50 protein-coding genes and 2 pseudogenes (1 of these 52 only partly in view) are annotated in these 57671 nt (G+C 59.9%); 25 read left to right on the forward strand and 27 right to left on the reverse strand.

Translation table 11 applies throughout. The features are described from left to right. Nucleotides 1–285 precede the first annotated feature (285 nt). Nucleotides 286–1182, forward strand: a complete 897-nt coding sequence (locus AB4Y79_RS16770) for an alpha/beta hydrolase (RefSeq protein WP_441864143.1) — start codon at nucleotides 286–288, stop codon at nucleotides 1180–1182. On the opposite strand, the gene AB4Y79_RS16775 is transcribed toward AB4Y79_RS16770, so the two are convergent. Beyond that, on the reverse strand, nucleotides 1151–1435 hold the full coding sequence (locus tag AB4Y79_RS16775) for a helix-turn-helix domain-containing protein (RefSeq protein WP_441864146.1): 285 nt from the start codon (nucleotides 1433–1435) through the stop codon (nucleotides 1151–1153). The two genes, AB4Y79_RS16770 and AB4Y79_RS16775, sit on opposite strands and share 32 nt — an antisense overlap. Before the next feature lie 133 nt (nucleotides 1436–1568). On the opposite strand from AB4Y79_RS16775, the gene AB4Y79_RS16780 reads away from it, so the two are divergent. Continuing rightward, a complete protein-coding gene (locus tag AB4Y79_RS16780) occupies nucleotides 1569–2126 on the forward strand; it encodes a hypothetical protein (RefSeq protein WP_441864149.1) in 558 nt (185 codons plus the stop codon). Here AB4Y79_RS16780 and AB4Y79_RS16785 read toward each other — a convergent pair. After that, nucleotides 2080–2403: an ArsR/SmtB family transcription factor gene (locus AB4Y79_RS16785; protein ID WP_091466822.1), complete on the reverse strand. Its 324-nt coding sequence runs from the start codon at nucleotides 2401–2403 to the stop codon at nucleotides 2080–2082. The genes AB4Y79_RS16780 and AB4Y79_RS16785 overlap by 47 nt on opposite strands. A gap of 182 nt (nucleotides 2404–2585) precedes the next feature. Between AB4Y79_RS16785 and AB4Y79_RS16790 the strand changes: the two genes are divergently transcribed. Both AB4Y79_RS16790 and AB4Y79_RS16795 read left to right on the forward strand, forming a co-directional pair. Continuing rightward, entirely contained in the window at nucleotides 2586–3485 is a 900-nt protein-coding gene (locus AB4Y79_RS16790) for a sigma factor (RefSeq protein WP_441864153.1), read from the forward strand. A 1553-nt stretch (nucleotides 3486–5038) separates the two neighbouring features. Continuing rightward, nucleotides 5039–5359, forward strand: coding sequence for a C40 family peptidase (locus AB4Y79_RS16795; RefSeq protein WP_441864222.1), 321 nt, complete (start codon nucleotides 5039–5041; stop codon nucleotides 5357–5359). Between the two features lie 675 nt (nucleotides 5360–6034). Here AB4Y79_RS16795 and AB4Y79_RS16800 read toward each other — a convergent pair. Continuing rightward, nucleotides 6035–6499 carry a helix-turn-helix domain-containing protein gene (locus tag AB4Y79_RS16800; RefSeq protein ID WP_441864156.1) on the reverse strand — a complete coding sequence of 155 codons (465 nt, stop codon included), beginning with the start codon at nucleotides 6497–6499 and terminating at the stop codon, nucleotides 6035–6037. Between the two features lie 292 nt (nucleotides 6500–6791). On the opposite strand from AB4Y79_RS16800, the gene AB4Y79_RS16805 reads away from it, so the two are divergent. Next, nucleotides 6792–7421, forward strand: a complete 630-nt coding sequence (locus AB4Y79_RS16805; RefSeq protein WP_441864159.1) for a hypothetical protein — start codon at nucleotides 6792–6794, stop codon at nucleotides 7419–7421. Here the strand turns inward: AB4Y79_RS16805 and AB4Y79_RS16810 are convergent. The 6 genes from AB4Y79_RS16810 to AB4Y79_RS16835 form a co-directional block, all read right to left on the reverse strand. Further along, nucleotides 7389–7490: an NAD(P)-binding domain-containing protein gene (locus AB4Y79_RS16810; RefSeq protein ID WP_441864161.1), complete on the reverse strand. Its 102-nt coding sequence runs from the start codon at nucleotides 7488–7490 to the stop codon at nucleotides 7389–7391. The two genes, AB4Y79_RS16805 and AB4Y79_RS16810, sit on opposite strands and share 33 nt — an antisense overlap. 316 nt (nucleotides 7491–7806) lie before the next feature. Beyond that, nucleotides 7807–9336 carry an acyl-CoA synthetase gene (locus tag AB4Y79_RS16815; RefSeq protein ID WP_434326550.1) on the reverse strand — a complete coding sequence of 510 codons (1530 nt, stop codon included), beginning with the start codon at nucleotides 9334–9336 and terminating at the stop codon, nucleotides 7807–7809. An 8-nt stretch (nucleotides 9337–9344) separates the two neighbouring features. After that, on the reverse strand, nucleotides 9345–9800 hold the full coding sequence (locus AB4Y79_RS16820) for a MaoC family dehydratase (protein WP_285241516.1): 456 nt from the start codon (nucleotides 9798–9800) through the stop codon (nucleotides 9345–9347). A 63-nt stretch (nucleotides 9801–9863) separates the two neighbouring features. Beyond that, the gene (locus AB4Y79_RS16825; RefSeq protein WP_285241517.1) at nucleotides 9864–10007 is read right to left on the reverse strand and encodes a hypothetical protein; all 144 of its coding nucleotides are present in this window, start codon (nucleotides 10005–10007) and stop codon (nucleotides 9864–9866) included. A gap of 150 nt (nucleotides 10008–10157) precedes the next feature. Then, entirely contained in the window at nucleotides 10158–11051 is an 894-nt protein-coding gene (locus AB4Y79_RS16830; protein ID WP_434326551.1) for an amidohydrolase family protein, read from the reverse strand. 16 nt (nucleotides 11052–11067) lie between these two features. Beyond that, the gene (locus AB4Y79_RS16835) at nucleotides 11068–12000 is read right to left on the reverse strand and encodes an SDR family NAD(P)-dependent oxidoreductase (RefSeq protein WP_285241519.1); all 933 of its coding nucleotides are present in this window, start codon (nucleotides 11998–12000) and stop codon (nucleotides 11068–11070) included. 125 nt (nucleotides 12001–12125) lie between these two features. On the opposite strand from AB4Y79_RS16835, the gene AB4Y79_RS16840 reads away from it, so the two are divergent. Next, a complete protein-coding gene (locus AB4Y79_RS16840) occupies nucleotides 12126–12593 on the forward strand; it encodes a MarR family winged helix-turn-helix transcriptional regulator (RefSeq protein ID WP_285241520.1) in 468 nt (155 codons plus the stop codon). A 205-nt stretch (nucleotides 12594–12798) separates the two neighbouring features. Here the strand turns inward: AB4Y79_RS16840 and AB4Y79_RS16845 are convergent, their stop codons facing one another. Continuing rightward, a complete protein-coding gene (locus AB4Y79_RS16845; protein ID WP_285241521.1) occupies nucleotides 12799–13809 on the reverse strand; it encodes a PDR/VanB family oxidoreductase in 1011 nt (336 codons plus the stop codon). Between the two features lie 35 nt (nucleotides 13810–13844). Beyond that, nucleotides 13845–14939 carry an aromatic ring-hydroxylating dioxygenase subunit alpha gene (locus tag AB4Y79_RS16850; protein WP_285241522.1) on the reverse strand — a complete coding sequence of 365 codons (1095 nt, stop codon included), beginning with the start codon at nucleotides 14937–14939 and terminating at the stop codon, nucleotides 13845–13847. Between the two features lie 185 nt (nucleotides 14940–15124). Here AB4Y79_RS16850 and AB4Y79_RS16855 point away from each other — a divergent pair, with 185 nt between their 5' ends. Beyond that, nucleotides 15125–15691, forward strand: a complete 567-nt coding sequence (locus tag AB4Y79_RS16855) for a PadR family transcriptional regulator (RefSeq protein ID WP_441864170.1) — start codon at nucleotides 15125–15127, stop codon at nucleotides 15689–15691. Between the two features lie 658 nt (nucleotides 15692–16349). Here AB4Y79_RS16855 and AB4Y79_RS16860 read toward each other — a convergent pair. The 4 genes from AB4Y79_RS16860 to AB4Y79_RS16875 form a co-directional block, all read right to left on the reverse strand. Beyond that, complete coding sequence (locus AB4Y79_RS16860) at nucleotides 16350–17471, reverse strand: agmatine deiminase family protein (RefSeq protein ID WP_441864173.1); 1122 nt, start codon at nucleotides 17469–17471, stop codon at nucleotides 16350–16352. Nucleotides 17472–17935: 464 nt separating this feature from the next. Then, on the reverse strand, nucleotides 17936–18088 hold the full coding sequence (locus AB4Y79_RS16865; protein ID WP_434326556.1) for a hypothetical protein: 153 nt from the start codon (nucleotides 18086–18088) through the stop codon (nucleotides 17936–17938). A 117-nt stretch (nucleotides 18089–18205) separates the two neighbouring features. After that, a complete protein-coding gene (locus tag AB4Y79_RS16870; RefSeq protein WP_285241523.1) occupies nucleotides 18206–19351 on the reverse strand; it encodes a flavin reductase in 1146 nt (381 codons plus the stop codon). 37 nt (nucleotides 19352–19388) lie between these two features. After that, nucleotides 19389–19964 carry a MarR family winged helix-turn-helix transcriptional regulator gene (locus AB4Y79_RS16875; RefSeq protein ID WP_434326557.1) on the reverse strand — a complete coding sequence of 192 codons (576 nt, stop codon included), beginning with the start codon at nucleotides 19962–19964 and terminating at the stop codon, nucleotides 19389–19391. 460 nt (nucleotides 19965–20424) lie between these two features. Here AB4Y79_RS16875 and AB4Y79_RS16880 point away from each other — a divergent pair, with 460 nt between their 5' ends. The 10 genes and pseudogenes from AB4Y79_RS16880 to AB4Y79_RS16925 all read left to right on the forward strand — a co-directional run. Next, nucleotides 20425–21732 carry an NtaA/DmoA family FMN-dependent monooxygenase gene (locus AB4Y79_RS16880; protein WP_285241525.1) on the forward strand — a complete coding sequence of 436 codons (1308 nt, stop codon included), beginning with the start codon at nucleotides 20425–20427 and terminating at the stop codon, nucleotides 21730–21732. Nucleotides 21733–21735: 3 nt separating this feature from the next. Continuing rightward, nucleotides 21736–23463 carry a CocE/NonD family hydrolase gene (locus AB4Y79_RS16885; protein WP_441864179.1) on the forward strand — a complete coding sequence of 576 codons (1728 nt, stop codon included), beginning with the start codon at nucleotides 21736–21738 and terminating at the stop codon, nucleotides 23461–23463. Further along, nucleotides 23460–24419 (forward strand): ABC transporter permease, encoded by a 960-nt coding sequence (locus AB4Y79_RS16890; RefSeq protein WP_434326559.1) that lies wholly within the window; start codon nucleotides 23460–23462, stop codon nucleotides 24417–24419. The genes AB4Y79_RS16885 and AB4Y79_RS16890 overlap by 4 nt, the downstream gene beginning before the upstream one ends. Beyond that, nucleotides 24416–25387 carry an ABC transporter permease gene (locus AB4Y79_RS16895; protein WP_434326560.1) on the forward strand — a complete coding sequence of 324 codons (972 nt, stop codon included), beginning with the start codon at nucleotides 24416–24418 and terminating at the stop codon, nucleotides 25385–25387. The genes AB4Y79_RS16890 and AB4Y79_RS16895 overlap by 4 nt, the downstream gene beginning before the upstream one ends. Nucleotides 25388–25401: 14 nt before the next feature. Next, nucleotides 25402–26967 (forward strand): ABC transporter substrate-binding protein, encoded by a 1566-nt coding sequence (locus AB4Y79_RS16900; RefSeq protein WP_434326561.1) that lies wholly within the window; start codon nucleotides 25402–25404, stop codon nucleotides 26965–26967. A gap of 74 nt (nucleotides 26968–27041) precedes the next feature. Then, entirely contained in the window at nucleotides 27042–28751 is a 1710-nt protein-coding gene (locus AB4Y79_RS16905) for a dipeptide ABC transporter ATP-binding protein (protein WP_434326562.1), read from the forward strand. Next, nucleotides 28748–30364 carry an amidohydrolase gene (locus AB4Y79_RS16910; protein ID WP_441864183.1) on the forward strand — a complete coding sequence of 539 codons (1617 nt, stop codon included), beginning with the start codon at nucleotides 28748–28750 and terminating at the stop codon, nucleotides 30362–30364. Before AB4Y79_RS16905 ends, AB4Y79_RS16910 begins: the two co-directional genes overlap by 4 nt. Before the next feature lie 81 nt (nucleotides 30365–30445). Further along, complete coding sequence (locus tag AB4Y79_RS16915) at nucleotides 30446–30820, forward strand: nuclear transport factor 2 family protein (protein WP_434326564.1); 375 nt, start codon at nucleotides 30446–30448, stop codon at nucleotides 30818–30820. Between the two features lie 26 nt (nucleotides 30821–30846). Beyond that, entirely contained in the window at nucleotides 30847–32322 is a 1476-nt protein-coding gene (locus tag AB4Y79_RS16920; protein WP_434326565.1) for an alpha/beta hydrolase domain-containing protein, read from the forward strand. 80 nt (nucleotides 32323–32402) lie between these two features. Beyond that, nucleotides 32403–33016, forward strand: a pseudogene (locus tag AB4Y79_RS16925) (transposase); the annotation flags it as partial. Nucleotides 33017–33087: 71 nt separating this feature from the next. Here the strand turns inward: AB4Y79_RS16925 and AB4Y79_RS16930 are convergent. From AB4Y79_RS16930 to AB4Y79_RS16975, 10 genes are all read right to left on the reverse strand, one after another. Continuing rightward, nucleotides 33088–33645 (reverse strand): MarR family winged helix-turn-helix transcriptional regulator, encoded by a 558-nt coding sequence (locus tag AB4Y79_RS16930; protein ID WP_434326566.1) that lies wholly within the window; start codon nucleotides 33643–33645, stop codon nucleotides 33088–33090. Nucleotides 33646–33690: 45 nt separating this feature from the next. Continuing rightward, nucleotides 33691–34149, reverse strand: a complete 459-nt coding sequence (locus tag AB4Y79_RS16935) for a DUF3237 domain-containing protein (protein WP_434326567.1) — start codon at nucleotides 34147–34149, stop codon at nucleotides 33691–33693. Nucleotides 34150–34271: 122 nt separating this feature from the next. Further along, nucleotides 34272–35903 (reverse strand): amidohydrolase, encoded by a 1632-nt coding sequence (locus AB4Y79_RS16940; protein ID WP_441864187.1) that lies wholly within the window; start codon nucleotides 35901–35903, stop codon nucleotides 34272–34274. Between the two features lie 32 nt (nucleotides 35904–35935). Further along, a complete protein-coding gene (locus tag AB4Y79_RS16945; RefSeq protein ID WP_441864190.1) occupies nucleotides 35936–36673 on the reverse strand; it encodes an alpha/beta hydrolase domain-containing protein in 738 nt (245 codons plus the stop codon). Nucleotides 36674–36779: 106 nt separating this feature from the next. Continuing rightward, a complete protein-coding gene (locus AB4Y79_RS16950; RefSeq protein ID WP_441864192.1) occupies nucleotides 36780–37583 on the reverse strand; it encodes an ABC transporter ATP-binding protein in 804 nt (267 codons plus the stop codon). Continuing rightward, the gene (locus AB4Y79_RS16955; RefSeq protein WP_441864194.1) at nucleotides 37580–38563 is read right to left on the reverse strand and encodes an ABC transporter ATP-binding protein; all 984 of its coding nucleotides are present in this window, start codon (nucleotides 38561–38563) and stop codon (nucleotides 37580–37582) included. Before AB4Y79_RS16955 ends, AB4Y79_RS16950 begins: the two co-directional genes overlap by 4 nt. After that, the gene (locus AB4Y79_RS16960) at nucleotides 38560–39462 is read right to left on the reverse strand and encodes an ABC transporter permease (protein ID WP_285241540.1); all 903 of its coding nucleotides are present in this window, start codon (nucleotides 39460–39462) and stop codon (nucleotides 38560–38562) included. Before AB4Y79_RS16960 ends, AB4Y79_RS16955 begins: the two co-directional genes overlap by 4 nt. Further along, complete coding sequence (locus AB4Y79_RS16965) at nucleotides 39459–40463, reverse strand: ABC transporter permease (RefSeq protein WP_441864197.1); 1005 nt, start codon at nucleotides 40461–40463, stop codon at nucleotides 39459–39461. Before AB4Y79_RS16965 ends, AB4Y79_RS16960 begins: the two co-directional genes overlap by 4 nt. A gap of 123 nt (nucleotides 40464–40586) precedes the next feature. Beyond that, a complete protein-coding gene (locus tag AB4Y79_RS16970; protein ID WP_441864199.1) occupies nucleotides 40587–42131 on the reverse strand; it encodes an ABC transporter substrate-binding protein in 1545 nt (514 codons plus the stop codon). Nucleotides 42132–43477: 1346 nt separating this feature from the next. After that, nucleotides 43478–44014, reverse strand: coding sequence for a nuclear transport factor 2 family protein (locus AB4Y79_RS16975; RefSeq protein WP_441864201.1), 537 nt, complete (start codon nucleotides 44012–44014; stop codon nucleotides 43478–43480). A gap of 735 nt (nucleotides 44015–44749) precedes the next feature. Between AB4Y79_RS16975 and AB4Y79_RS16980 the strand changes: the two genes are divergently transcribed. From AB4Y79_RS16980 to AB4Y79_RS16990, 3 genes and pseudogenes are all read left to right on the forward strand, one after another. Then, complete coding sequence (locus tag AB4Y79_RS16980) at nucleotides 44750–45244, forward strand: TetR/AcrR family transcriptional regulator C-terminal domain-containing protein (RefSeq protein WP_350224300.1); 495 nt, start codon at nucleotides 44750–44752, stop codon at nucleotides 45242–45244. Between the two features lie 1249 nt (nucleotides 45245–46493). Beyond that, nucleotides 46494–48167, forward strand: a pseudogene (locus tag AB4Y79_RS16985) (amidase); the annotation flags it as partial. Between the two features lie 405 nt (nucleotides 48168–48572). Continuing rightward, nucleotides 48573–51455 carry an aminotransferase gene (locus tag AB4Y79_RS16990; protein WP_434326574.1) on the forward strand — a complete coding sequence of 961 codons (2883 nt, stop codon included), beginning with the start codon at nucleotides 48573–48575 and terminating at the stop codon, nucleotides 51453–51455. Between the two features lie 1637 nt (nucleotides 51456–53092). On the opposite strand, the gene AB4Y79_RS16995 is transcribed toward AB4Y79_RS16990, so the two are convergent. Further along, nucleotides 53093–53695, reverse strand: coding sequence for a divalent metal cation transporter (locus AB4Y79_RS16995; RefSeq protein ID WP_441864226.1), 603 nt, complete (start codon nucleotides 53693–53695; stop codon nucleotides 53093–53095). Between AB4Y79_RS16995 and AB4Y79_RS17000 the strand changes: the two genes are divergently transcribed. From AB4Y79_RS17000 to AB4Y79_RS17020, 5 genes are all read left to right on the forward strand, one after another. Next, nucleotides 53636–54667 (forward strand): MFS transporter, encoded by a 1032-nt coding sequence (locus AB4Y79_RS17000; protein ID WP_441864203.1) that lies wholly within the window; start codon nucleotides 53636–53638, stop codon nucleotides 54665–54667. The two genes, AB4Y79_RS16995 and AB4Y79_RS17000, sit on opposite strands and share 60 nt — an antisense overlap. Continuing rightward, a complete protein-coding gene (locus AB4Y79_RS17005) occupies nucleotides 54664–55431 on the forward strand; it encodes an SDR family NAD(P)-dependent oxidoreductase (RefSeq protein ID WP_441864205.1) in 768 nt (255 codons plus the stop codon). Before AB4Y79_RS17000 ends, AB4Y79_RS17005 begins: the two co-directional genes overlap by 4 nt. Further along, the gene (locus AB4Y79_RS17010) at nucleotides 55428–56147 is read left to right on the forward strand and encodes an SDR family NAD(P)-dependent oxidoreductase (RefSeq protein ID WP_441864208.1); all 720 of its coding nucleotides are present in this window, start codon (nucleotides 55428–55430) and stop codon (nucleotides 56145–56147) included. Before AB4Y79_RS17005 ends, AB4Y79_RS17010 begins: the two co-directional genes overlap by 4 nt. 154 nt (nucleotides 56148–56301) lie before the next feature. Next, entirely contained in the window at nucleotides 56302–56607 is a 306-nt protein-coding gene (locus tag AB4Y79_RS17015; protein WP_441864210.1) for a putative quinol monooxygenase, read from the forward strand. Nucleotides 56608–56696: 89 nt separating this feature from the next. Then, the gene (locus tag AB4Y79_RS17020; RefSeq protein WP_441864212.1) at nucleotides 56697–56843 is read left to right on the forward strand and encodes a hypothetical protein; all 147 of its coding nucleotides are present in this window, start codon (nucleotides 56697–56699) and stop codon (nucleotides 56841–56843) included. Nucleotides 56844–57015: 172 nt separating this feature from the next. Here the strand turns inward: AB4Y79_RS17020 and AB4Y79_RS17025 are convergent, their stop codons facing one another. Beyond that, nucleotides 57016–57671, reverse strand: the 3' portion of a protein-coding gene (locus tag AB4Y79_RS17025) for a LysR substrate-binding domain-containing protein (RefSeq protein WP_441864214.1). Its footprint extends 238 nt past the window's final position; 656 of the gene's 894 nt are visible here — the last part of the coding sequence; its start codon lies off the right edge, out of view; its stop codon occupies nucleotides 57016–57018.

A 57671-nucleotide genomic window follows, 5' to 3' on the forward strand; every position in this document is an offset into this window, starting at 1 on the left:
GGAGTTCTTGCTGCACTCGGGACTTTGATTGCAGGCGTCGCCGGTGCAGCGTACTTCGCTCGTCAAGTTGTGGTGCCAAAATACAGCCGTCGTGAGGATTTGAAGGTTTGGGCCGTGCACGCCAATGGAGACGGAGCCCTAGAAATCGAACTTCCCGCTACGGAACAAACGAGAGCGCCGGGACGATATAGCTTTTGGTATGAGCAGGGGATTGGCCACGCATGCCTAGGACCGGTCGTCGAGTCCCACCCCGGCCGAAGGACAGTAACCCGGACGGTTGAGCGAGTGGACTCTGGCAACCTCAGACAAGCCGCGGCAGGTATCTGGAGTGGGTACGTTTACTCGAAACCGGAGCAACTCGGCCTGCCGTACCAGGACGTTGTGATTCCGGTTGAGAATGGCGTCGCCCCGGCTTGGAAATTCGATCCTCCAGCCGGCGTCAACCCATCCGGCGAATGGGCCGTCCACATCCATGGCATGGGCGGTAAAAGAGCCGGCACACTTCGCGGCATACCGGTCGCAAGGCGTCTGGGACTGACGTCGCTGGTTGTCTCGTTCCGCAACGACGGCGATGCACCGCCGTCGTACGATGGCCGCTACAACCTCGGCCAAGGCGAGTGGCTCGACGTCGATGCCGGCATCAACTACGCCATTTCCAATGGCGCTGAACACATTGTCCTTTTCGGGTGGTCACTCGGCGCTGCCATCGCCCTTCAAGTAGCTGCCCTGTCGCCGAATTCCTCGCGCGTAGCCGGGATGGTTCTCGACGCGCCTGTCTTCGACTGGCGAACGACCCTGGCAGCAAACGCCAAGGCGGCCGGACTTCCTCGGCCACTTGTGCACCTAGGCTTCACCATTCTCCGATCAAAGGCCCTTCGGTGGGTGACCGGCCTTGCTGAACCCATATGTCTCGATTCCCTGAATTGGCTGGCGCGCGCAACTGAACTGGACAAACCGGTCCTCGTACTCCATGGAGAGAAGGACGACACAACACCCTTCGAAGAATCCAAGAAAGCTGCCAGTCTGCGGCCGGACCTAGTCAGATTGGTGGTGTTTGAATCTGTGGGCCACTCTCTGGAGTGGAATGTCGACCCCGAAAAATGGGAGCGATCGGTCGAGGAGTGGTTCTACGGTCTCCCGCTGGCTGGCTCTAGTTCTGAACAAGCGGGAGCGCAGTCGTAGGAGGCATTTGCACAGAGTACTGGGCCGCTAGGTCAATGAGCTGACACTCGACCAATGAGGCGTGAGCGGAGTATCGCTCGTCGGCCAAAGCCTGAACGTAACCAGCCGACTCAAGGACGAGCAGATGACGTCGAACCGTCGCTCGAGATGCCTGAAGTCTTGACGCCAAGACGCCAGGGGTCGATGGCCCACTTCTGATGAGGAAGCGGAGGATCTGGCTCCGTGTTCGGTTCATCAAGACGGATGTCGACATTCAAACCACGGCTTAGGTTTGTGGGGGATGCTTGCTGTAGACGGGTCTACAGCAACAGGATACGCCTCATGTAGATCGCGGAAAAGATTGAAGGTGCAGCTGATTGTCTAGTCAGGGCGCTCGCGGAATACTGATGGCAACGCAGCAGCATTTCAAATCGAACGAGGCAGTCGAAAGGTGGAGCATGCCGGCCAAAGACGCTAGCCGCAACGGCGACTTGCCACCGCAGGCGACCCTCGCCCGCCGACTTAACTTGCTGCTCGATGTAGTTGTAGCCGAGAGGGGTTCGCCGGTCACTTTCAGGGAGATTGAGGCCGAGCTCCGAGCTCGAGGAGTCAAAATCTCCAGGGCCAGATGGTTTTACATGAAGGACGGGACCGGGCGTCTGGTTAGTGACCCAGAGCTGCTCGCGGCGATTTGCGAGATGTTCGACGTCGATCCCTCCTATTTGTTGAACGACGTCGAAGGCGACGTTCCAGAGCGCATCGATTCGCAATTGGAGTTTGTGAAGTCTTTGAGGGCAGCGCGGGTGAAGACGTTCGCCGCTAGGACGCTAGGGGACGTTTCGCCGGAAACGTTGCGTGCCATTAGCGAGTATCTGAACAAAGACATCGACTTGCACCCGAATGGCGAGCGGGCTGCATCTATTCCTCCAGGACATACCGAAGATGGGCGTCCAGTAACTCCTTGATTCGGGCAGGGTTGGCCGAGTAGCGGGGCGATCGGCCGTGACGCCGTCCGGCTTCCACATCAACCTCGATGGCGCCCACCTGTTCAAGGGCGATGAGGTGTTTGGCGACGCTGGGCTCGCCGGCGCTGACCGCTGCGACGATGTCACCTCTGGATGCGGGACCGTTTGCCGTAAGGAATCTCAGAATCTCATTCCTTGAGCGGTTTCCGAATGTCGCCACGGCGTCTTCAACGTCAGGCGACCAGGCGTCGTCGTGAGGCTGCGTGATCCGTGGCATGGCTCCATTCTTACTGAACAACATGCAAAAAGTAAGAACTGGGATCTTGACGATACTTTAATTATCTTCGACAATATTCTTTAGAAGCTTGTGTTGTGGTCAGTGTCGTCGCTGCCACGTTGAGTCGCCACTTCTGGCGACGCTGGAGATATTCGAATCCGTTAGTCGAAGCGGTGAGAGCCATGAGCCCGGAACACCTGGCGGGCAACGTTGAAATAGAGAACTCAAACTCATCCGCGGTGGACATTTCGCTGCTGAGTCCGGTGACGCCGACCCTGCGAGTTTCCGTCGACCAAATGATGGGAGCGGTGGAAGGCGTGCGTCGCTACGTCATCTCACACTTGGCTCGGATCGGCCGCTCGTGCGATGTGGACGATGTCATGCAAGATATCAGGATGGCTGTCTGGGACGGGGTCGCGCGCGGAAACTATCGGCAGATACCAGGAGTCTCATTCGGGGCGTGGGTACAAGGCGTCACCGGGAATGTCTGCGCAGCGCACATCCGCAGGGAACTCGGTCACAAGACGCTGCCGCTGCTTTTGGATCCGGGCAACGGTGAGAGTCCGGTGCATGTTCAGCAGCTAACGGCTCTGGTCGTCTCACGTGATTACCGCGATGCCGAGGAGATCATCGATCAAGAATGGGCCCTCATGGTTCTTGGGCTTACTCGGGCCGCTGTGTCGGCTCCGGTTTGGCGCCTCGCGGTGGGCAGTCTTACCGAGCCGCGACGATACGCCCCTCCGTCGCCGCAAGACCGTCGCCGGTGGAATGCTGTCACCGTGGTTCGGCAAACTGCAAAGACAGTAAGCCAAGCGTTGGATGTAGATCCTGAAGCTGTGCACGACATGCCGGGTCTGTGCCAGCAAGCCGTTGGTTGTCTGCCGAGTCCGCTGCTGCGGGGAGTGGCCGAAGCAATCGTTCTGCCCGAACATCACGGCGTCGAACGGCAGGTTGCCATCGCCGCTGTTGCCGAGCAGTTCAAAGTCACTGATCGATATGTGGCGGTTCAAATCGGCACGGCTCGTCGCCTGTATCAAACGGCATGGAGAGTCATTCGCAGTTCCATAACTTCGGCTGTTTGAGTCATGTTGCTCATTGATGAGCTGAGCCATTACCAGGCTTAGGAGGCAACGATGGTGCAATCCCTTTTACGCGGGCGACGGCGTCGTCGGTGGGTGTTTGGCCTAGCACTGGCGGCTATCCTTGGCGCCCTCATTCTCGTTCTGATCGTGCCGCGGGAGTCCCCGTCGACGTTAGGCAGGAGTGTCCCTACGGCTGAATCTTTGACGCCGCCGACTCTGCCGAATGTTTCCCCGACGCCTACGCCGAGACCAGCGAGGTCAGCTCCACTCTCTAAAGTGCCGGCGTCCGTTCCGCCTGTCACAGCAGATTATCGGGCGCTTGCTTCCGCAGCCGCCGTGGCTATCTATAGCTGGGACACCCGAAGTTCGTCCTATTCGGATGTGTACGAGCGAATTCGGGGTTGGTGGTTCGTCCTCCCTGACGGATCAAATCCGTTGGCTGTCCTCGTCCAGGAGTTTGAGGCAACGGGCGTAAACGCAGGTTCCTTCGCTTCGCTTGCGGGCCAAGGTGCCCATAGGGTAGCAACGTTCGAATCCATGGCATGTGACAACGAACTCGTAAGGGTTCGCGAACGCCCGGCTCCGTGGGTGGGGCTTCATGTCTGCACGGTTCAACTCAAGGTCCTTGACCAGACGGTCAGCAGCAGCAATTCATACACAGCGCCGGTCAGTGTCATGGCTAATTGCCCGCCGGCAGCAACCGCCCCGCCTGATCGATGCCAAATGGTCGGCTTCTACGCCTCGACTAGCAGGATCGTTTATTGATGCCGCATCCGGCTTTGGCGATGGCCCTAGTCAGGCGCCGAACGCTCGTACGGGCTGTAACCGCCGTCGTTCTCGTCATCGTGCTTTCCCTGGGAGTTGTCGTCAGTGCTGTCGCTTTAGCCTTGGCGGGCGACAAGCTGGAATCACCTGTCGCGTGTGTGTCAGGCAGCGGGGCTGTCACACAAAGCGTCCTCGAGAACAGTGGATCTCGGCCGGATGGTCAAGCCGTTGGACTCTCTGCAGGGCAGATTGCTGTGGCACGGGGGTACATTTCCGTCGGGAAGCAACTTGACGTTCCTCGGGAGGCGATGGTGATCGCCATAATGATGTCTCTGCAGGAGTCGACCCTCCGGATGCTGGCCAACGCGAATGTCCCTGCGTCATTTCAGTTTCCTCATGACGGGGTTGGGAGTGACCACGACTCAGTAGGTTCGGCACAGCAGCGGCCAGCGGCTGGATGGGGAACCGTTGCAGAGCTGATGGATCTTTCTTTCAACGCACGGGCATTCTATGGAGGGCCGTCGGGGCCGAATCAAGGCAGTCCGAGAGGGTTGCTGGACGTGCCAGGCTGGTCGGCCATGAGCAAAGGGCAAGCAGCCCAAGCAGTTCAAGTTTCAGCGTTTCCAGAGCTCTATGCTCGATGGGAACCACAAGCGACAGCTATCGTTGACCTGCTCCAGGGTGTCACGACGGTCCCGAAGTGCAGCGCCGAGGAGAGCGGCCGGCCAGAGCTGGTCTCTGCAGAAGGCTTGCCCATAATCCGACAAGACGTTTTGCACTTCACGCAGATGGGTGTGGGTGGTGCCTACGTCTGGGGTGGGACGGCTTTCAAGGCATGGGACTGCTCGGGATTCGTGCAGTGGATCTATCGGCAGGTTGGGATCGAGTTGCCGCGCGTGGAACAGTGGCGCGTTGGGCGAATGACTGATAGTCCTCAGATCGGAGACCTTGTTGTCCAAAACCCTCAGGGTCCCTACAACTGGGGGCATGTGGGCATCTATGCTGGCGACGGAATGATGTACAGTGCGCTCAACCCGTCCGCTGGGACGCTGCTACATCCAATTGATTGGAATCCGGGTACCGCCTATTTCGACCTCTTGGGGTCATAGTAGAATATGCGGCAATACCTGAGAACGGGCTGAACTATGAGGAATTCCATACCGGATATGGTCAGCAAGGCGCCGGCGTCACAACTGACTCGCTGGCGTGGCCAATCCTGAGACTGGACACGGCGGTAATGCTGGCTGTGGTCTTCAGCTCAGTGGCCCTAACGAGGATTTGAGGATGAAGTGTCTCGGACGAGTCCGGGAACTGGTTTCACAATTGTGAGACCGCTGTGTACATCTCCAAACGTGGGCGGACTGGGTGCACAACCCAAAGGGGACAACATCGCGGTCCGGATTCCCGTTTGGATCTTCACGCCGTTGGCTCAACCAGACGGTCTTGTGTAAGCAGTGATGACGGTTACATGTCACGACGGCGGCTGGTGCTTGCTTATGACCAGATGGCTTTAAGTAATGGCGGTATGGGCGATATTCAAGAACAGGCAAAGGTGAAGGCCTTGATGCTGCTCACGATTGGCAACGTTGGCTCATGTCTACAGACGGGCTTCCGAATCCTCGGTTCTTGACCACCGAGCAGGTTGCCGACGAGTTGCCCACCAGCGATGTACAAATTCGGAGCCTGCTCATATCAGCAGTCGAGCGAAAGAATCGCCAAGGGCGCCGTCGATAGTGAACTCGACAAACCATAGAAAGTTGCCGTCGAGTGCAGCGTTCGTTTCGTCAGGTTTGATAGCCGCTACTTTTGCCTTCGTGGCCTTGCTTAGTGTCCAAAACCGTTGAGAACGCTGCCATGATGATGCCGATCTGCTCGCGGTTGAGTGAGGGTCCTTCTGCGGCCATGCGCTGAGCCCAAGCCTTCAGTTCAGCGGTGTCACTGAATTGACGACGGTCCTCGGAAAGGGCGGTGTCTAGGTCCTCTGGATTGACGTAAAGCTTTCCCCCTTTTCTAACCGCGGGGAGCCGTCCGGCCTTGGTATATCTACGGACGGTGTCGACGGAGCGATTACATCCTTCGGCGGCGACCTTGAGGTCGAACATTTTGGTGTTCTGGGTGGAGAAAATAAAGGGGAGCACGTTCTGGTGAGTCAGGCCTATTGATTGGCCCTGGCTATTCTGGGGGGCGGTCAGGGGAGCGGGGGTATGACCGTAGATCTGGCTGAGTCCGTCAGCATGTGAGGGGTCCATGAACCAGCCGGCGCCTACATCTCCACGTTATCCACCAACAGTTCTGAGTCAAATCTTGCACGAAGGCCCCGTCGATCTTGGCCACAATCCTCCCGCCGCCCTGTGGAACAGGGGACGCGAGCTCGCGCAATTTCCGCACATGCCTGTGGACCACGATGTTTGTGAGGTGGGTTGTGCCTTGGTGTGATCCCTGATTTTGCAAAGGTTGCAGCTGATGAAGGAGTTGGCGACACATCCACCGTGCGGTTCTCCGGACAGGGGGTTGACAGAGCCTGCGATGAGAGGATGAGCCATGGCTGTTTTCTCTGAAGAAGATCGCGGGCCGATCGACGAGTTATGTGCGCAGTGGCGCATGCATTCGCTGAATGGTGACGCTTCTGTCCTCCATCCCGACAAATTTCCGGACGCCTGGTCCGCGGACAGGCTCGACAAGCTGAACGCAATGTTCTGGGGCAATCTCCTGGAGGGTAAGGAGGCCGGCGGAAAGTTCGAGAGCAAGTGGGAGCAGCAGCTCGAGGGAGCCCACGTAGAAGTCAGGTTGTTGGCCGCGGAGTGCCTGCTGGTCTACTACTTGATCACTCAATCGGTCGGGCCAGCCCGAAAACTCGAAATGATTAACAAGACCATCGGGCCCGATAACCCAGAACTCCATGTGAGAAGCGACAGCGAGACGTTCCAGGCGCTTCAAAGTTGGATTGCTCATCCCGGACAGTATTACAACACCCGTCAGGACCTCCACGTGGGCTACTTGATGGACCTGGTTTGGCGATTGAAACAGAAGCCGCCGGAAGACAGAGCCGCGCTTCTGCATGACAACCCGTGGGGCTTCGCACAGTTCGCCGAGGAGGGGGACCGCCAGAGCGACGCGATGCGCCACGTCGTGTGCCACTTACTTGGAACCCATGGGTTGCAGATGCGGTGAGGCGGCATCGAACGCCTCTGTTGTCCCACCGGCCATGATGGCTAGCTCACCGGTGATGGCACGCGCCACACCACCTGAGACTGGGGCGTCGACGTAGGCGATGCCCCTGTATCAGCTTCTTCCGCGAGTGCGTCGGTGCTGCCCGGTTCCGATGATCCCATGTCGATGATCATCGAGGAGGATCCTTCGGGGCGAACCTGGCGCGCACCCAGGGTGCACGCTAAACGCGGATCCCGTCTGAGGGGATCCGCGTGACGGTCACGGCGGCGTCGGGACATGCGGCATCCGCTGCACGTGCTCTTGGGTAGCGCATCGACGCGCCGAAATTGCAAATACATGCGGCGACCGCAGGCAGCTTGCCCGTGGCAGTCACTTGGGTACTGTGCTATGCCAGGGTGCTCCTGCGGTAAGTCTCGCGCAGCTCGGTCTTGCGGATTTTTCCGCTGGCCGTGCGAGGCAGATCCTGGACGATATCGACAGTCCGCGGGATCTTGTACCGCGCCAGTTTTCCGTCCAGGTGCGCGACGATGTCTTCCCTGGTGACAGAGCGTCCCTCGGAGGGAACGATAACGGCGTGAACGGACTCACCCCACTTCTCGTCGGGGACCCCAATGACCGCTACGGAGGCCACTGAAGGCAGTTCCATGATGGCCTGCTCGACCTGGGCGGCGTATATGTTTTCCCCGCCGGAAATGATCATGTCCTTGATCCTGTCGGCGATGTATAAGAACCCCTGGTCATCGACGTAGCCCATGTCGCCGGACTTGAGCCAGCTTCCGTCTTGAAAGGAACTCGCCGTGGCGTCGAGCCTGTTCCAGTATCCGGGGATGACGTTGGGGCCCTGGATGAGTATCTCCCCGACCTCATTTCCAACTGCGTCCCGGCCTTCGGCGTTAACAATTCGGATATCGGTGAAAAAGTGCGGAAGCCCGGCCGACCCTGCCTTCTCCCGGGAGTAACGGGGTTGAAGCGATGTGGCGCCCGGGGAAGTTTCGGTCATGCCGTATCCGCCGGAGAACGACAGTCCACGAGCCTCGTAGGCGTCGAGCACGCGCATGGGGACCGCCGATCCGCCGCAGGTGAGCATGCGGATCGAGGAAAGATCGGTGGAATGCCAGTTCGGATCTTCGCTCAGCATTTGGTAAGTCGTGGGCACCCCGGAAAGCGTGGTGATGCCGTGGTGTTCAATGGCAGCCAGGACGGCTGCAGGTTCGAACCTGTCCTGCAGGACCAAGGTGCCTCCCTTGAGCAGCGTCGGCAGCGCACCCATGCCCAGGGAAGCGGCGTGGAACATCGGGGCAATCATCAGCGCCACCTGCGTGCTGGTGACGTCGTAGTCGACCAGCACGTTCAAGGCATTCCATGTCAGGTTCCCATGGGTCAGGATGGCGCCCTTGGGGTTCCCTGTGGTTCCGGAGGTGTAGAGGATCATGCACGTGTCGTTTAGCGAAACGGCACACTCCTGGTGCTCTGCCGAGGCCGCGCGGATCGCCTTCTCATAGGACCCGACGTTGGGCCCTGATTCCACGACGAGTCGACCCGCTATGCGCGCCACGGTGCTGGCCGCCAGGGCCAGGTCGTCGCACTGCCGGGCATTAATGAGTAGGTTCGTTCCGGAATCCTCAAGGGCGAATGCCACTTCCTGCGGGGCCAAGCGGGTGTTGAGGGGAACAAAGACCGCGCCGATGCTTCCGCAGGCGAAGAGCGTTTCAAGGAACGCGGGGTGGTTGTTGCCCAGATAGGCCACCCGGTCCCCGCGTTTGACGCCGTGTCCCGTCAGGGCGTTGGACAACCGGTCAATGCGCTCGGCCAGTTGCTCGTATGTCAGGGTCAAGGAGCCGTCGGTGATGGCGGTGTGCCCTCGGGACTTGACCCGGCGTTTGTGGATCCAGCTTCCCAATCCTTGGTTCAACATCACAGGTCTTAGGCGTAGAAGCGGTAGATGCCGCGCGAGACGACGGCGGGTTTCGGGGCGCCGTCGACCTCGACGACCTGGTCGACGGCGATCTGGTAGCCGCCCTTGACCTCTTCGACTTCTGCGATCTGTGCCTTCATGCGGATCTGTGCGCCGACCGGCACCGGTGATGGAAAGCGGACTTTGTCCAGGCCGTAGTTGACCCGGGTGCTCACACCGGTGACATCGAAAAGCTCGGACCAGAATGCGATTTGCAGGCTTAGCGAGAGGTAGCCGTGGGCGATCGGCCCACCGAACGGGCCCTCTTTGGCTTTCTCCGGGTCGGTATGGATCCACTGGTGGTCGTCTGTCGCATCGGCAAACGTATTGACCTGGTCCTGAGTGACCATCCTGAACTCGCTGTAACCCAGGTCGGTGCCAGCGGCGGTTGCGAGCTGCTCGTAGGAAAGAACTGTCTGGCCCATGAAGGGTCCTCCTTCAATAGATAATGGTGGTTTGGGTATCGCTGGTAGCGCCGAGGCTTCCGTCTAGCGGAAAGCCCCGACGGCGGTGGCGTGTCCTAGAATCAACGCGTTTAACTCGTTGCCCCCGCAGGCTTCCCGGGCCAGCGCGGCGGTCTCCCGCAGCATCCGCGCGGTCAATGTTTTGGCCATCGCTGAGTTCTCGTCCACGTAGATGCCTTTGTCTTGCGCCTGGGTGAGGCTGGCCTAACGTGGCAAGGGACGCGGTGACCTTGGTGAGCTACCGGGCAGGTTCTCCTGCATGATCCGCAGGCTGGTTTTGCTCTCGGCCCTGCCCAGCTTCACTCCCGGCGCAGCCGGTCATGGAGAGTTCAGTCCCAGGACCCGGACCGCGTTATCCTTCAGGATCAGCGGGCGTATCTCGTCCTTGAGCGGCAGCTCGGCAAAGGCGCCGAGCCACTTCTCAGGGGTGATCAGCGGGTAATCGGTTCCGAAGAGCACCTTGGTGGCCAGTACGTTGTTGCTCATCTTCACCAGCGAGGCCGGGAAGTACTTCGGGCTCCAGCCGGAAAGGTCGATGTACACGTTCGCCTTGTGCGTGGCGATCGAATTGGCCTCGTTCTGCCAGGGCATCGAGGGGTGCGCCATGATGATCGTTAGGCCCGGAAAGTCGGCTGCCACGTCGTCAAGGAGCAGTGGGTTGGAGTAGCGCAGCTTGATGCCGCGTCCTCCGGGTAGCCCGGCACCCATGCCATTCTGTCCGGTGTGGAAAATGCATGGCAGCCCGAGTTCCTCGAGTGCAATCCAGAGCGGGTAGAACTCTTCGCTGGAGGGGTCGAAGCCTTGCAGCGAGGGGTGGAACTTGAAGCCACGCACGCCGAGCTGTTGGGCTTGACGGCGGGCCTCGGCGACGGCGGCCCGACCGGTGCGCGGATCAACCGAGCCGAAGGGGATCAGCACGTCGTTGTTGCGCGCCGCCCCGGCAACCAGGTCATCGATCGAGTTCGGTTCATGTCCCAGCGCGGTGCGTGCATCGACGGTGAACAGGACCGCGGCCATCCTCGCCTCACGGTAGACCTCGGCGATCCTGTCCACTGAGGGAGTGCGCTCCTCGGACTTGAAGTAGGCGGCCGATGCCTCGAAGAGGTCCTCAGGCATGGCCTTGTGACCGCAGTCGTCGACCTCAACATGGACATGCATGTCAATCGCGGTGATCGACCCGGGGTCGATCCCGGATTCGTAGCGGATGCTCATGGCGTGCGTTTCCTTGCTACTTTGCTGCCGCTTCGGTTTGCAGCTCGGCCGGAAGCTCGGGGAAGGACTCGCCTACTGACTGCAGCTTGTCGCCGAAGAGTGCATCGAACTGGTCCTGCAGGGTGTAGTAGTCCCAGCCGCCGTCATGAAACTCAGAAATAATGGCGTCCGGGTGGCTCCACAGCTGCAAGCGGTCTCCGCCGGCACCGATGGCCTGACCGGTGATCTTGCCCGCTTCCTCCGAGGCCAGGAACGCGATCAGCCCGGCGACATCGTCGGCGGTGCCGAAGCCCAGATCCTTGCGGAAGAAATCTGGCATTGCCTCGCCGCGCTCGTCGGCCTCCACGGCCTTGGCGAAGAAGGGGACAGTCTTGGTCATGGCGGTGGCCGCGACCGGGATGACCGCGTTAACGGTGACTCCCGTGCGCTTCATCTCCAGCGCCCAAGTGCGCACCATCCCCACGATGCCGGATTTGGCAGCTGCGTAATTGGTTTGGCCAAAGTTTCCGCGCTGGCCCGTGGGCGAACCGATGGTGATAATGCGCCCGGCGACGCCGTTTTCCTTGAAGTAGCCGAACACTTCGCGAACGCACGTGAAGGTGCCACGCAGGTGTACGTCTATGACGAGATCGAAGTCCTCGTCGGTCATCTTCAGGATGGACTTGTCACGCAGCACGCCGGCGTTGGTGACAAGGATATCCAGTCGGCCGAAGTTCCGGGTGGCTGCCGCAACCAGTGCCTTGGCGGTTTCGCTGGAGCCAACCGGCGCCACCACGGCTACGGCGTTGCCGCCCGTGCCAACGATCGAGTCCACAGCCTTTGCCGCGACATCGGCGTCGACGTCGTTGATAACCACGGCGGCACCCAGGCGGGCCAGCTCCTGGGCATAGCTCAGACCGAGGCCACGCCCGCTACCGGTGACTACCGCTACTTTTCCAGCCAGTGACATGTCCGCTCCTTCAAAGTGGTGTTGTTCCCACCAAAGCATCGTGGGAACCTTGCTTGGTACATAAGAACTTAAACTCTTAAAAAAATCAATGATTAATTTTATTATCTACTTCTCGAGGCACTGACTTGGTAAGCAAAAGCAGTACGAGCACCGACCCGATTGATCGTTTCCTCTCGTGTGAACTGGCAGGTGAAATCGAATTTTTGACGGCACGAACCCGCGCGTTGGGCGTCGCGAGGGCCAATGAGCTGCTGGAGCCATTGGGGCTGAAGGTCCGTTCCTACTCGGTGCTGTCCCTGTCCTGCAGCGGTCTCGCTCCCACGCAACGGGAACTGGCTGACTTCCTCTCCCTGGAACCCAGTCAGATTGTGCCTCTGGTCGATCACCTGGAGAGCCGCGGACTCGTCGAGCGCCGCGCCGATCCCAAGGATCGACGTTCCAAGATTATTGCGGGAACATCCGCCGGGCACGAGTTGTACAGGAAGGCGCGTCTGGTCACCGCACAGGGTGCATCCATAGCACTGGATCAGCTGAACGCGGCGGAGCAGGAAACACTGCGCGAGCTGCTGGCGCGCGTAGCCTTCAACCGCTGAGGCACAGCCTTCAACTCCAGTGGCGGAGAGGCCAGGCGGGGTCGCCCGCATTACGGTTCCTGAGGATGAGCCGTTTAATGGCACCACACCACTTTCGTTGCAGGTCCTGTTCTCTTGCTCCCCCTGGGTCCGATCCTGCAGCGGAATGCCGACGGCAGGACGCGCTGTGTCTCGGGCATTCCGCGTTGGGCTACATTCGCTATGGTCAGGAAATCTCTACGGTCACCACCGCGGGGCCGGGGAGGGAGGCGCTGGCCATCAGGCCTTTTCGTGAGGTGACTGCCCGTGACACGCAGCATGTCATCTTCTCGGTGGCGGCCCGCTGGCGGGCGCTGTAAAAGACATCGCGGTGGTCGATGGCCCCGTCAAGCTTGAGGATTCTTACCTCACAAAGTCCACATTCGCCTTTCCGGCAATCGAACATCATATCCGCGCCGGCATCCTCGAGAGCTTCGAGCATGGAGCGTTCCTGTCCCACCGTAACTTCCAGTCCCAGATTCGGAACCCGAACGATGAATTCCTCCGGGTCGTGCCAGCCGCTGTTGCCAAATGTTTCGTAGCGCAGGTTGGGGTAGCTGAGTTCGCGTTCGATCCAGGTACGGCGGACGGCGTCCATGAGACGGATGGGCCCGCACATGTACAGTTCGGTATCGTCCGTGGCGCCTGCGACGAGTTCGTTTACGTTCAGCGGCGTTCCCTCGTCATCGATGTGGACGGCCAGCTTCTCGCCGTGGAGCTGCCGTAGCTCCTCCACATAGGCCATCGCCGCGCGGCTGCGGCCGGCATAGACCAAGGTGTAGTCCAAGCTCAGGTTCCTCAGGACTTTGGCCATATTGGTCATCGCAGTGATGCCTATGCCACCTGCCAACAAGATGTAGCGTTCGGCACCGACTCGGAGTGGGAAGTTCTGCAACGGCTGCGTGAATTCAAGCACATCGCCCGCTTTGAGGTTGTGCATGAAGATCGATCCGCCCCGGGACAGGGGAACCTTCAGAACACTAATGACGAGGTGCGTGCCGTCCTCGCTTGACTCGACGACTGAGTAGGACCTCGTGTCCTCGTGCCCCTCAATGCGGACCCTCACGTCAACATGTGTGCCAGGTTCTGCTTTTTTGGGAAGATCCGACGCGAGTACGATCCGTTGGATGTTGGTGGCGATCTTCTGGACCTCAACAACTGTTCCCCGTTGCCAGACCTCTATGTTTGTTGCTGCCATGTCAATTTCACCTTTTTAGTTCTGTCTGTCCCGCTCTAGGCGAGGGAAACCAGACGGCCTTCGGATTGCAGCTGTCGCTCGATCAGGCGCCGAACCCACATGCCGCCGGAATCGATGTTCAAGTTGTAGAACTCGTAGTCCGGGTTGGCATCAATGGCAGCCTGTTGGGCCTTAAGCATGGCTTCGTCCTCACCGAACACACCATGGACTCCCTGCCGCAACTGAGTCGTGATCAGTTGGCTGTCGAGGCGATAATTGCGCATGAATGCCCAGAAATAGTGGCAGGATTTCTCGCTTTCAGGGGTGATGGCATTCATCACGAAGCCGTTTACGCCCTGGCTGCGGTTACCCTCAAATGCTCCTGACCCTGCTTTGGCGACTCCAACATCGATGTTGATCACTGACGGGGATCGGTAGGTGATGATTTGCCACCTGTCGACTTTGCCTTCGAAGCCTGGGAATTTGTCGCGCATATTTTTGAGCCAGAACGGAGGAGCATCAATATTGAACATCCAGCGTGCAACGGTGACGGTGCTGTCATCGTGGGTAACAACGAAGTCCGATTCGCTCAGCTCGTCCTGTCCGATGGAAGAGGAATGAATAAATTCCTCGTGGGTGAGATCCATCAGGTTGTCCAGCACCAGCTGGAAATTGCACGGCGCGTAAATGGTTTCGCCGTCGCCTGCCCACGCCGATGAATCCAACTGGTGCATGTCGGGCACCAGCCCGGCGTCGGCCTTGGTTGGGTCACCGAGCCAAACCCACACGTAGCGGTGGCGCTCGACGACGGGAAACGACGGAACCGTTGCGCTGGGGTTGATGGTCTCCTGCGCTGGCATGGAGACGCAGCGTCCAGCCGAGTTGTACACGATGCCGTGGTAGGGACACTGGATCTGGTCCTTGCCGAGGGTCTTGCCGAGGGACAGCGGCGCGAGCCTGTGCCAACAGGCGTCGGCAAGGGCCACTGCCTTGCCGTCCTCTGTGCGATAAAGCGCCAGCGAGCGGCCGGCGACTTTCCGCGACATTGGTTGACGGGTCACTTCCTTGTCCCAGGCGGCGACGTACCAGACGTTCAAGGGATAGCCGAGAACTTTATTGGTTGTGGAGCTCTGGGTATTGGCAGCAGTCATGGTTTTCCTTCATACACAGTGGGCGTCGACAATGGCGCCGAAGGGTTGCTAGGGAACGATGGACTGTCCCACTTAGATAACTATCGGCATAGTTAGTGCGTTTGATTCCAGACTATCTATGGATATAGTTATTGACTAGAGTTGAAGGAAAAGAGGGTCATTCTGTGAGTCTCCGGTACGCACTGTTGGCGCTGCTGTCGGTGGAGCCGATGACGGGTTACGACCTGTCAAAACGCTTCGAATCATCAGTTGCGTATGTGTGGCATGCCCCGGATTCGCAGATTTACCCGGAGCTGAGGCGGATGGAAAAGGGCGAGCTCCTGGCCGCGGAAGAAATACCCTGGGGTCCGAACAGCAAGAAGACGCGGTATCGGATAACGGGGTCCGGCATTGCAGCGTTCCGGGCGTGGATGAACACACCGTTGGAGTACTCCCGTGAGCGGGATCCGGTGCACCTGAAGGCGGCTTATCTGGAATGGGCCGACCCGGAGTCTGCGCGGGCGCACATGCAGGCCCACATCTACTACCACACTCTCCGCAGGCGACAGTGGGAGGGCATGATCAATGAACTGCGGACGGGCACGAATGTGATGCTGAGCAAACGCCTCGCCGTGACCCCGGAAGCGGACCGGCGGCGCACCACCGCTTACAAGATCTTCACCTATGAGGGTCTGATCGCCCGCGCTGAGACGGAAATAGAGTGGGCCCGACGCGGCCTGAAACTCGTTGATTCATTAGATGGTGCTTCCTGACTGCAACAAGCCGATTGGCTCCTAACTTCCGGCGGACCTCCGGTGCAGGTCTGCCTTGCGCATTCCCCGGTCGGCTTCCGCGGCAGCTCTTTACCTGGTGGCCAAGAACGCCCTCCAACGAGCCCAAGAAATCCCGGCGCAGATGCATATCCCAGCCAACATCAGCCCAATTTCAGGCGAGTACTACGGAGAGCCGTGGTGGCCCTGAGCCATGCCTCATCCGCACGTGCCCATGCGAGGGGCTGGCAACCCCTGCCCCTGCGAGTCGTGGCAAAGCCGCTCGGGCTGTCATCGTCACATTGGTTGTTGTCCGGAGGGGCGGTGCACGACCACTCGCTCGGCACTAACTCTTACGAGCGTCGAGGGGCGCCTGCCGGAGGTGGGCGGGTGCATGGAGCGGACCCTAACGGCGTCGTGCTCAATGCGGGGCGGACTACCAAATGGATTGTGTCTAAGGGCCCAAGCACCGCTTGCATTGCTCGCCGTCTACCGGAGGCGGTCGCCTCTTTGATCGCATCAGGGCTGATCACCACCAGTGCGTAGAGGAACATCCCGGACGAATCAAATTCTTCGATCCGCTGCAGGTACCGGCGCACCAGTTGCTCGTTAGTGATTTCACCTGCTTTCGACGCCGACCGCAGCAGAGTGATGGTGGCCTCTACGACGTTGAGCGCTCATGCCGTGTTCGCTTCCCGTTGCCCGAAGCCGGCGCGGGCTGTTGCTGGGTAATGCAGTGGATTCCGCCGCCGAAGGCGAAAATGTCCCGGGCATCCACCAGTTCCACCGTCCTGCCAGGGTAGGCGCATTCCAAAATCCCTTGCGCAATGGCATCATTTGGGTCATCGAAAGCGCAAAGGATGACGACGTTGTTGGCAACGTAGTGGTTGATGTACGACCAATCGACGTAGCCTTCTTCATCTCTGAGCGTGGTAGGGGCTGGAACGTCAACAAGGCGCAGCGGACGACCCTGAGCATCAATCTCGCGTTCCAGGACGGACTTGACTTGTAGGTAGACAGCGTAGTCGGGATGTGTAGGGTCATCTTGGCGATGTAACAGTATAGTGCCCGGGCCCGCGAATGCCGCCACGATGTCAACATGGCCGCGGGTGCCGAACTCGTCGTAGTCACGAGTGAGTCCTCTTGGCAGCCAAATGGCTTTGGTGGTACCCAGCGCCGCATGAATCTCGTCTTCGACGCTTTCCTTGGTTGCGCCAGGATTGCGGCCCGGATCGAGCTGAACGGTTTCGGTCAACAGAACGGTTGCCTGACCGTCTACGTGGAAACCGCCGCCCTCATTCACCAAGGAACTCCGCTTGACCGGTATCGAGGCTGCGGACGCTACAGCGCGGGCCACGTTCTGGTCGTTGCCCCACGAAGCCCAGGCTTGGGCTCCCCAGCCGTTGAAGACCCAGTCGACGGCCGACAGGGACCCATCTGCTTGGTGCGTGTAAGTGGGGCCGCTGTCCCTTAGCCACGCGTCATCCAAGGGCACTTCGATGACGGTGATACCACCACCAAGCCAAGTTCTGGCCGCGTCCAAGTCGCCGGGGTCAGCCAGGACGGTCACCGGCTCATACCTGGCGATCGTTTGCGCTACGGTGGCCCAAGCGGTGCGGGCGCGCTCCAAGGTTGGGCTTCCCTTAGCGCCGAAGGTGGCGTTGGCTGGAGGGAAGGCCATCCAGGTCCGGTCATGCGTTTCCCATTCGGCTGGCATACGGCTTTGTAGGGTGGCGGCAAGAGGGGCGGCAGATGCGGCTTTTGCTATATCGGCGGAGGTCATGTGTGATCCGGTTCCTTCGATTCGTCAGGGGCTCCGAAGCAGGCCATACGCGTCGACGATGCCTGCCCGGACGGCCCTTTATTGGAAATGTCAATATTGGACTGCCGTTGGTTCTCTCTAAGGTTCGTCGGAGACCCCATCAGAGCTCCACGAGTACCTGTCCGTGGGTCTTGATGATGAGAAATACCTCCGCATCGATGAGACGCACTCGGGTCTCGTCCGGGCTCAAAAGGTTGACCAGCCCCAATGGAGGAAATGTCCTAACGACGCTTCCGGAGTGATAGATCTTCCCGTTGTGCCAGGCTTGGATATACTCGCCGGGCTGAAGGTCTTCGACAGGACATCCATGCTCTCCTTGTGAATCGATTGCTTCCGATGTCACACGACTATCACGCTGTCGAGGAGAAGCATCTGCATAGCAGCCTGCTCTGCTACCGGCGGTGACGCCATCCGTGCTCACGTTGTTACTCCACGGGAACAACGCTGTGGCCAAGCGCCAGGCCGTAGAGGGCCCTGGGTTCACAACCTGAAGCCTCAATCCAGATCAAGTCTCCGTTCGCGCTCACGCATTCAACGCGTCCCACCCGGACCATGGTGCCCGCTTCCATGACCTTCACAATTCGTCCTAAAAGCTCGTGGCTATCTTCGGGACCGTGCTTGCTTTGTATTCTGAGGTCCGGTTCCATTGGCGGTTTTCCTTATAAGTGCGTTGAGACGGAAAGGGCAGTAGCCATTTAGAACACTCCGCCCCAAGCGTGTACAGCGCTGCGGACGGCACCGCGGACGAGATCGTTCTGCTCACGTAAAAGTCCCTTTGCAGCGTCCACGTCGCGTTCGCTTAGGGCGCGCACATAGGATGCCAGCAGATTGTGGCCGCGGCGCTCCTGCCAAAGTTTGTCGTCGTAGGTTCCCAGCCAAGCCGCAGCGAGGCTGCACTCCCGGAAGCGGTCGACCAGGTCGCGTGAGTGCGCCAGCCCGACGACCGCAGCGTGGAAGTCAAGGTTCAGCTCGAGGAAAGCCTCCAGGTCACCGCTGGTTTCCAGCGGCATCGCGGCAAGATTCTGGGCGTTCAGTACGAGCGATGCGATCTCGTCATCACTTGCGTCGCTAAGGTATTTATCGATCACGCCGCTCTCAAGCGCATAACGGGTGCGATACACGCCATCCACTGCATCTGCCGTTAGCGGTGTGACGGTGAAGGAACCATCGGCCTCGTTTTTGTCCACCAGCCCTGCTGCGGTCAGCCGCATCAGCGTGTTGTAGACGGTAGTCGTCGTGATGCCAAAGTCTGATGCCATGTGTTCGAGGTCGACCTCACTGCCCACTGTCACCGCGCGCTGCAGGATCCAGCGGCGAGCAGCCAGGAATGCATGACGTTCACGGGTCTCATGGAACTCCCCGAACTGTCCGCGGTAGTAGGCGAGTGGCTCACCGAGGTGGGCTTCCGCGCTAAGCACCCGCCCGAAGAAGACGGTATGGGTACCCCCGATGTGCGTCTCTTCCACGGCACATTCCATACCTGCGAGCCGACCGGGAAGCAGTGGCTGGCCTGCAGCCCCGGTCTCAAGCCGAAGCCCCTCAAAACGATTATCAAGCGGACGGGCAAATCGTACTGCCAACTCGCCTTGGGCGGACGATAGCACATTCGCAGCGAACTTCCCGGTGCTCAGGAGTGCATCGTGCGTGCTGCTCGATTGGTTCAAGCAGACGAGTACCATCGGCGGGTCAACTGAAAGTGAACTGAAGGCCGAGACTGTAGTACCGAAAAGCTGGTCACCTTCGGTGGTGGTGATGATGGTTACGCCGGAGGCGAAGTGGCCGATGACGTTGCGAAATGCGACGTCATCGATGGGAGGAAGCTGCGGGAGGTTCACTGGCATGAATGGCCTTTCGTGTATTTGAGGAGTTTCGTCGCGGTCAGCTGTTCACGGCATGTCCGTCGGCATAGGGCCGGGCGCGCGGCCCGAGCATGATCTGGCCGAGGAGTCCTTGCAAAACCATCCGCTCGGGTGCGGAGAGGGGGTTGAGCCACTCGTCGATGAGAGCGAGATGCCTGGCGTGCGCGTGGCTTACCAACTCGCTACCGGTTGGGGTTAGGGTCATAACGATCGATCGCAGGTCGGTCGTGGAATCGCGCGTCGTGACCAGCTCTTTCTTCTTAAGCGTCTTCATCGTGGATGAGACTGAGGCCCGGCTCATAGCTGTAGAGGTTGCAACTTCGTGCGGCTGCTGCGGACCCGCTATCCATAGCGAGAAGCAGACCCTGAACTCGGTCCAGGAGAGAGCTGCTGGCCGCAATACCTCATCCTCCGCGTCGTTTAACATGAGGCGATTGACGCGGCGAAGCAGCAAACCGATTGCGGCGGCGTCCTCCAATCTTGCATCGGCGAATTCGTCACGGGCGCGGCTCCGAGCACGATCAAGGAACGTGCCAAAGCGGTCCCCGGCCTGGTTAACCGTCGCAAGGTCCGGAGATTCGACTGTTTCGCTCATTTGCACTCTCTCTGCCCCGATAGGAGGTCTGCTCCCAGATTAGAACCCTCGATCTGTGGAACTAGTTCAGCTATTTGCTACCATCTTGGGTTCATTCTCCAGCAAAAGCAAGGCTCTCGGCCGACTTTTCTCTGAAAGTAGTTCACTCATTGACTACTTTGCGAAGCGGTGTTAGCGTGATCTCCAGCACAAAGTGGAGCCGCCGAAGACGATCGAGCCGGGCCAGTAAGGCGCCGCAGTGAAGTTGCCAAAATGGATGGAGCGTCAATGTCAAAGTCGTCACCGAACGGCAGAGGCCGATATCCCCACCCGGATTGTTTGCTACGGATCTCTAGAGCGGATTTCCGCTTTTCACTATGACTACGTGGGCTGCCCTGGCAGAACGCGATCGGGATTGTGTGGCTGACTACCAGCGAAAGCCGCAATTCTCCCTTGACCCCAAGTACCCGAAAGGCATCGCATGACCCGCCAGATGACCCTCACGACCTTCCTGCTGCCCTTGGGCTACCACCGCAACAGCTGGCGGCTTCCCGGTAGCCGCGCCGAAGAGGTCCCGGGCCTCGAATTCGTAGTATCTCTTGCGCAGATGGCCGAGAAGGCCAAACTGGACGCGGTATTCTTCGGCGACATCTCCCATGCAAACGGAGCCATGCGCGGTGACACGATGATGAACGGCTTCTACGAGCCGATGACCGTGCTCTCTGCCATCGCAGCCCGCACGACGAAAATCGGCCTCATCGGTACGCTCTCGACCAGTTTCACCGAGCCCTACAACGCGGCTCGTCAACTGGCCGCACTGGACCACCTTTCGGGCGGCCGGGCAGGGTGGAATGTCGTAACCTCAACGGACGGGTTCGCCAACTTCGGAATCAAACAAGTGCCTGACCCGATCGAGCGTTACCGCCGTGCGCAAGAGTTCGTGGAGGTCGTGCTCGCGCTTTGGGACAGTTGGTCGGATGACGCAGTGCTCGTCGACCGTGCCGCCGGTCAATGGCTCAATCCGGGAAAGCTACGCCGGCTCAATTTCGAAGGAGAATTTTTCAACGTCGAGGGTCCAATCCCGGGGCCGCGTTCACCTCAAGGGCGCCCGGTGATCGTGCAGGCCGGTTCGTCAGGGCCAGGCAAGGCACTCGGAAGTGCTGTTGCTGATGCAATCTACACCGCCCAGTCTCTGCTTCCCGCTGCTGTGGAGTTCGCCGAGGAGTGTCGAGGGCTTATCTCGGAAGCCGGCCGCAACGCCGGCCACGTCAAGATCCTGCCGGGCATCGTTCCGGTAGTCGCCGACACTGCAGCCGAGGCGAATGAGATTGCGCAGGCGCTCGGGGAACTGCTGGACTACGGTCAAGGGCGTCTGGAGATCGCAGCCCAGCTTGGTATCGATATCGATGACATCGACCTCGATGACCGTGTCCCGGAAGACCGCTTCCCAGCGCCGGAGCGGCTGAGCAGCAGGCAGAACATCTTCCGGAGTAAGGCCGTGGACGGCGGCCTTACCCTTCGCGAGCTGGTTCTTGATCGTGCACGATCCACCGGCCACCAGTGGATCGTTGGAACCCCATCCACGGTGGCAGATCGAATGCAGCAGTGGTTCGACTCAGGGGCGTGCGACGGTTTCAACCTCAATGCTCCCTATAACCCTGACGGGTTCGAACGTATCTGCAGCAAGCTCGTGCCCGAGCTACAGGACCGCGGCATCTTCCGAAGCGAATACACAGGTAATACTCTGCGCGACCATCTGGGCCTGCCCCGCCCGAATGTGCGGTTCTGACCGATGACGATCAGCGAGGGAACCATGAAGACATCACGAACGACAATCACTCGGCCTGGCGTTCATCCGAGCGAGGTCGTCGGCAAGCCGGCGCCGCCGCCTCTGCGGCGGGAGAGTATCACGACACATGGCCTGCGGCTCGAGAAGGACCTCGCCATCGTCCTCCGTGACAACACGACCATCTATGCTGACGCCTACCTCCCGGAGTTCGAGGAGGCTTACCCTGTTTTGCTTGCATGGGGACCTTACGGAAAACACTGGGTCACGGACCGCATGTTCCCGGGGGCAGACGTTGACCCGGAGTGGATCTCGCCTCTGACCGGCTTCGAGGCGCCCGATCCCGTATTTTGGTGCGCGAACGGCTACGCCGTCGTGCTCGTGGACCCACGCGGACTGTGGCATTCGGAGGGAATCTTCCCGCACAACGGCCCCCAGGAACGCGAGGATCTCTATGACACTATCGAGTGGATCGGCAGCCAGCACTGGTGCTCAGGTAACGTCGGCATGCTGGGCGTGTCCTACCTGGCGGGGAGTCAGTACCAGGCGGCAGCTGCTCGTCCGCCGTCGCTGAAGGCCATCAACCCGTGGGAGTGCTTCTCGGATTGGTATCGGGAGTTCGCCTACCACGGCGGCATCCCCGAGACTGGCTTCCGGCCACGGGTCTCCCAGAATGTTTCGTACTCGCTGAACGGCACCGAAGATCCTGAGGCGAACGTAATAGCCCGCCCACTCGACGATCCCTACTATGCCGATAAATACGGGCAACTGCATGAGATCGACATCCCGGCATATGTGGTCGCGTCCTGGAGCGACCACGGCCTCCACACTCGTGGCACGCTCGCGGCGTACTCCGCAATAGGTTCCGAACAAAAGTGGCTTGAGGTGCACGGCCAGAAGAAATGGCGTCAGTTTTACGCCCCGGAAAGCCGGGCCAGACAACTCGCGTTTTTTGACACCTTCCTAAAGGGGGAGGACCGCGGGCTCGAGCGATGGCCGAGTGTACGGCTCGAGGTACGGGACGATCCCCGCAAGAATCGCGCACGGTGGGTTGAGCAAGCCTTCTGGCCCCCTGCTGGGGACTACCGTTCGTTAAACCTTGACATGGCGACCCGCCAGCTCACCCCTGAGGTCACACCAGCCGGAGAGCTGCGGATCGACCCACTCAGTGAGTCAGTGGAGCTCCGCTACGTCTTCGACCGCGACACCGACCTCATCGGCCCGATGTCCCTTCGGCTGTGGCTGCGCGTCGACCTTGGCGAAGGGACCGATCCGGAGGTCGCGCTCGACGCAGACGTTTTCGTCATCGTGCGCAAGCTGGATCGCGCTGGAGACGAAGTGACTTTTCCCATTAATGCCCTGTTCTCCGATGGTCCGGTCGCCCTTGGATGGCTACGTGCAAGCCATCGCGCACTTGACCCGGTTCGCTCGACAGCACTCGTACCTTGGCACCCGCACACGGGCGAACAGACGCTCGAAACCGGAGTGCCCGTACCACTTGAGATTGAGGTCTGGCCACAGGCGACCCACTTCGCCGCAGGCGAGAGCCTGATGCTTGTGGTGCAAGGCAGAGACTACAACGTGCGGCCCCCAGTTGCCGGACGTCCTCCGCTGCAGATCCTGCACGAGGATCTGCGCAACCGCGGCGCCTGGACACTTCTGGCGGGGCCCTGTTACGACAGTCGTCTGCGGATACCTGTCGACCAGGCCTCTGTCCGCGACGGGCAGTGGTGAGTCCATTGCTCCGTTATATTGCAGGACGCGTAGCAGCCGCAGTTGCTGTGCTGTTTGCCCTCTCGGTGCTGTGCTTCTTGATCGTCCGGCTTATCCCAGGGGACCCGGTTGCCAACATCGTCAACAGCAACTCCGCCACACCCGAACACATCGCATCCATCCGGGCGCAACTAGGTCTGGACCGGCCCTGGCCCGAGCAGTACCTCACATGGCTCGGCGGACTTCTCACGGGCAACCTCGGCCGCTCGCTGACCTTGCCCGTACTGCTCCAGGATCAGGTCGCGACCCGCCTGCCCGTAACGATCGAACTGGCCGTCATCGGCACAATCGTCGCGGTGATCTTCGGATTGTGCTTCGGAACGGCCTCGGCCTATTGGCGTGGCAGGATACCCGATGTCTCGATCCGAGCACTCGCCTTCATCCTGCTCGCGCTCCCGGAGTTCATCGCCGCGACCCTCGTGGTGGTCGTCAACTCGCTGACGCTCCGCCTTCCCCTACTTGGTTACGTGCCGTGGGAGCAGAGCCCTACAAAGAACATCATGTCGTTGCTAGTTCCTGGCATCGTGCTCGGTCTCGCAAGCGGGGCCGTGCTGACCCGCTATGTACGCAGCTCGCTGCTTGATGCCCTCGATCAGGACTATATTCGCACCGCGCGCGCCAAGGGCGCCTCTCATCTACGGCTCGTCTTCGCACATGCGCTCCGTAACAGCATGATCCCGGTCGTTACAGTCATCGGAACCTCGCTGGCACTTCTAATCGGTGGCACCGTCGTCATCGAAAACGTGTTCTCGCTGCCTGGGATGGGGACCGCACTTATCACGGCTATGAACACGAGCGATTACCCAGCAATCCAGAGCTACGTCGTGATCCTCGGCGCGTTCTACGTCGTGATCAATCTGCTCGTCGACGTGAGCTACCCCTTGATTGATCCTCGAGTAAGGCTGGTGAAGAAGTGACCGCAACCGCACAAACCCCAAGGCGTTACACACACAAGCGAGGCGGAAACTGGGAGCTGTGGCTCGGAATCGCTCTGCTCGCCGGCCTTGCGCTCTTCGCGCTGACGAGCCTGCTGCCCGGAGTCGATGCGGAGGGTTATGGATCCACCGCCCTGTCCGCTCCATCACCCCAGCACCTGCTCGGCACCGACAATCTAGGACGAGAGATGTCGGCCCGACTTTCGACCGCAGCGCTCAGCGGGCTACTGCTCGCTGTAGTTGCCACGCTCCTTGCAGCGGTTGTGGGCACAGCCCTGGCACTTGTCGCATCCTACTTCGGTGGTCTCTGGGACTTGATTATCATGCGCGGCGCCGATCTTGTACTCTCGATTCCCGGCCTGCTCCTGGCACTCGTAGTGAAAGCCATTCTTGGGCCAGGAATGATCACACTTCTTGTGACCATGACGGTGTTGTTCGCCCCGGTGCTCGCGCGCATCATGCGAGGTCCCATGCTCGCCGTCCAAGAACGCGGTTTCGTGACTGCAGCCGAGATTGCAGGGTGCTCTCGCTGGAGCATTGCGACCGGGCACATCCTTCCGAACGTACTCACGCCCCTGCTTGTCACCGCGGCCGGCATCGCTGGCCAGACCGTCCTCGTCGAGGCCACCCTTAGCTACCTCGGCCAAGGTACGCCGCCCCCGAGCCCCTCCGCTGGCCGAATGGTCAATGAGTTTCAAAAGTACATGCTCGTGTATCCACATCTGATCGTGCTGCCTGCCATCCTCATTCTTCTGCAAGTGGTCGCCTGGAACCTGCTCGCTGATGGTTTACAGAGGGTCATTCGCGGCGGCTCCCGCACCCGGTGGAGCGCCCTGATGGCGCTGATCGCCGGCTGGAGACCGGCCCGCGGGGCCACGAAGCATACGGAGGACCTCACGCCCGACCCCCACCAGCAGCACACCACCACACGCACTACCGACATTTATTGATTGGAGTATCAAGCATGAAGAAACGCACGCTCCTGCGAGTCGGCATCGGCGCCGCACTCGCAACCACACTTGCTCTGACCGCCTGCAGCGGCCCGGCCCCAACGTCACAAGATTCCCCACGAACTGGCGGGGTGCTCCGCTACGGCGTCGACTCCCTACCGGTAGTCGGTGGTCTGGACCCTGTCGAAGGTACCCAAGCTCTGGCCAACCGCATCGTGCTTGCCCAAATGTACGAGACGCTGCTCACCGTCGACGAAGCCGGCAAAATCCAGCCGGGCATCGCCAGCGCCTGGACAGAGTCTGCCGACGGCAGGACATTCGACTTCACCATCCGCAATGACGTCACCTTCGCAGACGGTAAACCGCTCACCCCCGAGGATGTCGCATACTCAATCTCCGCCGCCGCGCCAAACGCGCCCGACCAGCTCGCTGGATTTTCACAGGCGCGTGTCGCCGACGGCGGCAAGGTCGTAGTCACCTTCGACCAGCCGAACGGGTCCTTCCTTCCGATTGCCTCGGCATGGTCGGGCATGTTTATCTTCAGCAAGCAATGGTACGAGAGCACCCCCAAGGATGAGCGCATGCGCTCGGCCGACGGCTCCGGCCCATTCGTCTTCGACAGCTGGCAGGACGGCGTCAAGCTCACGCTTAAGAAGAACGAGAAGTTCCACAGTGCCAATGACGTCAAACTCGACGGCATCGAATGGGTGCAAGCCCCCGACAACTCCACCCGGCTAGCTATGCTGCAGCAAGGCCTTCTTGAGGCAGCTGAGGTCACCGACCCAGTCATCGCCGACCAGGCCAAGGCCGCGGGATTCGTTGCGGGCGCCGCGCCCGTGCTGCGGAACATGTCCCTGATGATCTCCGCAGCCGGGACGCCGTTGGAGAATATCGACGTACGCCGTGCCGTCTCGCTCGCGATGGACCGCGACGAGATCATCCGCGTGGGCATGACCGGTAAGGGCGAGTCAGCACTGCCGATACCGCCAGGCGATCCGCGCAAACTCGAGCAGAATCCCGCTGATGCTCCTTACTACAAGCACGACCTCGAGGAGGCGAAGAGCCTAATAAAGAAGTCGGGGCTCAGCGATATCTCCATCGACCTCACCTACGCGGGAGACATCAATGCGGCCGATGTCCCCATCCTCGAAGTGATCAAAGAACAGCTCAAGCGTGTCGGAATCACACTCAACCTCAAAGCAGAAGCCTGGTCAACGATCTCAGCGATCTTCGGCGGAGCGCCAGCTCCCTCCGGACTCATCATGATCCCGGCCATCGCCCAGTCCGACATCAGTGGCTATTTCGCGCCTACAAGCGGGAGCGTGCTCGACTTCTGGGGAGAAAACCCCGATGCCAAACAGGCCCGTGCAATTGTGTTGCAGATGATCCACGAGCCGAACCCCGAGAAGCGTCAAAAGCTGGCTCAGCAGGCAACAGACGAATACACCAAAAATGTACTGGTGCTGATTCCTGCTTCGCGCGTACTCGGCTACGAGTTCCTCTCCACGAAGGTGCAGGGCTACAAGCCCGACCCCTTCATGGGCCGGATTCACCTGAAAGACGCCTGGCTCCAAGGCTGAGACGTCCAAGCCCAACAGCGAACGGGGTTCCCGCCTTCCGGCGGGAACCCCCCGGTTAAACTAAGGACCGAGCAATGAACCAGCAGCATGCCCTCCACGTCGAGCGGCTCAGCATCGCCTACGGCACGGGCGCGCCCGTGGTATCCGACGTCTCGCTGCATGTCGCCCCAGGTGAGGTCGTCGGCATAATCGGCGAATCCGGATCAGGCAAGTCGACGATCGCCACGGCCGCAATGGGGCTGCTTCCACCGAGTGCCATGATCCAAGCCGAGCGCCTGGAGGTCGCAGGACGCGACCTTCTAACAGCCAGCGAACGTCAGCTCCGGGCGATGCGCGGGCGAGTGGCCTCAATGGTCTTCCAGGAGCCAATGACAGCGCTCAACCCGGTAATGTCCATCGGCGACCAGATTGTCGAGGTAATGCGTATCCACAAGCTCGCGACTCGCCAGGCAGCCCGCGCACGAGCCCTTGAACTCCTTGAACTGGTACACATGCCGGATCCACAGATGCGCATGCGCCAATATCCCCACCAGCTCTCGGGCGGCCAGCGGCAGCGTGTAATGATCGCCATTGCACTCGCGGCCGATCCGGCACTGCTGGTCGCGGACGAGCCGACCACTGCGCTCGACGTCACCGTACGGACCCAGATCCTGTCTCTGCTGCTCGAGCTTCGGGACCGGCTCAATCTGGGCATCCTCTTGATTTCCCACGATCTGACGATGATCGGCGCCAACTGCGACCGCATCAACGTCATGTACAAGGGCCGAATCGTGGAGGAAGGCAGGGCAGGGAAGGTGCTGCAGTCCCCCCGCAGCCCCTACACTGCTGCACTACTTCAGTGCGCCCCTGGAGCTCATATCCCGCCCCGGACACGGTTGAGCGTCGTCAGCGAAGTGATGGAGCGGCAGACATCGTCGGCGGATTCTGAGGACCGCCCCTCAGCGACGACCTTGACGCTCGTCGAGCCAACCCCGACGCTCAGCGGCTGGGATCCCGAGGGGCCCGAATCCTTCGTTCGATTCAACGCGGTCACCAAGGACTACCGCACATCGTCCTTTGGTCATACCCAAGCGCTCAAGGGCATCACTTTCGGTCTACGTCGCGGCGAGACCTTCGGTGTGGTCGGTGAATCGGGCTCGGGAAAGAGCACCCTCGCGAAGCTGGCCATGCGTATCGAGGCCCCAACAAGCGGAACGGTAAGTTACGAAGGAGTGGACCTCGCAACCCTGCGGGGTCGTGCACTACGTGACCATCGCCGTCGAGTACAAATCGTTTTTCAGGACCCTAACGACACCCTTGACCCAAGGCACGCCGTAGGCCGGTCGATCGCTGAGCCCATGTCAGCCCAAGGCCGGCGCGGCCCCGCCGTCGCGGCGCGAGTGGAGGAGTGTCTCGAACTTGTCGCGCTTCCGGCCGACGCGGCAAGTCGGTACCCGCACGAATTCTCGGGTGGACAGCGTCAACGCATCGCAATTGCACGCGCCCTGGCGACAGACCCGGAACTTATCGTGCTGGACGAGCCAACCAGCGCACTCGACGTCTCAGTGCAGGCGCAGATCCTCAATCTCCTAGCCGACATCCAAGCGCGCACGGGCGTGACCATGCTCTTCATCTCGCACGACCTTGCGGTCATCCGGCACCTCTCGCACCGCGTGGCCGTAATGCGGCAGGGGGAACTCATCGAGTACGGAGAAACAGAAACGGTGTTTTCAGCCCCGCGCGAGGAATACACACAGCAGCTGCTTCAGGCCACCGAGCTGGCGCAAGAAAGGAATACAGCATGATCAGTGACTCCCACATTCCCCTCGACCTCGTCGTGACGGCCGGGCGCATCGATACCGGTGAGGGAGGCCAAACCGGAATCAGCGCGCTTGGAGTGAGACGAGGCCGAATCGTCGCCCTCGGCACTTCCGCCGAAGTGGCTGACTGGCCGGTAGCCGGCTCCACAGCCCACCACGACTTCGCCGGCGCTACTGTCTGCGCTGGTCTGTCGGACCCGCACTCACACCCGGTGCACGGTTTGCTCGGCATGCGCGGCATCGACCTTGGTGAAGTCCAGAATTCGAGGCAACTGGCCGCGAGGCTCTCGGCGGAGGCAGCGCGATTGGATCCCGGTCAGTGGATCATCGGTCGCGACTTACATCCCGAAGTTTTCGAGGGAGACCCAAACAGTGAACCCCTCGACCTTGGAAGCCCGAAGAATCCCGTTTTCCTCCGTCTTATTGACTTCCATGCTGGTGTGGCGAACTCCTGCGCGTTGAAAGAGGCAGGGATTACCGGGGCGACTCCGCTGCCAGGCGCTGCCGAGGTGGTGCTCGACACGGCGGGAGCACCGACTGGATACCTGAAAGAGTTCGCCGCGATGCGGCTCGTCGAAGACATGGCGCCCGTGCAGAGCGACCGGGAGCGCGCCGACGCACTCCTGCAGTTGCTGCGCGAGATGGCGGCCAGCGGCCTGACCGCGACACACTCCCTCACGTTCGATCAGAGCTGTGTGTCTGCTCTCGAGCTGATCGAAACAGACACAGACCTGCCGCTGCGGGTCCGGCTCTCACCGGTATGCCGCAGTGGGGCGCAAGACGGCGATTACATGATCGATGAGATCATACGCATGCAAGGCGTAGGTGGCAGGGACTGGATGATCGAGGGGGCCAAGTTCTTCCTCGACGGCACAATCGACAACGGTACAGCGTGGCTCCGCGAAGCGGACACCTTCGGCGAATCGACCCGTTCAGTCTGGGACGATCCCCAGCAGTACTCGGCCGCCCTGCGGCAGTTCCACGACGCAGGGATCTCCACGGCAACGCACGCCATTGGTGACGCCGCGGTCCAACACGCGCTGCGCGTCATCGCCTCGCTTGAACGGCGGGAGAATTCACCACGGCACCGCATCGAACATGTCGAGATTGCCGACGACGACCTCGTCCATGAGTTCGCCGCTAGCGGCGCGATCGCCAGCATGCAGCCGGCACATGCTGCCATGTCACTCGGTGTCGATGGCTCCAGTGTCTTCTCGCGCAGACTTGCCGAGCGAACCGGAACTGTCTTCCGTGTACGCTCCCTTATCGAGGCGGGAGTCGTCGTGGCGTTGGGTTCGGACTGGCCAACCGGGCCGTTCGATCCACGGACCATCATGGCCATGGCGCGGACGCGGCGCGCACCCGGAACCGATATGGACCCCGTGCTGCCCGCGGAAGCAGTTACGGCCAGGCAGGCACTGACGGCCTACACGTCGGCCGTAGCGACTCTTCACGGCACGGAGACAACCGAAGGTGTGATCGCACTGGGCGCTCTCGCGGACCTCACCATCTTTGAATCAGACCCGCTGACAGTCGAGGCGGATGCACTAGAGGATGTGCCGGTTCTTGCAACCTTCGTGGCCGGGCGGCGCACGTGAACGCGGCCCACGGCCGATCATGACTCGCTCTGGAGCCACCGCCGCCTCATTCAGTACGGTATTCGAAGAATAGGATCAACCATGCAGGATGTTTCACTTAAAACTTGGTACGACGATTATCTGTCTGCGTTCAATTCACAGGACATCGGCGCACTCCAGCGCTACCTACACAGCGAGATCGTCTTTGACTGGGATGGCGCGATGGACGACCTCGTGGGCCGTGACGCATTCTTTGACTTCTACCGAGTGGCGTGGCGCCATCTGCGCGAGAACGTCCGTGCGCAAGTTCTGGAGGCCGACGAGACGCATATCCGCGCGTTGGTCCAGAACACGCTCGAAGTCATCGAGGACTGGCCGGACTCTCCGCTCCGCCCCTACGTCAAGGGCGAGATCATCCAACTGGCCGGAGAAATGACGTATACGCTCGACCAGCGAAAGATCACTCGAATTCGATGAGTAGATTCAAAACAGAGGAATGTGAAATGCCCAAGCTGAACCTTCTCGTAGAAGAGATTGCCCAACTCGCGGACCGACCCCCATTCCTGTCCCCGGATGGGTGGGACACGCTGACGCATCCATCGCTGGCTTCGGCAGGATATCGAAGCCGCGAGTACCGGGTATCCGGTGAAGCCCGCGTTTTTCGGACACCCGATGCCATCCCTTCGTCTGAGCGATACGCCACACGGGTGATGGTTATCGCTCCGGAGCGTGACGCCGACTTCAGCGGCGTCGTCCATATTGAATTACTGAACCCTTCAAGCGGTTCAGACTTCCCGATGTTCTGGCCAGACGCCGGCTTCCACCTGATGGCCCGCGGCGATGCCTACCTCGGGGTGACTTGCAAGTCGGTAACTATTGCTGACCTTCGTAGCCGCGATCCGGAGCGTTACGGATCACTTTTGATCCCGCATGACAGCATGATCTGGGATCTTCTGGGTTCAGTAGCGGGGGCAACGCATCAAGAGGAGGCTGGAGGTATGCTCCTTGGATTGCGTGCGCCGTCGAGGCGCTTCGCCACTGGTTGGTCCCAATCCGGAAGCTTCCTCCGCAGTTACCTCTCGGAGCGGTTCCATGAGGAGCACTCGTCCGCCCTCGCTGGAGGGGTGCCCAACGGCGGCGAAGCAGAGTCGCAGATTATAGATGGCTACCTCATAGGAGTCTCGAGCGGAGGCTTTGGTCCGATGGGCTACGTCGAAATCGACCGAGACGGGGAGATGGAGCTGGATACGAGCTTCACTCCAACTGGGTCGCTGCCCGGCCTTATTGCTCTTGATGACCACAGGCGTACCATCAGCCGGCCACCGGTTCCGGTCATCGAATACCTCAGCGAGGACGAGGCAGTGCAGCACCTCTGGCACCAACGCCCTGACAGCGACCTGCCTGGCGACCAGTACCGCTGCTACCAGGTGCCAGCTCGGGGCCATGAGACAGGGCTACTTCCTACCTCAGCGAGACGCTCTGAGAATGGGCTGTCCGATGGAGAAGACCTCGACAGCGAAGATCCGCCGCGCCACAATGGAAGCCAATGGCTCATCGCGGCCACCATCACGCATCTGGTGCTGTGGAGCGAAGGCACCCCGCCCCCGCGGGCAGACCCGATCCCGTTCGATGTGCCAAGAGCTTTGACACGCGACACTCTGGGGGTCGACTACACGGGGATCGTCCCAGTACACGATGAGACCGGGCACGCGATGGGCGGACTGCGCTACCTGGAGATCGAGCTGCCCCTGGCACGCATGCATGTCGTGCCTAGCCAACGACACATCATGCGTCCCTGGGAACACGTCCCCTTCACGCGGGCGGAGGCCGATGCCAGATACGGCGGCGAAGCCGCATATGCGCAGCTGGCAAGGCGCCGTGCTGCCCAGCTGGTAAGCCAGGGCTGGCTACTGCCCGAGCACACGGAGCTGGCCATACGGGCGGCATGTGAAAAATACCCGTCACACCTAGATGAGTAATTCTTAGCTAGGCCTTATGCAGAGCAGACCCCCGATGCTGTTTGCGCCGGGGGTCTGCCAATTGTTGGCGGGGGTGTTAAACCCGCCACTTCCCGGAGATTCCGGACCAGTCCGGGTACGATAAGCGCGTCCCGGCGGCAGGACCGCTAGTCTCCGGCCACCACGCTGGCCCGTCCTGGCACGAGATCCTGCGCCTTATCGACTCCACTCCGCTGCGCTGCAGTATGTCGCGGGGAACGGTCAAACGCTCCGACTTGTCCGGCCACGCAGACTGTGGGTCCTGCGCCTCGCACTGGCGCTTCTTTTGGGGATTCCGGCTCTATCTGATTATCACCCCCGAAGGCATGCCTGTGATTTGAGGCTCGCGAACCCTGAACTCGGAGAACGCGAAGTCGCCCAGGCGCTGCTCGAGCGCGAGCACAGGCACATCCACGCCGGCGTCATCCTCGCCGGCCATCACTTTGAACGGTTCATCACCAAAGACCTCGGTGTCACGCTGATCCGGCCGATCCGCAAAGACGTGAAACCACGGTTCGGGCGGTCCGGCGGGATCCGCCAATGGTTAGAGTCGGTCTTGGACACGCTCAAAGGCCAACTCGACCTGGAACACCACGGCGGGCGTACCCTCGAAGGTGTCTACGCACGAGCCGCCTCAAAACTCCTTGCACCTGCCTCCGGGATCTGGCGCAACTGACGCACCAAGACCCGTCCCTCACCTCTTACGACCTCTAAAATCGCCAAAGCACTGTCATGGCCATCCATCACTCATCCCAAGTCAGTGACGGACCGATCGATGTCGGTCGTATCATCGCCCACGAGCTGCCCGAGGAGCCCTACCAACATGTGCTGCTGGGGGAGTGTCAGGGCGCTAAGCGTTGCAGTAGCGTTACGCATAGCGCGTTCGTGGATCTCGCGGGTGAGGTCGCCACCTTTTGGCGTCAGCGACATGAGAATTGAACGCTGGTCGGTGGATGAGGCGACAGATGTAACGAGCTGTTGGGCCTCGAGCGCTTTGCGTGCGGCGCTAATTGCGGCGCGACTCATGGACGTGAATGAGGCCAGACGGTGGGGTTCAAGGGGGCCGGCGACCCACAAGGTGAAGCAAACGCGGAAGCCTGCCCAGGTGAGCCCGTCGGGAAGCTCAAGTGTGTCGCTATCAGCCATCAGCCGCGAAGCGCGCCGCAGGAGCAACGTCAATATCACGCCGGGTCCACTTCCGAGATGCCCCAGCTCGGCAACGGTGCGATCCCCGGCCGCTTTCACGAACCTTAGAAAGCTGTCGTCAGGGGGACTCGGCGGTTCCTGTTGCACTGTCATCGTCATCACCATACCTTGGGCTTCGCGGTACGTCGGTTACATTGCCGCGCGTCATGTCAGTTGGTAGAAGCGAACCTTGATGGCGTCAGGGTACCGCGCGCCCGTGCTGACGAAGACGCTGTCGTTGAGCCATCCGTACCGTCCGGCTGGAGCGGAGAATTCGGGCACGCATCGGAAGTAGTACTCGTCAGCGTCCACATCTTCGCCAGCTGCCAACCGCTGCATAACAGCCGGATCCCCGCGACGAAGCCCGCGGTTGCGGCAGCGCAAGTGGACGCCGTCGTCCGTTTCGAGAAGATAAAGCGCATCGATGACGGTGACGCCATCCGGCCGGGTCAATTGCCAGTCATAGCCTCCGACCATGGTTCCTCGGATACGTGGGCCCTCGAATGGCCCTCCTGCGGGGATAGGAATTACCCTTTCGAGTCCCTGGGCAGTGTTACCGATAGTGACGGTTGGTGAGAGGTCGCCGGTGGCCTCGAAGAGAAGTTTTAGCCCTGGTTCACGCATGGGGGCTCCTTTCTGCGGATCGGATTCCGCGAGACATGATCGTGCCCGGGATCCGGACATTGTGAGATTGTTAGGGAAACAGACAGATGCAGGGAGAAGGCGCTTCCGCGCTCCGCCCAGGCTCAAACGTGGCGAGAGAAAACTTCACGTCCGTCGACCCAAGTCGACGTCACTCGTGCCTCACCAATTTGCTCGGGAGATTGGGCGAATGGATCAACGTCGAAGATCGCAAAGTCGGCGTCATACCCGACGGAAAGCCTGCCAACTCTGTCCTCTTGTCCGTTGAGGTAGGCAGAACCAGCTGTATATGCATCCCAAATCGAAGTCAGCGACAATGCTTCCTCCGGAAGGAAGCGCTCGGTGCCCGGGGCTCCCGCAGCTTGCCGGTTTACGGCAACGTGCATACCTGCGACTGGATTGATGTCGGAGACGGGCCAATCGCTTCCGGCCGCGAACCGGGCGCCAGCCTTCTCTAGGGTTCCAAAGGGATACTGCAACCCGCGAAGGTCAGGATCCAGGAACGGAATAGTCAAATCCTGCATATACGCGTCATTCTGGGCCCAAAGCGGTTGCAGGTTCGCGATCGCCCCGAGCGCGGCGAAACGATCCGCATCTTTGGGCTGCACAACCTGCAAGTGTGCCAAGTGATGTCGTCGCTCGGCTGGGCGGGGAAGGGGCGAAATCGCATCGAGTGCATCACGAACTGCCTGATCGCCGAGGGCGTGAAAATGCATTTGGAAGCCGGCGGCGTCGAGTTGCCTGGCGGCAGACCCCAGCTGCTCAAACGGTACCAGCCGCATTCCTTGGTTATCGGTCGGATGGCCGTGACTGTCGTGGTAGGGCTGGGTTAGCAGCGCGGTGAAGTTGGCACAGGTGCCGTCCAACATGATCTTAATGGAGTCGGCACGGAATCGGGGGGCCCATTCTCGTGCACGATCTCGACGATCGATCAGCTCGGCAACCTGGTCAGTCCCTCGATTGCGATCCCACCACAGAGCTCCGCGAACTTTTGCGATCAGGTCGCCACGAGCCAATGCGTGAAGGTAGACGTCCAGGGCATCAACACCGTTGTCATGGATTCGGAGAAGGGCATCCTGCCAGCCGGTGATCCCATGCGAGAAGCAGTGATCCTGGGCAACGAGCAGCCCGCGATGCATTGCGTGCAAGTCAGGTTCGGGCGCGATGGACTGGACGAGTATAATGGCTCCCTCGTGCAGCGCCCCGGATGGGAAGCCGTCCGCTTCTCGCTCGATGCGACCGTCGGAAGGATCAGGTGTGGTCGAGTTGATGCCCGCCTCACGTAGAGCCGCGCTACTCGCCCAGGCACTGTGTCTCTCCGCGCTGCGTAGCACGGCCGGGCGGCCCTCCGCTGCCGCGTCCAGATCCTGGCGAGTTGGCAGGCCGTTTGGGAAAAGGTCCTGCTGCCAACCTCCGCCGACCACCCACGCATCTTTGGGCAGGGCGGCTGCGAATTCGGCAATGATCCGCAGAACCTCGTCACGACTTGTCGCATGATTGAGATCGCACTGACCGCGTTCCGTGCCTCCCATCATCGGATGTAAATGGGCATCGATGAAACCCGGGCTCAGCAGACCGCCGGCAAGGTCGACTTCATCAGCATGACCGACTCGGTCGCGCACTTCCTCGCGGGGGCCGATTGCAGCGATAACACCATCGACAACGCCGACCGAGGCCGGTCGCGAACCGACCCCGGTCACATAGACTGAACCGTTTGTAAAAATCGTGGAATTCATTGCCTGTCTCCTGTCGAGCTCATTTCGGACCATCAGAATCGGACGCCGCCGAGGGCGAGGTTAAGGGCAGCAGGGGTGTGCTCAGGTAGGTACCAACGCCGCTCGACGAGCTCCGCCATTCGCCTTTCAACGCGTTCCCTATACACCTGTAGCGATCCGTACAGAGCACGCGTTTCACCTCTTGAGAGTGCACGATGCCCCGACAGATAGCTGCGGAGGAAACTGCCTGACTGCGACGATCCGTTCGCGACGATTCGTTCCGCCCCTTTGAGGCCCGGAAGCAGTCCGCCACCTGCGGGGGCACGGAGAGCTCGTGCTACCGCTGCGATCGCGTCCCAGAGAAGACCGTCATACTCCACCGACAATCGTGCATTCCTGTCAGGCGCGCTCCTCTTGAGCGCCTCGACGATGACGCTCTTGCAGGTGAGCCCTACGTAGGCGTCGGCACGCCGCAGGACGTACCCGGCTGCATCGGGCCAAAACATGGACGACTCCACTCCGCCGGAAGGGTTCAGAAGCTCTAAATGGACATATCCGCTGAACCTCTCAGGTCGGAGCGGGACGACAGTGATGACATGGTTAGTGAAATAAGACGTTGCGAGCACCGGGTGGGGCATAGCGCCGTTGTTTTCTGCGAACTGGCGTCCCATTTCGGTAATTGTGAACTCTCGGATGTCGTAGCCAGAGTCCTTGATTACGGCAACATTCTCCGAGATTTGCTGGGGGAGGTGCGATGGTGATTCAGTTGCACCGCTAAGCTCGTAAATCATGTGGAGTGCCTCATCCTAGGTCTTCAGTGGAATTGGTGTTGGTTTGATACGAAAAAGGGGCATCATCTGTTTTCTTTGAGTCCACAACGGCAGTGTCCGCGGGGACTCAGACCTGTTGCCCCCGGTTCATCCTGTCCATGTCCTGCTCGCGATCGGATTCTCGGAACGCCGAGAGCAGAGCGCGAGTGTAGTCGTGCTGCGGCGCGTTCAGGATCTGCTCCGTCGCACCGCTTTCGACGATCAGGCCATCCTTGAGGATGGCCACCTCATCGGTCAGGTGGTCTATAACCGATATGTCATGACTGATAAAGAGCATCGTCAATCCGAGATCCCGCTGCAGCCCCATGAGAAGGTTCAGAATCTGTGCCTGCACAGAAACATCGAGCGCGGACGTCGCCTCATCAGCCACCAGGATCCGAGGGCGGCAGGCCAAGGCGCGCGCGATCACCACACGCTGTCGTTGGCCGCCGCTAAGGGAACTGGGCGCGCGATCGATGATGGCGCCACTTAGACCAACCTGCCTGAGCAGGGCGATCGCACGCTCCCGTGCGGTGGGTAGTCCTTGCCTGTCCGCGACGGCAACCGCTTCAGTTACGGCGGCGATGGGGGTCAGATAAGGATTCAGTGCGGCAAACGGGTCCTGAAATACCATCTGCACAGATCGGCGCAGGCCGTTTTTCCGCGATTGGCTATCCCAGCGGCTACCTTCGATGAGAATGTTGCCCCCAGTCGGCTGGCGCTCATTTACTATCAGTCTTCCCAAGGTTGACTTCCCAGATCCGCTCTCACCCACGAGGCCCATGATCGTGCCGGCGCCAACTGTGAGAGAAATGCCCTTCAAGACTTCAGGGCCGCCTCTCCTGTAGCGATAGCGAACATCACATAGCTCGACTGCCGGAATGTCGCTCATGCCGCCAGGACCTCCTCTGCATAGTGGCACGCCGCAGTGGCACCCTCGCGCACGGTCCGTAGTTCAGGCACCAGGCTGGCGCAAAGCTCAGTGGCCAGTTGGCACCGTTCGCGGAAGACACAACCACCGTCCCGCCATTCGGCGGGAGGTCGGGGCGCGCCTCCGATGGCACCGAGCATCGTCTTGCGCTGGGCAAGCATAGGATCTGCCTGTAGGAGCGCCTTCGTATATGGATGGGACGGTGTGGAGAGAACGGTTGTTGTGGGGCCCATCTCCATAATGCGGCCGCCATACATCACCGCCACTTGATCGCATACGCGGCGGATCACGCGCATGTCATGGGAGACCAGCACCATGGCCATGTCGCGCTCTTTCTGCACTTGCTGGATCAGGCGGAGCACCTCGTTCTGGACTGTCGCATCCAGTGCCGTCGTTGGTTCGTCGGCGACCACAATAGCTGGATCGCTTGCCAGTGCGAATGCCAGCATTACGCGCTGACGCATCCCGCCGGAGAGCTCATGTGGATAGCTGCGAAGAACCTGGTCAGGATCGCGCATCTGTACCTGTTGCATCAGCAAGCGCGCCTTCTCGACCTTCGCTGCCCGGGTACCGGCGAGAATCTCGGTAAGTTGACCACCCACCTTGCGCACAGGATTGAGGCCCGCCATTGAGGCCTGCGGCATGTACCCGACGCGTCGCTGTCGCAAGTGAGCCCACCGGCGGCGGTCGGCCCGCGCGTACTCTTCACCCTGGAACTTAATTGAGCCAGCATCGATAGTTCCACCTGTGAGGCTTAGCATTCCGACGAGAGCGCGGCACAGCAGCGACTTGCCCGAACCCGTTTCTCCTACGACACCCAAGGTCGTTCCGGGCGCGGCCTCCAAGTTGATCGGGCCCAGCCTGACATTATCCCCTAACGAGAACTCAAGGTCTCGGACTCGCAGGGTTGGCTGCGCACCCGAAGCAGTATGCAGAGTCATTCGTGTTTCCTCAGTTTCTTCGAAGTTCGATCAAGCAATCCGTCGGCGATGATCGACGCTGCGACTGCCGAGACGGTGAGAGCAAGCGCAGGAAATATGACCTGCCACCAAGCGGAAACAATCGACGCCCGTCCTTCGTACATCATGGATCCCCACTCCGGAGTGGGCGGTGGGACCCCGGCCCCCAGGAACGGGAGGCTGGCCACGAACCCGACGATCATCACGGCGTCGGCGACAGCGTAAGTACCTGTGACCGCAATCACCGCAGGCATGATGTGGCGGAATGTAATCCGATACTTCCCATACCCCATGAGTTCGGCGGCAATAACATACTCCCGCGACCTCAGTCCGGAAGACTCCGCCCGTGCGAGCCGCGCGTAAATCGACCAGCCCACGGTGACGACACCGACGAGGATTTGAAACACTCCCGGAGCCGTCCCCAGCACACTGACCTGATTCCCGACCGTAAGCAGGATCATGAGAATCAGCAACGGAAAGGGTACGGCAATGAGCGCGTCCGTTACCCGCATCAGGACCGTACCCCATTGCGTCCGCTTGGCTGTGCCGGCCAGAGTGCCCAAAATGGTGCCGATGGCGAGGGAAATCAATGCGCCAAGTACTGCTACCAGGTAGTCGACGTGAACGGCGACGAACGTGCGGGCGAAAACGTCGCGCCCGAGAACATCTGTGCCGAACGGGTGCCCAGGAGAGGGCGGGTCCAGCGGGGGACCACTCACTGCATTCGGGCCATGTCCGACCAGGATAGGGGCAAGGAAGCTCATGACGATGAAGAACACCAGCACCAGAACGCCAGCTACTATGGGCAACGAGCCGCGCTCTTTGGACCGTCGCTTCCTAGGCTGCGCGGCGACGAGCGTGTTGAGAGGAATGTTAGTCATTGGACACGCACCCTTGGGTCAGCGATGGTGTAGACGACGTCAGTGATGAGGCTTATGACGACCGTGAAAATCCCTGTGAAAACCGTCACCCCTACGATCACCGGGTAGTCGCGCTGCCCGACAGCGGTCACTACCACTGAACCGATTCCCGGAATCCCGTACAGAGCCTCGATGATCACAGCACCTCCAAGCAGTACCGCCATACTGAACCCGATGAGAGTGATGACGGGAAGAAGTACGTTCGGCAACACGTGGCGGGTGATTAGGGACACCCGGGATATACCACGGCTGATCGCAGCTTCCACGAATTCCTCACTCATCAGCCTCGTCGTCTCTCGCTCAATGGATCGGACGAAGATCGGCGTCATGAACAGTGCAAGGGCCAGGCTGGGAAGCCAAAGGTAGCGCAATGCATTCAGCCCGTCCTTCGACCAACCTCCCGCGGGCGCCCAGTGAAGCTGAACGCTGAACAAGATCAATAGATAGATTCCGACCAGGAAGGACGGAATGGCAACAAGTACGACCATGGAGATACGGAGGGCGTGAATGCCCCGGCGCCCCATTCCGAAGGCTGGCAGGAGACCAAGCGGGAAGGAGATAACCAGCGCGAACAGAATTCCCGTGACCACTAGCGACAGCGTGATGGGAAGTGCGCTGCCAACCATGGAAATAACGGGCCGCTGCGTTGTCATCGAAGTCCCGAAGTCTCCGTGCATGAGCCCTGAGAGCTGACTCAGGATCTGGGAAGAGAGCTGTTGGTCCAGACCAAGCTGAGCGCGCAGGGCAGCCAGTGATTCGGGCGTAGCTTGCATACCCAAAATTGACTGGGCAGGATCGCCGGGCACCAGACGCACAAGCACGGCAGTTCCGACCACAATCAGCACGACAACAATCACGAGCTGCAGAACGCTCCGCGCGACTCTCCGCATCAAACGCTTCCAGCCGCGCTGCCTTCCGTGGCCGCTGGGGGTGGTTGAAATCATCTCTACTGTGGCGCTCATCCGTGCTGACCAGACGTCGGAAATGAAGGAGCCGGCTTGTCAGGAAGGAGGGTGCCAGCGGCAGCTTTCAAATAGTTTTCTTCTGCCCCAGGGAGCACGCCATCCCACACTTCGGCGCGCAGCCTACTGCCCTGCAATCCAGAACTCCGAGTTCGGCTGCAGGCCAATTACGTCAACGAGATTTGAGCGAACACCGTAGCGACTCGTCACACCTGCAATGGGGATGATCGGAGTCCAGTCCTCGAAAACCTGCAGAACGTGAGTGGATGCCGCTTCCTGCTGTTGTGGTGTCTGCGCCCCGAACAGGGCCCTGAACGCGGGCTCTATGTCATCGTTGTTGCAACCAGCGAAAATGCACATGGTGGATTTCGGATCGAAGATGCCCTCGGCGGAACTCGGCACATTGAATTTGCTGAAAGTGACGACATTGAGGTCGAATCCGCCGTTGATGGAATTCTGGATGAACTGCTGATCCTCGACGGGCTGAATGTTCATTTTCATCCCAAGCGGCTCTAACTGCTGCTGTAGCACGGTGGCCACACGTCCAGCGTCGTCGGAAGCACTGGCGAAGTAGCTGGCGGTGAATGTACAGCCGCTTTGGCAAGCCGTCCCTTTGAGCAGCGTCTTCGCCTGCGCGACATCCTGCTGGGAATAGACCTTTACGGGTTGTGGGTATTCGGCTATGACAGGGTAAGGACCGGTCTGTACTTTGGCATCAGCGCCGTACGCCGGAGTCGCGAGTGTCTTGCGATCGATAGCCCACGCTATGGCCTTGCGGATGCGCGCGTCATGGAACAAGCTGCCTTCGCGGTTATTCGGCACGATGAACATACTCGCCAGGCCGTCGACCATCGGAGCCGTCAGATCCCCTGAGATCTGATCCGACACGTCCTGTGGCAATGTGGGAACGAGGTCAACATCTCCGCTCTGCAACCGCTTGACGCTGGTCGGGGTGTCGGCCACGACGCTGAACGCCAGCTTCTTGATTTTGGGCTTCGTTCCTCCAAACCTCTCGTTTCTGACCAGTGTGAACGAATTCTCCTTGACATTTCCCTCGGGAGCGTAAGAACCGGAGAAGACCGGCTTACCCTGGAAGTAGTTTTTATCTGTCGCCGCTGCGGCAGGAAGGATGCCCATCGCTGGCACTGCCAGCATCTGCCCAAAGTCCGCTGAGGGAGCGTTCAGGCTGATCTTCACTGTTGTCTTGTCCGGCGCTGCCAGGTCGGCGATGAGCTCGGCATAGCTTTGATTGGGACCAGGGGTGTCGCGCAACCTGGTGAGGGAGGCAACCACGTCTGTGCTCGTCAAAGGCGAACCATCGGAAAACGTCAAGTCGGGCTTAAGAACGACCGTATAGTTCTTGGCGTCATCAGAGGCGGTCAAGCTCTCGGCGAGCATGGGCTCCGTCTTGGTCGCACTGCCCTTGACGAACCGCACCAGCCGGCCAGTAGTCAATCCAACGATCACTGAGTCGGACAAGTAAGGGCCCGCGGCCGGATCAATCGAGGTTACTGCGGTAGACAGATCGATATGAACCTCGTCGAGGTTGGCTTGCGGCAGGCCTTCACCTGTCCCGTTGCCGGAACATGCGCTGAGGGCCAGGGTAGCGGCGACGAGAAGCGCCGCTCCCGATAGGTGGGCGGTTCGGGGCTTCCAAATTTGAGCCATCTCTACTCCTCTGTAGTGCGATGGAATGAGTCTCTTGGGATATCACATGCTGTGGAGCTGTCGTCTTCGTTGAGGTCGAGCGGCTTCGCGGTTGTCGAAGTACCGCCGCTTGTTTTTGCGGCCGGGTCCTGCATCAAAACAAGGCTAAGAGCAAAATGTGATGTAGTCAACAACTGAATTATATTTGGGAAACTTTAGGGGCGGAGTAGTCCGAAAACCCCCGGAAAGACGCGGGTCATGATGAACGACGAAAATCTACGACAGTTCATGACTGAACTGATTGCTACGCGTTATCCAAGGGTGAACCCTGCCTTGATCGATATGAGGGGGCGTGGGCAGAGTACGCCGGGGAGATAAAGCCAGCGGCGTGGGTCTGCGGCTTGAGGTGAAGGTGCCTGCCCCAAACAATCGCCGACGGCTCGTGACCCGTGCCTGACGACCGGGAGAAGGCGGTGAAAGCTGATCTGTCCGCATGCCGGCTCCATACCAAGGAGTGGTCGTCACCAAGGAGTGGTCGTCACCAAGGAGTGGTCGTCACGGTCGCTCGCAACCGTGAACGGCGTAGCCGCCAAGCAGGATGTCGCTGTGGCCCCATAACTGAGGCTAAGCTGCAAAAGCGCTCCGCCAAACCGACGTCGAGGACGGGATCGGTTCTACGACCAACTTCTCTGTCTTGAGGCGGCCTTGCTGGAGGATAGGTGAACCATCCCATCACGCCGGCATTCCGACGTCGCGTTGCACATGCGCTGCGCGGGGGCAGTTGGGAACACGGCACGACGCCGGGACGAGGGGCCAAGGTGCAGCGGACACGAGAAGATGTGTTATTCAGGGTGCCGGCGAGTAGCCAGATTTGGCTGCGACAGGGAATCACCAGCTCGCCTTGATTTAAGTCCCACTGCTCGAGCGGCCGATTTAAGATCTCCGGTGTTTTGGCAACCCCGGCGCTTCGACCTGACCAGGTACGTGTTGGGCGTCTTCAGATGAGGCTGAAAGGTTGGCGCGACGCAGAAAGCACGGACGGCAGTTCTTGCCGTCCGTGCGGTTCGCCGATCTTTCCGCCCTGGTGCTACATCGCCAATTGGTTGAGGTTGGTTTCCTCTTGGTCGGCCAGCAATGGAGCGTGCTCCCTGGTTTGAAGTGCCATGACGAACGAGTCCGAGCGGGTTCGGCTCATCAGCGCCAACCATTGCGCTGAGGTTGGCCTTTGGACCTTGGCGATCCGGCTTCCTGCCTTCCCGCTTTGTACGAGCCTCTCAAGACCTGGGCAGAATGCGGACTCGATAAGACAAAGGTGATCGAGCATCTCTCCCGAGCGACATTGGCGCCCCCGCCCATGTTAGGGGACTTCAAATCCGCCGAGTTCCACCACCGATCACGCCGCCAGCGATACCGATGTCGACCATCTCCTGATCAGGATCGGGCGCGTGGACACGGAACCAAAGTTTGGAGATTTTCCACTCGCCGTCCTGCCGGACATACTCCGTCTCGTAGCGCCCCTCGGACCATGGACCCCATACTCGAAGCATGCCGAGGGACGTTTTAAAATCAGCCTGCAGCCGGTGCCACGTCCACGTGGCGCGCCCCGTGTCTCCATCTACCACGATGTCCGGCGACGACAGGATGTAGCCATCGTTGCTGTGTACGACGGGAACCAATTCATTAGTAAACATCGCGCCGATGGCGTCGCGTCCCCGGTGCACTCCGTGATGACGGATGTCGCATACCGCGTCCTCCGTATAGGCGGAAGCCACTGCTTGCCAGTCGCGCGCCGCGAGATCGCGAATGTACTTGTGGTGAAGCGTGGCTATCGCCTGTGCCGACTCGAGATTTTCGACCCGACGCTCCAGCGCTATCAGATGCCGCGTTAGATCCTCATGATTCATCGTCTGACACTCCTTGGTTGTCAACTGCGCAGGTTGGTTGTCGACTGCCCACGCTGCATTTTGGGGGACAAGCCAGTCCAGCCGTCCTGCCTTCGTCACCAGTTTCCGAATGAAGCCACACTACGTATAGTAGTTATTTTAGTCAAGTAGTGAATTACTTTCGAAGCGAACCGGCCGTAATGGAGCCCAATTTTCCGCAAAACAAGTTCACTGATAGACGATATAAGCTACAGAAGCGTAATCTGAAACGCCTAACGGCCAGGAGTTCCGAAGCGCGTCCAATGGCTGCCCTGCAGCCGCGGGGCAGCTGTGGCAGTCGTTTTCCTCTGGACACTCGGTCATGATGCGGGGATTCATCCATCTGATGTGCGGTGGAGGGGCAATGAACAACAAAGCGGGCAACGTCATTGGCGGCACCGGACAAGGGGTCGCTGAAGGACACCAAGATTGTCGCGTACGAGATCAATGCCAAGCCCGTAGCCGCGTAGTGCGAGGCATTTCGGACGTCAGGCGGCAGCGCCGTTGGCCATGATGGGTAGGGTGGGTATCAGATCCCCAAGGAGGTCAGCCATCGCCCGCCCATCCCAACCACTGCTAAGCCGCGAGTTGATTGCCAGTACCGCCCTCGCCCTCGTTGACCGCATCGGCGCCGACGGTGCCAGTATTCGGCGCGTCGCGGCGACGCTCGGTGTAAACCCCACCTCGCTGTATAACCATGTACCAAATCGCGCCGCCATGATTGAAGACGTGAGGGCGATCGTCTCTGCGGACATAGATTCGCGGCCTCTTCGGGAATGCCCTTGGGAAGAAGGACTCCGGCTATGGGCGCATTCGTACAGACTGGCATTCGCCGGTCACCCGCGAGTGGTTCCTTTATTGATGACAACGCGCGCCTCGTCACCCGTCCTGCTATCGGAGTACGAGGATTTTGTGGTCGCTGCAGAAGCCGTTGGATGGACAAGTAGGGACGTCCTGCCCCTATTGACTGCCTTCGAGTCCTTTATTTTAGGAAGTGTTCTCGACATGTCGGGGCCCAGCATCGTGTTCGATCCAACTGGCCAAGAAGAGCGACTTCCGAGGTTTTCATTGGCGTTCGCGTCCTTGTCAACTGAGGACCCAAGTGATCCAGTCGCGTCACGCGCGTTCGAGATGGGTTTGAGTATGTTGGTAGCGTCCGCCAGGCCAGGACGCAGCCCAATTTCTGAAGGCCAGCAGCTGGCATGCGGGTGAGATCGCTGTGGAGTTTATCGATCCCATTGCGCCGAGGAGGATGGCGAAGGTAAGAAAGATCGCGGCTGAACCCATCACTCGGTGGACGAGAACCACGAACACGCTCTCGGCTAAGCCCGGATTTCCAAGCTGCTTGCGGTGTCTCCTGGCCCATTAATGGAGAGCATCGCCGCTGCTATGCCTAACGAAAACAACCACCAGAATCGATGCCGCCGTGCTCTCAGTGGAAGTAGGACCCCGCGAGACTTAGGTTCCTTCTCCCGTTGTGGCGACAGTGGCCCAGCCCCAGTAAACGAAGATCGAGACCGCAAGTCCCGCTGAGAAGGCACTGAAACTATTCATCCGGGTGGGGTCAAACCATGAAATATCGGGCGTGGGTCCAGCAGGATTGTCAGAAGACGCAGCTTCCTTGCCTAGCTCGATGAGGAATCACCCCAGATCCGCCATCTGGAACGCGACCGTGCAGTACTGGAAGATCATGCCCGAGGTCATCCCGAGGTAGGAGATGCCGTCGACAATGCCATGAATGACAAGCACATCACGAGGTTGATTAAGTGGTTGTCGGTTAGACCGACGCACGACTTATCTTTAGGGACGATGGCTAGTGTTTGACAAAAAATCGACGGCAATTCCGGCAAGATTGAAAAGAACAAGCGGTGAAAGCTACGAGCTCACCCGGTAAGCCACCCAAGCCACGGTCCGAACGCGCGGGATCCCCGGGTAAATGAGGTTTCCGGAGTCGGGCATGGCGGTGTTCGGGGCCCGTATCCGAGAGCGACAAGAAGCATCGGGATGAATCCCACGAGAAAGATGGCCGGCATCTGATCGCTAACGACCCATGCCTCTGGTCCGGTTGCCGCTGCCAAAGTGATTGCCGACGCGCAGGTCGAGATCCCTTCTACCAGTGCAAGAACACCAACCTATCCTCTGGCCACCCTTTCCTGCCCAGACCGATTACCGCGTCCAGGGCGGGCATCTGCGGGGTGGCGCCTTTGAGGTCGAAAATGACATGGCAAACAGGCTTTTTGGGGGAACCGGAGCAGACGAAGGGCCAAGACAGCAGGGACAGGCTGTGAAAAACCTTGTCCTGGAATCGATCACGCTCTGAAGGAATGGTGCGTGAAATGTCTTGTCAATTGATAGGCTCGCCTGCTTTAAAGGGCCTAGTGCTATCTAAACAAACGGTGTATGTTTTAAATCATATGTCCTTCAGGTAGTAGCCTGAGCCTTCCACTTGAGAGTGAGTACCATGGATTTGCGGAGCTTCACAGTCGTCGAAGCCGACATCGACGACCTATCCGGCGCACTTGAGGCAGGGCTCGTGAGCAGCGTCGAGTTAGTGATCCGGTATCTCAACCGCGTCGCCTTTTATGATCGCTCCGGACTTAGGCTGAATTCTGTATCAACAATCAATCCGAGTGTGTTGACGGAGGCCCGGAACTCAGACCTCCGGCGTTCACGGGGGGCAATGCTTGGGCCGTTGGACGGTATACCTTTCACCGCAAAGGACAGCTACTGCGTCCGGGACCTGCCGGTTGCTGCCGGATCACCGGCTTTCGCCAACTTGACGGCCAGTGAAGATGCGTTCGCGATTTCACGTCTTCGGGATGCTGGGGCCGTGTTCCTTGGTCTTACGAACATGCCTCCTATGGCCGCGGGAGGCATGCAGCGCGGTGTTTACGGGCGAGCAGAATCTCCCTATAGTGGCGAATTTCTGACATCGGCGTTCGGCTCCGGTTCCTCCAACGGTTCCGGGACCGCGACCGCGGCCAGTTTCGCGGCCTTCGGTCTCGGCGAAGAGACCTGGTCCTCAGGGCGAGCGCCGGCCTCGAACAACTCGCTGGTCGCATACACGCCTTCTCGCGGCCTCATCTCCGTCCGAGGCAACTGGCCCCTTGTGCCGACGATGGACGTTGTTGTGCCGCACACCCGTTCGATTTCCGACATGAAGCACATACTCGACGTCATCGTCGCTGACGACCCATCGTCGGAGGGCGATTTGTGGCGTTTGCAGCCGTGGATCCCGTTACCAAAGCCGTCCACGATGCGGCCGGATTCATATACCGCCATTCCCGACCTTCCATTGGCCGGGCTTCGCTTGGCGGTACCCCGGAACTACGTGAATGCTGACCCGACGAGCAGATACCCTATTGAGACCCGGAAATCGATTATGGCCCTGTGGGAGGGGCTGTGTGATGATCTACGGAAGGCCGGTGCCGAGGTCATCGAGACTCCATTCCCTGTAGTGGACAACTACGAGCGGCTCCACGATGGCGATCGGGATTTTGTCGATCGAGGATGGGTGAGTAAAGACTTCCTCAGCGATGAAGTCGGAATGTTATCGGCCTGGGCGCTGGACAACTTCCTGCGTCAGAACGGCGACCCGGCAATCGATGGCTTGGCCAAAGCGAAGGCTGAACTCATCTTTCCGCAGCCCAAAGGAGCCCTGCCTGACAGATACGGCATCTTTGAGTTTGACATCGCCTACGACCTTTCAGATTTTGTTGCAATGGCCGAGGATGGGGTCACCGAGTGGAAGCAAGTTGTGACTCTCGAAGACGGGTTGCGTGGTCTCGAACGCACACGCAAAGAGGACTTCGAGGATTGGTTGTCAGGAAACGGCTTTGATGCGGTGATATTCCCTTCCGCCGCTGACGTTGGACCCTCCGACTCAGATGTTAACCCGTCGTCTGCCGATGTCGCCTGGCGCAACGGCGTCTGGGTTTCGAACGGCAACCTTGTACCACGACACCTTGGCATTCCCACTTGGACCCTTCCATTGGGGACAATGTCAGATACCCGGATGCCGGTTGGCGTCACCGTCGCTGGCCCTGCATACGACGACATGCGCCTACTGCAACTGGCCTCAACGATGGAAAAACTCCGACCACGACGCGCCGTACCTCCGCGAACGCCACCGCTACCGGGGGAGGCGCTGTTTCCGGTCAGCCTCCCTCCCGGATCGGACTCTCTCGAGGTGCGAATCGAAGACGTCGAGGTAGAAAGAACCACCACCAACACCACTGTCCGTTTCGTCGCAACGGTAACAGCAGGTAGAGCATCAGAGTGTGCAGCCTTCGTGGACGGGCAACCTGCACCGACAGTGCTGGAAGGAACTCGGATCGTGGGGAGCTGGTCGACCCATGCCAATGCCTACAACCATCGACACAGCGAGTGGCGGCCAGCATACGGTCCCTTGGTAACGCTCGCTGTCCGCAGCTCCAGCGGCGCCGTGGCTGGCGCCTTGGGAACATCCAAGCACGCGCCCCTCTAAGCTGACTGCCCATCTGACGACTGGGCGCACACACTTCCCCCGCAAAGGAGCACCATGCCTCAAAATATTTTCAACTATTTCGATCAGGTCGAACTGCCGACTCCCACACTCGAACCCACTGAAGTCTTGGACCTTGTCGCCAGCACCTTCGGTTTAGAGATCTCGGTCGAAGCCCTTGGCAGCCAGCAGGATCAGAACTTTCGATTGTTCGAACACGGGTCGCCCCACCCCAAAGGGGTGCTCAAAATCAGCAACCCGGCTTTCAGTTTCGCCGAGATCCAAATGCAGGATCAGGCCGCGCTGCTTCTAGCGCAAAACCAGAACACGCTTCGCGTACCTCGTATCGTGACGGGTCCACGGGGGCCACTGTCAGCATGGTGGGAAACTTCACAAGGTCTCCTCCACGCGCGCGTGATTGAGAATATCGCGGGACGCACGCTGACGGGGTCCGACTACTTGGCGCCCGATGTTGTCAGTCGTATGGGAGAAATCGCAGCTAGAACGAGTCTGGCACTAGCGGATTTTGAACATGCCGGAACACATCGGGTCCTGCAGTGGGATCTCCGGCACGCCCGCCGGGTGATCGACCGGCTTCTTCCACTGGAACCGGACTCATCCATCCGGCGTTTCGTTGAGGAATCGGCTCTTCGCGCGGGACTGGTTCTTGAAGAAGTCGAAGACAGGCTGCCGGTGCAAGCGGGGCATTTCGACATTACCGATGACAACGTTCTTCGTCCGGATGGAGGACGGTTGCCTGATGCGGTTATAGACTTCGGCGATGTGTGCACGTCGTGGCGGGTGGGGGAACTCGCGGTCACCATCTCTTCACTCCTACACCATGATGGAGCGACCCCGGCGACGACCTTGCCCGCGATCCGTGCTTTCCACAAGTTGCGTCCCCTCGATGAGAGCGAAGTATCTGCACTTTGGGCACTGGTGGTTTTGCGAGGAGCCGTCCTCGTTCTAAGTGGGCGGTGTCAGGTCAGGCTGGATGCCGACAATTCCTATGCGGACGCCGCCCTCGAGCGCGAGCTGCGAATTCTCACCGTTGCGGCATCCGTACCACCGGAGGTGATGACGGGGGCAGTCCGCCAAGCTCTGGGGATGCCCATCAAGGACAACCCATCTTGGACCTGTAAATCCGTGCTGCCGCCCCTGGGCGTCGTTACAACTCTTGACGCAGGAACCACCTCAAGCCTCAATGACAATGGTGCCTGGATGAGAGAGTCAACGCTTGATAAGGCCGCCGCCGCGGCTCTGAGCACCGGAGTTGACGCTGTTGTGCTGCCCGCCTGGTCCGCGGTGCTTACCGCTTCGCCGATCCGGACGCCGACGGTGCCAGAAACGTTTCCGACAGGTTTGACGCTCTGGCTTTCAAGGCCAACATCTTTGTCAGCGGAAGCCCTGGTTTCCAGAATCAATGACGACTCCATCGCCGTCGCAATCGCCGGCGCGGTGCTCACGATATCGGCCGTGGGCCTGGGTCGTAAAAGCACTCATCTTTTACCGGCACGCACGAAGCTCTTTGTTCAGTTCGACCGGCGCGGAGTATCCGATGCCCCTGCGATGGTGACAGCCGATCTCATGGCAGGATGGGCTGCGATTTTGAGCGACCCTGCGCCGGCACTCGGACTCGTCTCCAGTAGCAGATCTACCAACGATGACGTCCTGGAGCGTCGCAAAGGTGTCCTCGCGAACGTCCAGGAACATTACTATGCGGTGCCACCCCAGATCGAACGTGGGTGGCGGGAATACCTCATAGGAGTTGATGGCCGTATTTATCTCGATATGGTCAACAATGTCGCTTCTGTGGGCCACGCCCACCCTCGGGTAGCCGAGGCGGCGAGCCGGCAAATGAGACTCCTCAACACGAACTCCCGGTTTCACTACCGCGCAATCGCAGATTATGCCGAGCGGATTGCCGCTACGTTGCCCGACGAGCTCGACACCGTGTTCTTTGTCAACTCCGGTTCCGAAGCCACTGACCTAGCCATCCGACTGGCAATGGCCAGCACGGGGCGGCGTGACATCGTCGCGATGCGGGAGTCCTACCATGGGTGGACTTTTGCAAGCGACGCAGTGTCCACATCGATCGCCGACAATCCAAATGCCCTTGAGTCACGCCCTGAATGGGTCCATACCGTGGAAGCAGCCAACTCCTATAGAGGAGAGCTACGGGGCAACGAAGCTGCCGGATATGCATCGAATGCAGTGAAGATCATCGACGAACTTGCCGCTGGGGGCACGCTGCCTGCTGGCTTTATCTGCGAGTCCTACTTCGGTAACGCAGGCGGCATCGCACTGCCGGATGGCTATCTAACGGACGTTTACGCGGCAATCCGCAAACATGGCGGCATCGCCATCGCCGATGAGGTGCAGGTTGGCTTCGGCCGCCTCGGCGAATGGTTCTGGGGTTTTCAGCAGCAGGGAGCTGTTCCCGACGTCGTTGCTGTCGCCAAGTCCATCGGAGCGGGGCAACCCATCGGAGCAGTTGTTACCCGTCGTGAGATCGCTGATCGATATCGCACACAGGGATACTTTTTCTCATCGACCGGCGGATCCCCCGTTTCGTCAGTGATTGGCATGACTGTACTTGACATCATCCAAGACGAAGGCCTACAGGAAAACGCACGCGTCGTTGGCCGACACCTCAAGAATCGCCTAGAGGCATTGAGCAAAGAGAATGACCTCATCGGGGCCGTCCACGGCTCGGGGCTCTACCTCGGTCTCGAGTTCGTCAAAGACCGCTCAACTCTCGAACCTGCAACGGACGAAACAGCGGCGATCTGTAATCGCTTGCTCGAACTAGGAGTCTTCATGCAGCCCACTGGCGATCATCTGAACGTCCTGAAGATCAAGCCACCGCTATGCATCTCCCAAGAATCTGCCGACTACTTTGTTGACAGCCTGGCCCACGTTCTCGAAACGGGGTGGTGAGGAATGGTGTGGCAAATGCTTTCAGAGGCCGCCGAATACACGCGAACTTGGATGGCCTTCCCTCGAGGTTAGCGCAGAGGCTGTCGGCCCAAGGATAGGCTTTGGTTAGTGTGGGTACTGTCAGCTGCCACTGAGGCCATTCAGCCGATCGGCTAAGGCATCTCTTTCTGACGCACGACGGGGAACTAGCAAGTGCTGGTAAGAGTCAGCACTACTATACCTGGATGGCTGACCGGATTCAGGCTTCGGTGACTGGTCATGTTGCTTCTCCCGGTTTGCACGATGACAGGGGTAGAAAGGGGGGTACTTCCTGTGGAGCCCTTAGACGCAAAAGGTGGGGCTGCCAAATGAATCTCCAGCTGGGGGACGACGCAGCATGGAGCGCACATCGCGGCACAGACTGGCTGATGGGCAAAAAGGCATGTGGACAATGCCGCACCTTCCATTTCAAACTGCCTCGTAGCGCCGCCGGACTGCCCCGGATTCCGAATGTTTCCGCCACGTCCCAGCCTTTTCAAGGCTAGAAATACCGTTCGAGCCCCACGTCGGGCACGGCATACCCCCTCGCCAGAGGAGTTTTTGCTTTAAAGTGTTGACAATTGTTGACACGAGTCTCTGGTGTGAGGTCCGGCTTGTGCCTGGCCGCCGGTTGGCGTGTTCAGTTGTGGGGGAGCAGGTCCAAGGCGTCGGCTGGTGCGCCCTCCACTCGTTATGAACTGGGGCTATGCGTTCCTCCCTCTCTTGGCTCGTCGGGTAGGTCGTGTTTGGGCTACACCTCTTCATGTGTAGGGGGACTGATCGCAACATGACTTCGAGATCCTTCGTCAAAGTTCTTGGTTTTGGCTCGCGGTTGACGTCGTGAAGCCTCCATTGCCGATGCCTTGTCCGGCCAAAGGAGGTGTGGACAGTGTCCGCACCTAACTCTTCTTTATTTGCGACTGATCGGAGCCACGTGCTCGTCCCTCCTTGGGCCTATATCTACTCATGTATGTGAGTGTCTATAGCGACAGTAGGCCGATCAGGAAGCACTCTACGTATGTAGGTCATTCCCGAGGTGGGGATTCAGGGGCGGTCGGTTGAGTGCTTTCAAGTTGGCCTTGGCCGTGTCATCGACGCGCACCTTGAAATCCATTGGAGGCGGGCCCGACCCAGCTGACCGCTCCCCAGCGGAGCCTGCGGAACATTGCAGCCCACGCGATCGTCGGCTGAGCACGGCTTAGCGGACCAGTCTGCCGATAATGGCCCATATGTCGAGCCCGCGCTTACGCCCTAGGATCTGGAAATTGCACAAACATGACGTCCCATGGCATCAGTTACCTTTGGCTCCCATAGACCTTGAAGACTGGTGGGTTCTCGCTGCAAGAGTAAGAGCGCCGCGGAAGCATCGGTATGTTCTTGACTCCGGATAGGCGTTGTGGATCATTTGGAGGGCCCTGGCTCCTAGCTCTCGAAATCCGGCGCGATCGCTGATAGGGCCGCCCACGTGAACTCGCTAAAGGGCTGATCGTCGCAACCCGGCTTGGGGTGTGCCCTACACTTTACTGCTGTTGTCTCTGTTGACCATTCCAAGGCCAAGCAGGAGCGCCCCTTGCGTATGCAGGGGGCGCTTTTTATGGGTTGAAAGCGGTGCCGGCGCTTTAGCCGAGCAGGGTGGCAATGAGTCTGATGGAGGAGGCGATGATGGTGATGAGTCCAATTGCACCGAAGAGGTTGTGCCACCACTTGTTGCGCAGGTCACCCATGACGGACCGTCTGTTAGCCATGATGACGATCAGTAGGCCGAGCAGTGGTGCGATGAGGACTGTGAGGGATTGGGCGATTACGATCAAGGCCACGGGTGAGGACTGGAAGGCGAGCGTGATGATCAGTCCGAAGGCCAGGATGATGCCGGTGATGATGCGAGCGACAGGTGATCCGGCTTTGGCGCCACGTCCCAGGGCGTCGGAGAGCATGGTGCCGCCGGCGGTGGCGTTGGCGATCATGGACGAGAAGGCTGCTCCTGAGAGGCCGAGGGCGAAGATCATCGCGCCGACGGGGCCTGCCAGGGGTGTGAAGACGGAGGCGAGGGCGTTGATGGTTCCGGCTTCGGCTCCGGTTTTGCCTAGGACTGCTGCGGCAACCATGATGACCAGGGCGGTCATGATGCCGGGTGCGATGATGCCGCGCTGACGGCATTGACAATGAACCCCGTCTACCTGGTAGCAGTACGTTCCATCGCCGGCCTCGGGATCGCAGAACAGTCCATCAACGCCACTTACCTCAACGAGATCTACGCGGCCACCGAAGACGAAAAGATCAAGAAGCACCGTGGCATGGTCTACAGCGTCGTCCAGAGCGGCTGGCCACTGGGCGTCTTCGCAGCCGCCGGATTCACGGCGCTACTCCTGCCCCTCGTCGGCTGGCGGGGCGTCTTCGTCCTGGCGGCCCTGCCGGCCCTCATCATCCTCCTGCTTCGCCGCAGTCTCAAAGAGACACCCCAATACACAATTTTCAGCGAGGCCCACAAGCTGAAGAAGTCGGGGAATGTTCGCGAGGCCGATGAACTGCTGGCCAAATACGGCCTGGACCACGATCACGGGGCACCCATCAAGGCAATTTTCAACCGCAAATTCCGGCGCAACACGGTCTTCCTGTCGCTGGTGTGGTTCTTCAACTTCTTCGGCGTTATCACCTTCACGGTTCTTGGCACCACACTGCTCACCGACGGCAAAGGACTGCCTTTCTCTGTGTCGTTGCTCGTCTTCATGGCCGCCAACCTCGGTGGCTTCTTCGGCTATCTTCTCTTCGGTGCGCTGGGTCAGCGATTCGGCCGCCGCCCCATGGTGGGCCTCGGGTTCCTGCTCGCTGCCGTTTCCTACACCCTGATGCTCCTCTGGGCAGCGGACACCCCCACAGTGATGGTGCTCTACGCCTTCGGCCAGTTCTTCATGGCCGGCCCGTTTGCTGCGCTCATGTTCTACATGGGTGAGTGCTACACCACCGACTGCCGAGCTACCGGTACCTCCTTCCTGAACGCCATGGGCCAGCCAGGCACTATTGTCGGCGGAGCGATCATCACAGCGATGCTTGCATCCGGTCTGGATTGGACCACCACAGCCATGTTCGTCGGTGTCGGTGGCGTATTCCTCTCGGGTCTCCTGATGTTCGGCTGCAAGTCAATGCCGCAGCTGGCAGATTTTGGGCACCGTGTAGATCCGGCGGTCGCCCAGTGACCCCGCGGAGAGTTGCGGTCATCACGGGAGCAGCCAGCGGGATCGGCAGCGCTCTTGCCGTGAAGTACGCATCCACAGGCATGAACATCGTTATCGGATACCACCCAGCTGACCCGCACGACCCGGAAGCGACAGTGCACGCAGTGACCAAGGCCGGGGGCAACGCAATCGTGCACGAAGTTGATGTCAGGGACACTAAGCAGGTAGACGCCTTCGCTGAACGGGCTCTGGAGGAATGGGGTCGTCTTGATATCGCGGTGGCCAACGCCGGCATCTTGCGCCGGGTACCGTTGGAGTTCCTGCACGACGATGTCTGGAATGACCTTCTGGACGTCGACCTGACCGGGGTTCTGCGCACGTTCCGGTCTGCCGCAGCGCGCATGGAATCTTCAGGGGGCTCGATGGTTGCAGTCTCGTCCATCGCCGGCGGTGTTTACGGTTGGGGGGAGCGCGCGCATTACGCCACTGCCAAGGCGGGTATTATCGGCCTCGTCAAGAGCCTTGCGGTGGAGCTTGGGCCACGTGGGATCCGGGTTAACTGCATCGTACCGGGCACGATCGACACCCCACAGGCACGCGACCAGACCAACTCCCTTGGACCTAAAGGTATCCAGGCGCAGGGCGAGCATCTTCCGCTGCAACGCGCCGGACGCGCTGAGGACATTGCAAACGCCATCTCCTTTCTGACGTCCGAGGATGCTTCCTTCATAACAGGCACTTCACTGCTCGTTGATGGGGGCATGACCGCCATGTTGCCAAAGTGAGCGGCATACTCGAAGGCAGGACGGCCTTGGTCGTTGGGGGAGTAGGGGGCATCGGCCATGCGATTGCCGCTGCCTTCCGCAAAGAAGGGGCACGGGTCACCGTAGCGGACCGCGCGGAGGTCCTGGACGCCACCGACGGAACAATAGCCATTGACGTCACTGACCCGGCCTCCATCCTCCAAGCAGTGAACAACGCCGAGCGCCTGCACGGCGAGATCGACGTCCTCGTCAACGCCGCCGGTGTTTCCAGTGAACGTTATTGGGACGGCCTTGACTTGGACGAGTGGAACCGAGTCCTCAGTATTAACCTCACCGGGACGTTCCTGGTCTGCAAGGAAGTTATTCCCCGAATGGTCCGACGGCGACGCGGCCGGGTCAACAACATCTCCTCTCAGCTCGCGATCAAGGGCGCCCCTGGACTGGCCCACTACTGCGCATCCAAGGCCGGTGTCATTGCCTTAACTAAGGCCCTCGCGCTCGAAGTTTCACCGCTAGGAGTGCTGGTCAACGCCATCGCGCCCGGCCCCATCAACACACCGATGACCGACCGGATGAGTGAGACTTGGAAACGTCAAAAAGCCGCGGAGCTTCCTTTGGGCCGCTTTGGCAATCCCGAAGAAGTCGCACCCACAGCTGTCTTGTTGGCCAGCGACCCCGGTGGAAACCTATACGTCGGCCAGACTCTCGGTCCCAACTCCGGGGACATCATGCCCTAACCCGTGAAGTGGTGCCGGAACACATAGGCTTCCGGCACCACTTCCACAACCCGCCGCAGCCCGGCGACAGAGCTGGAATTACAACTAGGGCTCCTGTTGAGAGGGCTGGAGGAGTACTTGTCACGGTCCCAGCGAAACTCCAAGGAGGACGCGATTGTTCCACGTCATCGCCACCTATGGCACTAAAGAGGGCAGAAGCAAGGAAGTCCTCGATCTGCTCGCGGATATGGCGGAAGCCACCCGTGGCGAGCCCGGCAATGTCAGCTACGAAGTTTACCGTGGCGTTCAGGACCCAACGCAGATCGTAATTCTTGAGTCGTATCACGAGGCGGAGGATTTCGACAGACACCGTGAGAGCCCGCATTTCCTGGAACTGGGGGCCGGTCGGATCATTCCGCAGCTCGTCTCTCGCCACATCTTCACCTACACCTCGGAAGATCAGCCTCATGAAGCTCCTTGAGGGAACCCTGGCAGAGGACAGTTCTGTGCCCAGTGACTGGTGGAAAGATGTTGTAAATCCAGCCCGGGACCTATTAGTGGGGGCCCGGCATGGCATCTGAGGATCACAGTGTGCAGGACTGGTCTTCACTGGCCAAAGGCAACAAGCTCGCCATCACCGAACCCAGCAACGCCAGCTACGTAGCCATGGTTGACACAAAAATGGAGGACTTCCTCGGTGGTTTGGGTGTTGGATAGCTGGGGAAACCGGCGGGCCTTTGATCACCGGGAAGGCATCAAGCTCGATCTCCTTCCTCTTTCTACTGTCACCGGATAACCCGGAAGGGACAGTGATCCGATGCGGCGACCCACCGACATTCAAGAATCCGCAACGCCCACAAAGGCGGAAAAGCTGAATTGCCAGAGTTTGTTAAGCGGCTGTGCAGACGTCCTGATCGGTTGGGTTGAGGTGTTCTTTGAGCTCGGTGATGAAGGCCTTGAGGTTGGCGGACCTGCAGTCACGTCGCCAGGTGAGCCAGGTTTCCGCCGTGCCCAGTGCACCTTGTATTCCATGAACCTGCACCCGGCTTGCTCCGGGGAGCGTCTCAAGGAGGGATTTGGGGATCATACAGATACCTCCGCCGGCGGCGACACAGGCGAGCATGCTGTAGTACGAGGAAATCTCTACGATTCTTCCAGGGATGATGCCTTGAGAGTCGAGCCAGTCCTCAAAGCGTTGGCGGTATGAGCAGATGGTGCCGAACATGAACACAGTCGGATGGGATGCCTTGAAATCCTCGTTGATCTCGGTGACTGTCTGCGGCGTCAGGATCACAAGATCCTCCGTGAATGCTCTGATGCCGGTGAGGGCGGGCGCAGCTGGTTTTCCATCGGAGAATGCGGCGGTGAGTTGGCCATTCAGCAAATGGTCGAACAGCACTCCCGATGATCCCGCTTCGAGTTCAACATCAACGGCCGGGTATCGGAGGTGGAAGCTGGCAAGAATCGGCGGTATTCGGACCGCCGCAGTGCTTTCAAGGGCCCCGAGGCGGAATTTGCCTCGAGGTTCGCCCTGTGCACCGAAGG

The sequence above is a fragment of the Pseudarthrobacter sp. YAF2 genome (genome assembly GCF_052113345.1).
Classification (GTDB): domain Bacteria; phylum Actinomycetota; class Actinomycetes; order Actinomycetales; family Micrococcaceae; genus Arthrobacter.

Coding starts and splice junctions, on each gene's coding strand:
- AB4Y79_RS16860 (WP_441864173.1), bottom strand. CDS start 17,471: ATGACCTCCGCCGATATAGCAAAAGCCGCATCTGCCGCCCCTCTTGCC.
- AB4Y79_RS16795 (WP_441864222.1), top strand. CDS start 5,039: ATGGGTGTGGGTGGTGCCTACGTCTGGGGTGGGACGGCTTTCAAGGCA.
- AB4Y79_RS16885 (WP_441864179.1), top strand. CDS start 21,736: ATGACGATCAGCGAGGGAACCATGAAGACATCACGAACGACAATCACT.
- AB4Y79_RS16875 (WP_434326557.1), bottom strand. CDS start 19,964: ATGAGCGAAACAGTCGAATCTCCGGACCTTGCGACGGTTAACCAGGCC.
- AB4Y79_RS16845 (WP_285241521.1), bottom strand. CDS start 13,809: ATGGCAGCAACAAACATAGAGGTCTGGCAACGGGGAACAGTTGTTGAG.
- AB4Y79_RS16880 (WP_285241525.1), top strand. CDS start 20,425: ATGACCCGCCAGATGACCCTCACGACCTTCCTGCTGCCCTTGGGCTAC.
- AB4Y79_RS16945 (WP_441864190.1), bottom strand. CDS start 36,673: ATGATTTACGAGCTTAGCGGTGCAACTGAATCACCATCGCACCTCCCC.
- AB4Y79_RS16965 (WP_441864197.1), bottom strand. CDS start 40,463: ATGAGCGCCACAGTAGAGATGATTTCAACCACCCCCAGCGGCCACGGA.
- AB4Y79_RS16990 (WP_434326574.1), top strand. CDS start 48,573: ATGCCTCAAAATATTTTCAACTATTTCGATCAGGTCGAACTGCCGACT.
- AB4Y79_RS16960 (WP_285241540.1), bottom strand. CDS start 39,462: ATGACTAACATTCCTCTCAACACGCTCGTCGCCGCGCAGCCTAGGAAG.
- AB4Y79_RS17000 (WP_441864203.1), top strand. CDS start 53,636: ATGAACCCCGTCTACCTGGTAGCAGTACGTTCCATCGCCGGCCTCGGG.
- AB4Y79_RS16800 (WP_441864156.1), bottom strand. CDS start 6,499: ATGGACCCCTCACATGCTGACGGACTCAGCCAGATCTACGGTCATACC.
- AB4Y79_RS16975 (WP_441864201.1), bottom strand. CDS start 44,014: ATGAATCATGAGGATCTAACGCGGCATCTGATAGCGCTGGAGCGTCGG.
- AB4Y79_RS16850 (WP_285241522.1), bottom strand. CDS start 14,939: ATGACTGCTGCCAATACCCAGAGCTCCACAACCAATAAAGTTCTCGGC.
- AB4Y79_RS16915 (WP_434326564.1), top strand. CDS start 30,446: ATGCAGGATGTTTCACTTAAAACTTGGTACGACGATTATCTGTCTGCG.
- AB4Y79_RS16980 (WP_350224300.1), top strand. CDS start 44,750: ATGATTGAAGACGTGAGGGCGATCGTCTCTGCGGACATAGATTCGCGG.
- AB4Y79_RS16830 (WP_434326551.1), bottom strand. CDS start 11,051: ATGAGCATCCGCTACGAATCCGGGATCGACCCCGGGTCGATCACCGCG.
- AB4Y79_RS16910 (WP_441864183.1), top strand. CDS start 28,748: ATGATCAGTGACTCCCACATTCCCCTCGACCTCGTCGTGACGGCCGGG.
- AB4Y79_RS16820 (WP_285241516.1), bottom strand. CDS start 9,800: ATGGGCCAGACAGTTCTTTCCTACGAGCAGCTCGCAACCGCCGCTGGC.
- AB4Y79_RS16900 (WP_434326561.1), top strand. CDS start 25,402: ATGAAGAAACGCACGCTCCTGCGAGTCGGCATCGGCGCCGCACTCGCA.
- AB4Y79_RS16935 (WP_434326567.1), bottom strand. CDS start 34,149: ATGCGTGAACCAGGGCTAAAACTTCTCTTCGAGGCCACCGGCGACCTC.
- AB4Y79_RS16920 (WP_434326565.1), top strand. CDS start 30,847: ATGCCCAAGCTGAACCTTCTCGTAGAAGAGATTGCCCAACTCGCGGAC.
- AB4Y79_RS16940 (WP_441864187.1), bottom strand. CDS start 35,903: ATGAATTCCACGATTTTTACAAACGGTTCAGTCTATGTGACCGGGGTC.
- AB4Y79_RS16790 (WP_441864153.1), top strand. CDS start 2,586: ATGAGCCCGGAACACCTGGCGGGCAACGTTGAAATAGAGAACTCAAAC.
- AB4Y79_RS16785 (WP_091466822.1), bottom strand. CDS start 2,403: ATGCCACGGATCACGCAGCCTCACGACGACGCCTGGTCGCCTGACGTT.
- AB4Y79_RS16780 (WP_441864149.1), top strand. CDS start 1,569: ATGGCAACGCAGCAGCATTTCAAATCGAACGAGGCAGTCGAAAGGTGG.
- AB4Y79_RS16930 (WP_434326566.1), bottom strand. CDS start 33,645: ATGACGATGACAGTGCAACAGGAACCGCCGAGTCCCCCTGACGACAGC.
- AB4Y79_RS16950 (WP_441864192.1), bottom strand. CDS start 37,583: ATGAGCGACATTCCGGCAGTCGAGCTATGTGATGTTCGCTATCGCTAC.
- AB4Y79_RS16805 (WP_441864159.1), top strand. CDS start 6,792: ATGGCTGTTTTCTCTGAAGAAGATCGCGGGCCGATCGACGAGTTATGT.
- AB4Y79_RS16815 (WP_434326550.1), bottom strand. CDS start 9,336: ATGTTGAACCAAGGATTGGGAAGCTGGATCCACAAACGCCGGGTCAAG.
- AB4Y79_RS16955 (WP_441864194.1), bottom strand. CDS start 38,563: ATGACTCTGCATACTGCTTCGGGTGCGCAGCCAACCCTGCGAGTCCGA.
- AB4Y79_RS16835 (WP_285241519.1), bottom strand. CDS start 12,000: ATGTCACTGGCTGGAAAAGTAGCGGTAGTCACCGGTAGCGGGCGTGGC.
- AB4Y79_RS17020 (WP_441864212.1), top strand. CDS start 56,697: ATGGCATCTGAGGATCACAGTGTGCAGGACTGGTCTTCACTGGCCAAA.
- AB4Y79_RS16905 (WP_434326562.1), top strand. CDS start 27,042: ATGAACCAGCAGCATGCCCTCCACGTCGAGCGGCTCAGCATCGCCTAC.
- AB4Y79_RS16775 (WP_441864146.1), bottom strand. CDS start 1,435: ATGTCGACATCCGTCTTGATGAACCGAACACGGAGCCAGATCCTCCGC.
- AB4Y79_RS16870 (WP_285241523.1), bottom strand. CDS start 19,351: ATGCCAGTGAACCTCCCGCAGCTTCCTCCCATCGATGACGTCGCATTT.
- AB4Y79_RS16970 (WP_441864199.1), bottom strand. CDS start 42,131: ATGGCTCAAATTTGGAAGCCCCGAACCGCCCACCTATCGGGAGCGGCG.